The sequence below is a fragment of the Microbulbifer salipaludis genome (assembly GCF_017303155.1).
In the GTDB taxonomy this organism is placed as follows: domain Bacteria; phylum Pseudomonadota; class Gammaproteobacteria; order Pseudomonadales; family Cellvibrionaceae; genus Microbulbifer; species Microbulbifer salipaludis.
Genome location: NZ_JAEKJR010000002.1, coordinates 692,058 through 749,728 on the forward strand (window position 1 = coordinate 692,058; position 57,671 = coordinate 749,728).

Here is a 57,671-nt window from a genome sequence, read left to right on the forward strand (position 1 = left end):
GCCTTCCGAGGTGGCGGCCATCTGGCTGAGTTTCACCACATCTTCCAGCCCGTAGAGCAGCAGGGCGGTAGCCGGGTCGCCATCGCGGCCGGCGCGGCCGGTCTCCTGATAGTAGGCCTCGACGCTTTTGGGCAGGTCCAGGTGGGCGACGAAGCGCACATCGGGTTTGTCGATACCCATGCCAAAGGCAATGGTGGCCACCATTACCACGCCTTCCTCGCGCAGGAAGCGGCGCTGGTGCTCGGCGCGCACCTCGGACGGCAGGCCCGCGTGATAGGGCAGGGCGTTGAACCCCTGCTGCTGCAGCCATTCGGCGGTGGACTCCACCTTGTTGCGAGACAGGCAGTAAATCACCCCGGCATGCCCCTGCTGCTCGGTGTTCAAAAACTGCAGCAGCTGGCGTTTGGGATTGTTCTTGGGGGCAATGCGGTACTGGATGTTGGGGCGGTCGAAGCTGCTGATGAAGTGTCGCGCATCACTCAGGTCGAGGCGCTGGGCGATTTCCTGCCGGGTGCGCTGGTCCGCGGTCGCGGTCAGGGCCACCCGCGGTACCTGAGGAAAACGCTGGTGCAGGCAGGAGAGCTGCAGGTAGTCCGCGCGGAAGTCGTGTCCCCACTGGCTGACACAGTGCGCCTCATCGATGGCAAACAGGGCTACTTCGGCCTGTGCCAACAGTTCCAGGGTGCGCGGCTGCAGCAGGCGCTCGGGTGCCAGGTACAGCAGTTTCAGCTCGCCACCCAGCAATTGCTGCTCGATCTCCTGTGCGCTGCGGAAGTCCAGGGAAGAGTTCAGAAAGGCCGCCGACACACCCGCGGCCCGCAGTGCTTCTACCTGGTCCTGCATCAGTGCGATCAGCGGAGAGATCACGATACCGCAGCCGGGGCGGGCCAGGGCGGGGATCTGATAACACAGGGACTTGCCGCCACCGGTGGGCATGAGTACCAAGGCGTCTTCGCCGCGTACCAGGGATTCAATAATGTCCTGCTGGTCACCTCGAAAGCCGGTGTAGCCAAAGGTGTGTTCGAGGATGTAGTGGGGGCTTTGCGCGTCGGGTGTCTCTGTCATGGGGCGGAGTATACCCCCTGGGCCTCACCAGCGGCGAACCAGGCATGGCAATCTGTTGTCCAACATTTGGCGCACCTTACCTCATAATTTTGTGACGATGATCTATAATCCTCGCAACGCCGACATAGACAGGGATAAAGCTATGCGTGCAATGAGAACCATAAAATCTACGCTTGTTCCGGGGGCACTTACCGCAGTCGTCTTTCTGGCCGGTTGCATCTCGCAGGCTCCCGAACCCATCAACCCGCGCAACCTCGCGCAGTCCGCGGTGGCGGATACCCACCTCGGCTGGAAACCGGCACCGGCCAACCAGCTCAATTACTCGATGGCGACCTCGTCCGGTATCGCCAGCATGCAGCTGCGTGCGTTGCCGGGACACCTGCAGGCGGTGACCATCGAGCTGCCCGGGATGCGCAATATCGAAGGCATCCAGTGGCGCGGGGCCGAGGGTGATAACGCCATGCTGTTTGACGGCGCCGAGGGGATGGACGGAGTGACCGTGGAGCGCCAGTACCGAGGATACCGGCTGAGTGTGCGCGGGCCCGCGCTGGAATCCATCCGCAGCGGTGGCTATCTGACGGTAATCGATTATTTCCGGAACTGAGTCGCGTTCATTGGTGAACGCGGTGCGTGTCCGGCGCGGTAACGGCGCCGGGCACCACGGCTATTCGAACCCCAGCCCCCTTGGCCGAATCAGGTAGAGCGCCGGCCAGTATTTACCGGTTACCCAGAGTCCATTGTGCGCCTGGTCCCAGGCGATGCCGTTGGCTACCGCATCAATGTGGCGCCTGCCCTGCAGGCTGTCGCGCTGCAATGCTTCCAGATTCACCACCCCTTTGACTTCTCCACTCGCGGGATCGATGGCGATGATCCGCGGGTCCTGCCAGATATTGGCCCAGATCAGGCCGTGCACATACTCCAGTTCGTTCAGCTGCGCCCAGGTTTGTCCGCCGCCATGGACCTGTACCCGCCGGGTAACCTCAAAGGTTTCCGGGTCGCGAAATACCAGGGTGTCACTGCCGTTGCTCATGATCAGCTGCTGGCCATCGGTGGTCAGGCCCCAGCCTTCACCCCGGTAGCGCAGCACCTGCTCGAGGGCAAAGGACGCACGGTTGTAGATCTGCACTTCTCCCGCCCGGTAGGTCAGCAGGTACAGTTTGTTCCCCAGCACAGCGAGCCCTTCGGCAAAGCGGTTGCCGGCCAGCCATTTGCGCCTTAGAGGATTGCTGCCCGGGTCGGTATACTCCGCGAGCCAGGAGCGGCCGTAGAGACCGCTGCTTTCCAGCCAGCGCTCGCCATCGAAATACAGCCCCTGGGTGAAGTGGTCAGCGGGCCGGGCCTTGCTCTCGAGCAGTGTGTACTCGACCGGCTCGGCCCCGTGGCTGTGGCTGCTCAGCACCAGCAGCAAGGCGGCGGCCCGGTTGGCGGCTTGCCGGATGACAGATTTCAATGCGGCGCGCATAGTGCGTAAGTTGATCCCTGTTTAACGATTTCCAGTTCAGTACTGTAATTTATGACCAGAATAAAAACATTTGTGACCCTGACCCTGCTGGGCGGCCTGGCGGTGGTCTTGCCGATTGCCATATTTGTGATGCTGTTCCAGTGGCTGTTTGGCCAGATCAGCGAAATGGTGGCGCCGGCAGCGGAGTGGATGCAGGCGCACACGCGCTTCAAGGATAACTTCGCACGCCTGCTGGTGATAGCGCTGATTCTCGGCTTGTGCTTTGTGATTGGCCTGCTGGTAAAGACCAGTGTTGGGCGCTGGGCGCACCGGCATCTGGACTACTGGCTGGGCAAGGTGGCACCGGGTTACAGCACCATCAAGGAGCTAGTACTGCAGTTTATTGGCGGTGGTGGCAGTGAAGGCGTGTTGTCCGGGCCGGTGGCGCGGGCGCGGATTCACGGTGCCGGTAATCCCCTGTCGGTTACGGCTATCGTGACCTCGCAACATGCCAATGGCGACTTCACGGTGTACGTGCCCACCGCGCCGGTCCCCACCTCCGGGTTTGTCTACCATCTGCCCCCGGAATGCGTTGAGATCCTGCCTCATGTCACCGTGGAGGCGGCGATGAAATCCATCGTTGCCTGCGGTTCGGGCAGCGGTCCGTTGCTGGCGCCTCCGGAGTGACCAATCATTGGCGAATAGCGCCGCCATTCCTCTCGGCTGAATCTTTGCGTTACTAGTCGTGTAGTGGCCGGTTTTTACCCAGTGCGCGAATCGCAAAGCGCATTGGGTGCAACGCCTTCACCAGTTCCTGTGATACTGGCATTACCCCCCCGCTTATCCAGCCCGCCAGCACTTCCGCCGCCAGCGGCGCGTAGGTAAATCCACGAGACCCGAGACCGGCCATCACGTACAGGTTTGGCTGATACGGCGTGCGCTGGTCAATGCGCTGTTTGCGGTTTTTGCGCAGCGGGTGATAGGTGGCTTCGAGCGCTTCCCACTCCGCCACCGGGCCGGCCATGGGCAGGTAGTCCGGTGTGGCCGCGCGCAGCGCAGCGCGGCCACGCAAAGGCTGCGAGCGGAACTCGTCGGCGATATCCGGGAGCAGGGTGGCCAGCGTGCGCAGGTTGTCCTCGTGTTCTTCCGCGCGAATATCGGTGTCGGTCTGCTTCAGTTTAAAGGTGGCGCCAAAACTGTGGCTCGACTGGCCCTGGCCCGGATTCTCAGGGGCGATGTAGCCCTCGGCGCACAGCGCCAGTTTCAGTTTTTGCGAGGTGTCCGTTGCCGCGGCAAAGGACACCTGGCCGCGTATGGGCTGCAGGGGCAGGGGCGCGGTTTGCGCAAACTGCCGGTTGCTGTTGGCGGTACACAGCACCAGGGCGTCGAAGGCGTGAGGCTCCGGGTCTTGCTGCACGCCTAGTTGCCACTGGCCATCGCGATGGTTGGCGTCTGTCACCCGTGTGTTGCAGCGGGTTTCGATATTCGGGTGGTCGAGCAGCGCGGCACAGACCCGGCTCGGGCGGAGCCAGCCCGCGCGGAGGAAGTAGAGGCCGGGCGCCGTCAGGGGAACGCCGGCAAGTACGCTCGCCTCGCTGGCCGTGACCGGCTGCGCGAGCGGTGTGTGGCGGTCGAGGCCAAGCTGCGCGACCACTTGTTGCTGCAGTTGCTGCTCTTTTTCTGTCTGTGCCAACTGCAGCAAGCCGTCAAAGTGCACCGCGTGCGGACACAGGGTCGGGTAGAAGCGCTGGGCAAATTGCAGGGCGAGCAGGTTGAAGTCGCCATTGGGGCCGGGCTTGGGGGAGAGCTTTGCGTACAGGATGCCCTGGTCATTGCCCGACGCGCCGCTGCCGGGGGCCGGCCCCTGCTCGAACACAGTGACGTTCAGGTTGCGCTCCGCCAGCGCGCGCGCCGCTGCGGCCCCGGCAATACCGGCACCGATAATGGCCACCGATTGCGGCGCGGCAGGTTCTGTTGCCTGGTCTGCTAGGTGGTCTGCTAAAAGGTTTGACGGGGGCAGGTGCCAGGGGGTGGCTGCGTGGCTGTGCGGTGCCTCGTTTGCCGGCGGCGCAAAGTCTCCGCGCAGCATTTCCCGCTTGCGCCCAAAACCGGGCACCTTGTGCAGGGAAAAGCCCGCGGACTTCAAGCCCCGCTTGACGATGCCGGCGCAGGTGAAGGTGGCAAAGGTGGCGTGGGGCGCGCTCAGGTTGGCGATCGCCTGAAACAGTGCCTCACTCCACATGTCCGGATTCTTCGCGGGCGCAAAGCCATCCAGGAACCAGGCATCGACCACCCGATCCCTGCCCGGGTCGTCCAGTCGCAGTTGCTCGAAACCTTGGCTGGCTTCGTCGATGATCAGGGTCAGGTAGACCCCGTGGGGAAACCTCAGGCGGTGCACGCCGGCGGCGAGGAAGTCCGGGTACTGCGCAATGAGCTGGTCGCTGAGGTCTGCAAGCTCCGGCCACATGGCCAGTGCCCGGGCCAGATCCTCGGGGTGCAGGGGAAATTTTTCCACACTGACAAAGTGCAATTGCCCGTTGGTAGGTGCCAGCTGTCGCCACAGTTGCCAGGCAGCGAGAAAATTGAGCCCGGTGCCGAAGCCGGTCTCGCCAATGGTGAAGCGTGCGCCGCTTTCCAGTGCGCTCCAGCGCTGTGCCAGCTGGTTTTGTGCGAGGAAAACGTGGCGGGTTTCCTCCAGGCCGGAAGCGGTAGAGAAATAAATATCGTCAAACGCGGTGGATGCCGGCTGGCCGTTTTCGCGCCACTCCAGCTGAGCGTGGTGCACCGGTGGCTTGCTGTTGTCAGGCATGGGTGGCGGTCACTGCAGGCCGAATTCGCGCATGACCTGAGCACACCACTGGTCGAGGCGCTCGTCACTGCGGTCAAACTCGTTTTCCTCGTCCAGGGCAAGGCCCACAAAGTGGCTGCCGTCCGGGGTCAGCCCTTTGGATTCCTCAAACTGGTAACCCTCAACGGGCCAGTAACCGACGGCCTTGGCGCCAATGGCAACCACCTGTGCATGCAGGTAGCCCAGGGCATCCTGGTACCACTGGGGATAGCCTTCCTGGTCGCCCAGGCCGTACAGGGCCACGGTTTTACCGCTCAGGTCCAGCTGTGCCAGCTGATCCCAGCAGTTTTCCCAGTCTTCCTGCAGTTCACCATAGTCCCAGGTGGGAATGCCGAGGATCAGGAAGTCGTAGTCCTGCATCTGCGCAATATCGTCATCCGCCACATTGTGCAGATCGATCCACTCCTCGCCGAGGCGGTCGCGAATTTTCTCCGCCGCCATCTCCGTGTAACAGGTGCTTGAGCCGTAAAAAAGTCCGATAGGTGCGCGCATAAAACTCTGGTTGTTGGTTCAGCCTGAGCGGATCGCTCAGCCCTGGGCGTTGATGTAGCCCAGCTGGCGCCAGGCCTCATAAATGACAATGGCCGCCGCATTGGAAAGATTGATACTGCGGCTGTTTGCGCACATGGGGATGCGCAGGGTGTGCTCAGGACCGGTCGCCGCCAGAAATTCGGCGGGCAGACCGCGGGTCTCCGGGCCGAACACAATAGCGTCGTCAGCGCGGAACTCGATCTCCGAGTGCGGACGACTGCCCTTGGTGGAGAGCGCCAATACCCGCTTCGGCTGCTCCGATTTCACGAAGGCTTCCCAGTCGCGGTGGCGCACCACGCGGCTGTATTCCGCATAGTCCAGCCCCGCCCGGCGCAGGCGCTTGTCGTCCATGGCGAACCCCAGGGGTTCGATCAGGTGCAGCTCGGCACCGGTATTGGCACACAGGCGGATGATATTGCCGGTATTGGGCGCAATTTCCGGCTGGTAGAGCACGATTTTGAACATGGTTAGAGGCGCTTAGGCGTTGGCAACTATGCCAGCACCGGATTATCTAGTGATGGTTCGCCGTAGGTACCGCTACCGGGTGCTGCCACGAGACCATCTTCAAGGCCACCCGAGACGTGGCCATGGCTATTGGCGATGATTGGCGGGGATTATAGCGCGGAGGAGGTTTCTTCGCAGTCGATCTCGACTCCCAACTCGTCGGCGATCTCATCCAGCTCGTCGTGCAGACCGTCGATGCTCACATCCTCGGCAACGCTGATGGTGCACTCGGCGGTAAACAGCGGCTCGCCACTCCAGGGCGTGCTGCCGTAGCGGGTGTCCAGTGTTTCCATATTGATCTTGCGCGCGGCCAGGGCGCGGGAAATCTCTTTGACGATACCCGGGCGGTCGTTGCCCACCAGCTTCAGTTGCAGGGTCTGGCGGGAATCGGCAGCCACCGCAAGAGCGTCCTCGATCTGCAGTTTGAAGTCATCTCCCGCCAGATTCTGCAGAGCGTCCTTCAGGGCCGCACTATCGCCCGCCGCCACACTGACCCGCAGGATACCGGCAAACTTGCCGGCAAAGTGCGCCATCCGGCTGTCTTCCCAGTTGCCGCCATTTTCCGCTACCGCGGAGGAGAGCATTTCCACCACACCGGGTTTGTCGTCGCTGATGATGGAAATGACAAGGTGCTGTTGCATGAGGGTTTCCTTACTGGCACTGCTAAATCGATTAACTTGGTGAATTGTAGCCAGTGTGACCCCCGGTGGGCAAAGTTCTGCCAATCACTCGCCGGGGAACTGGCAACGCAGGGCACTGTCTTTACAAGGGGCCGCCAGCAGTGTTGAATCAGCGGCCGTGGGAAGAATAATTTACAGGAGAGTCTTGGATGAAACTGATTCATTGGGTGGCCGGTATGGCCTGTGCGGTATCCATGGCGGGCGCGGCGCAAGCCAATCCGCTGCAACAGGCGATTGACGGCGAGCATCGCACCGCGAAGTACGCCGCGCGTGACGAGTACCGGCACCCCGCGGAAACCCTGGAATTCTTCCAGGTGAAGCCGGACATGGCGGTTGTCGAGATCTGGCCGGGCGGCGGCTGGTACACGGAGATTCTGGCCCCCGCACTGAAAGACGAAGGCACTTTCTATGCGGCGCATTTCCCCAAGGACACCCAGGTTGGCTACTTCAAGCGCTCCCGCGAAGCCTTTGAAAAGCGCATGGCGGAAAAGAAAGACATGTACGGCGCGGTAAAATTGACCGAGTTTGCACCGGGTGGCGACAGCGAGATTGCGCCGGCGGGCTCCGCAGACGCCGTACTGACCTTCCGCAACGTGCACAACTGGATGGGTGGCAACAATGAACAGGCGGCCTTCAAGACCTTTTACAAGGCGCTGAAGCCGGGTGGTGTGCTAGGTGTTGTGGAGCACCGTGCTAAGCCGGGCACCAGCCGCGAAGACATGAAAAAGAGCGGCTATGTAACACAGGATTACGTGATCGAGCTGGCGAAAAATGCCGGCTTTGAGCTGGAAGAAGCCAGCGAGATCAATGCAAATCCGAAAGACACCGCGGACCATCCGAAAGGTGTCTGGACCCTGCCGCCCTCTCTGCGCCTGGGCGATGAAGACAAAGACAAGTATCTGGCGATCGGCGAAAGTGATCGTATGACCTTGAGGTTCCGCAAGCCCAAGTCCTGATACCTCTTTTGGATTGAAGCTAAAATGCCCCGGAACCCCGGGGCATTTTTTTATCAGTAATTGACAGGTAGCCAATGATTATTCCGCACCATCAACTCGACCCGGAAACCCTGCAGAACCTGCTGGAGGAATACGCCACCCGTGACGGTACCGATTACGGCGAGCGCGAGGTGAGCCTGGCCGACAAGGTGGCCAACCTGCGGCGGCAGTTGCACAACAAGTCTGTGGTGATCTGGTTTGAGCCCGGTGAGGAGTCGATCAATTTAATTCTTGCCGAAGACATCCCCGCAGGCGGAGCTTCCTGATGTCGGCTGACTGGCTGCTGGATAAACCTACGCAAAGTCCCTCTGCCTGGTTTCTGTTTGCCCACGGTGCCGGTGCGCCGATGGACAGCGATTTCATGCAGGCGTTGGCACACATGCTCGCGATGCAGGGTATCGGTGTGGTGCGGTTTGAGTTTCCGTATATGGCAGAGCGGCGTGTGACGGGTAAGCGCCGTCCGCCCAACAAAATGGATGTGCTGCTGGAGGCATTTCAGGTGCACATCGCGCGGGTAGCGGAGGAGTTACCCGCAGCGCCACTGTTTATCGGTGGTAAATCCATGGGCGGCCGGGTGGCCAGCATGTTGGCGCAGGAGAATTATCAGCGGGGCGCCGTGGCCGGTGCCGTGTGCCTGGGCTACCCCTTTCATCCGCCGGGCAAGCCGGAAAAGCTGCGCACCGAGCACCTGCAAACACTTACCTGCCCGACACTGATTGTGCAGGGCACGCGGGATAAGTTGGGGAGCCGTGAGGAGGTGGCGGATTACGGGTTGTCTTCCGCCATTGCGCTGGCCTGGCTGGAAGATGGGGACCACGACTTCAAGCCGCGCAAGGCCAGCGGTTTTACCCAGCAGCAGCACTGGCAGGCTACTGCGGATTATGCGGCGGCGTTTATGCGCGCTCGAGAATCGTAATCTTTTCCTCGTGCGCCAGCATGGGGGCCAGTTGTGCCAGCTGTTCCCGGCGCTCTTCGCTGTTGTACCACTGCTGCCAGTGCAGCACTGATTTCCACTGGGACAGGGTGAAGCGGCGGCGGGGGTTGTCCAGTTCCGTATAGGTGTGGCCGTCGACGAAACCGGTGGTCTGATACGCATTGGTCAGCAGTCGGCGGGCGGCTTCCTCGTAGGTGGATTCCAGGTCTTCGGCCACTTCCCGTTCGATCAAAACATAAATCATGACTGCGCTCTCGTCCTCACTGCAATGTCGTGTGTGCGAATCGCCGGGTGGCGATTCGGATGGCTGCAGTTTAGTCTTTTTCGGTGCCGCTCGGCGAGGGGCTTAGCGGATATGACCAGACGTTCTGGCCAGTCAGGCAGGGCTGCAGGTGACGCGCTGGCGTAAATCCCGGACAATAGGTACATGAAGTCACAACACACACTCGATGCCCGTGGCCTGCTGTGCCCGGAACCCGTCATGATGCTCCACGCCGCAGTCCGCAAGGTGGCGGCCGGTGAAGTATTGCAGATGCTCGCCACCGACCCGTCCACCCAGCGGGACGTACCCAAGTTTTGCCAGTTTCTCGGTTACGAGCTGGTAAGGCATGAAGAAGACAATGATGAATTTGTCTACTGGATAAAGAAGGCCGATTAGTGCAGCTTGGCCTCCACAATAGAGCGAAATAATCCAAGAGCGAAAGAAGCCGGAAATAACAAGGGCGACCACTGGTCGCCCTTGTTTTACATGTGTGAGAGGGAAGTAAGTTAGGGCGAAGTGACAAGCGCCGCAATCGCAGCCAGGGCCTCTGGGTCCTCGGATTTGATCTTGTTGGCGATGTGGTGTTGGAAGAAGTAGCGGAAACACTCGGACTCCTGCGCCGCGTACAGGCAGTCATCCCCGGGCAGAACCGGCGTGGTCTCCACGCTGTCGTGATCAATCAGCATGCCGTGGATCTCACCGCTGGCAAAAAGACGCCAGCTCACCACTTCGGTAAGGGTCAGGTTCTCTTTACCGGCATCCATGAATACCGCATGGGTACCAATGGTGTCGGGGATCTCCTGCACAACCTCATCCGCCTGATTGCTTTCGTACTCGAAGTATTCCGCCGCAGTCTCCAGCTCGACGATTTTGTGGATGGGAGCTTCGTGGAAAATTTCCTCGATGCCCGGGTCATAGTAGCCTTCAAACCGTCCATCCAGGGGATCCTGGATATCCGGGCAGGCGACAATGGCGTTCAGCCAGGGAACCAGTCCGACAATCTCGCCGTTGGCACGCAGGCCCCAGCAAAGAATTTTCAGGCTGTAGAGGTCCGTTCCACTGGAATTGTTGGAGTAGAGCATTTCCAAGCCGTCCAGCTCCGGAGAAAGGCGAATAAACCGCAAATTCTCAGAAGTCTCGATGGGCTTGCCGGTGAAGAGGTCAACCACGTTATTGGTTCTGTGGTCGGTCATAGCGCACCTCCTAGCAGGGCCGGTAGTAGGGCGGGAAGGTCTTGTACTACTTATTAGATGCAGCCGGCGTACGGATAACGTGCGAGGGCCGGGCGGCCAATCGCCGAATCCTGACTCCGGGAGCGCCTTTTTGCCCCCCTGGGAAGCCGGTACCGCAACCGTAAACAACCACTCGACACCGTCGTGAAGATTGCGTTGAGTAGCCGCTGGTTTCCGGTATCCCTATGTTCAAAGGTATATTCTGATCCGCAGAAATACAACCAGCGGAAGTGTGTTCTTTTGGTTTGATTATCCTCCTGTGGTTGCGGGTGGGTGTATGGAGCGGATGTGCTCGTGGTGAACAGTTTGGGCCCACTGTGGGCCGGGGCGGAAAACCGGCGCGGCACGTCAGGCGGATCCGCGCTTGATCCCGCGGTGCCCGCTGCTATAGTCCGCGCCATCCGGGCATCGGGACCCTGCCACGCGCTGGCGTGACCCGTTCGCCGTACTTGAGTTGCCAGGAGCCGATTGTCAGGAGTCCATGTTGTCACAAGCCGCGCCGGTTACAGTTTTGGATGAGCAAGTTCCGTACCACCACGATCGTGTTGCGGCTAAAACCCGGTGTGAACCGCGCTTTTCTGTGACTGAACAGATAGTCATGGTCTTTAATGGTTGTTTCTCTGCGCCAGATGGTCTCAATACGCGCCTGATCGGTGGATTCCAGGAGCCGTTCTACCGGCCGGCCGGTATCGATTCTCAGGAAACCCACCAGGTGGAGTTCACACTGGACTACGCCGCCAGTGCCTTGCATGAAGCGGCGCACTGGTGTGTGGCGGGGGCGGAGCGCCGTTTACAGCCGGATTACGGCTACTGGTACGCGCCGGATGGGCGCAGCGCCGAGCAGCAGGCGGAATTCGAGCGTGTCGAGGTAAAGCCCCAGGCGCTGGAGTGGATCTTTTCTGTGGCCTGCGGCCTCAAGTTCCGCGTGAGTGCGGACAATCTGGACGCGGGGTTGGGTCCCAGCGAGCGCTTCAAGCGGGATGTCTGGCAGCAGGCCCAGCGTTTTTGTGTAGAGGGTGCCAACTCGCGGGCCACCCGGTTTGCCCGCGCGCTGGCCTCGGCATTTGCCCGCCCAGACCCGTTGCAGGCGGAGCGCTACCGTCTGGAGGATCTGGCATGAGCCAAGCCTACCTGGTGGATGCCTCGGTCTATATTTTCCGCTACTACTTTGCCCTGCCGCCCAACTGGGAGAGCCGCAGTGGTTACACCACCGAAGCGGTGTACGGCTTCAGCAACTTCCTGCTCGATCTGCTTGCCCGCAAGCCGGCGTACATGGCGTGCGCGTTCGATGAATCCCTCGGCAGCTGCTTTCGCAACGATATCTACCCGGAGTACAAATGTAGCCGCGTTTTGCCGGATGAGGCGCTGGCCTTCCAGCTGGCGGCCTGCCGTGAAATGGCCGAGGTGCTGGGAATTGCCAGTTTTGCCAGTGACCGTTACGAGGCCGACGACATTCTGGCAACCCTCACCCGCACATGTGTGGATGGCGGATGTGCGCCACTGATCGTCACCCGGGACAAAGACCTGGGGCAGTTGCTCGACCGTGGTGCCGCCAGCCTGTGGGACTTTGCTGCCGATCAATATCTCGGGCGAGAGGCGATTGAGCACAAGTTTGGGGTGCGCCCCGCGCAGATTGCAGACTATCTGGCCCTGGTGGGCGATGCGATCGACGATATACCGGGAGTGCCGGGAATCGGCGCCAAGACCGCCGCGCATCTGCTGGCGGCGTTTGAGGGGGTCGATGCACTGATCGCCAATGTGGACCAGGTGGCAACCCTGAAGATTCGCGGCGCCGCCGGTGTCGCGGCAAAAATTGCGGCGCACGCGGAGCAAATCCGCATGGCCCACCAGCTGGCCACGCTGGAATATGCCGTGCCGCTGCAATCCGGGGCGGACCTGGCCGGCCTGGCCTACCGGGCGCCACAACCGGAGCTGGCCGTGGCGGTGGCCGAGGAATTTGGCATCGGTGGCCTGGCCCGGAAAATACACCGCGTTTTGGGCGCGGCGTCCGAACCCGTTGCGGCAGGTGCGGTGCCCTCATGACGGCCATATTGAAGTGACTTCTATGCACGATCAACCAATGCAAGATCAACCAATGCGCATTGTTGCCGACGAAAATATCCCCGGCCTCGAAACCTGGTTTGCCGACCTGGGCACCATTACCCGGGTGCCCGGTCGCAACATGACCCGTGCGCAACTGGCCGACGCGGATATTCTGCTGGTGCGCTCGGTGACCCGGGTGGACAAAGCGCTACTTGAGGGTACGCCGGTGCGTTTCGTGGGGAGCTGCACCATCGGCACCGACCACCTGGATACCGTATGGCTGGAGCAGCAGGGTATTCACTGGAGCGCTGCGCCGGGGTGCAACGCGAACTCGGTGGTGGAATACGTCTTCTGTGTCTTGGCGGCACTGGATGTGGACTGGCGTGATCGCAGCTTCGGTATTGTCGGCTGTGGCAATGTGGGCGGTTCGCTGCAGCGGAAACTGCGCGCGCTGGGCGTCGCCTGCAAAATTTATGACCCCTGGCTCGCCAATAATCCCGATGCGGCAGAACTGGCAACGGTGCTGCAGCAGGATGTGATCTGCCTGCACGCGCCGCTGGTCGGGGACGGTGCACATCCGAGCCTGCACCTGCTGGATGACCAGGCGCTGGCGTCGATCAAACCCGGCGCGGTACTGATCAGTGCCGGTCGCGGCGCGGTGATTGATAACGCCGCGCTGTCCGCGCTGCTGGCGCAGGCAAGACCGTTTACCTGTGTGCTGGATGTCTGGGATAACGAACCGGACATTGACCTCGACCTGTTGTCGCGGGTGGATCTGGGCAGTCCCCACATAGCGGGCTATAGCCACGACGGCAAACTGGCCGGCACGCACATGGTGCGCGAGGCCCTGTGCCGTGCGCTTGCGCTGCCCGCAGTGCAGGTGCAGGCCGGCTCCACCGCTTCACCGCGGGTGATTGGCACCAGAGAGACCGGCTTTGCGGCGATCCGCGCACTGTTATTGGCAATGTACGACCCCCGTGGCGACGACCAGCGGTTGCGCGCGGCCGCGCAAGCCGCACAGGCCGGTGGCCCTTCGATGGCGAGCGCCTTCGACCAGCTGCGCAAGCAATACCCCAAGCGGCTGGAGTTCTCCCACTATCGGCTGGAGGCGCCACACCTGGACGCGTCCACACGCGAGCAACTGGAAATACTGGGGTTAAAGTGAAACTGAAAAAACTTGGACTGATCATCAACCCCTGGGCTGGTATTGGCGGCCCGGCGGGCCTGAAGGGCAGCGATGGTGTGGACACCGTTGCGCGTGCGCTGCAGGCCGGCATTCAACCGCAGTCGCACAAGCGCGCCGAGATCGCCCTGCAGGCGCTGCGGCCATTTGCGGACGCACTGGAAATCGTTACCTACGCCGGAGACATGGGCGAGACGCTGGCGCGTGCACTGGGATTTTCCGTGGCCGTTGTGGGCGCCGCCGAGTCCGGTCGCTCTACCCCGGAGGACAGCGAGGCTGCGGCCAGGGCCATTCGCGCAGCGGGTGCCGACCTGATTGTGTTTGCCGGTGGCGATGGCACCGCGCGCAATATGGTCAATGCCCTGGGGGACAACTTCCCGGTACTGGGTATTCCCGCCGGAGTGAAAATGCATTCCGCCTGCTTCGCCATTTCCCCCAAAGCCGGTGGCGAAGTGCTGAGACGGCTGATGGCCGGGGAGCTGGTGGACCTGCACCAGCGGGAAGTGCGCGATATTGATGAAAAGTCGTTCCGCGAAGGGCGGGTGAGTACCCGCTACTACGGCGAGCTGCTGGTGCCGGAAGAAGGGCACTTTCTGCAGGCGGTAAAAAATGCGGGGCGCGAAGTAGAAGAGCTGGCGGTGGCGGACATCGCCGCTGGAATTATCGAGCAAATGGACGAGCAGGACCCCAACACCCTGTACATTTTTGGCCCGGGCTCTACCACGCTGGCGGTGTTGTCCGAGCTGGGTGCCGAGGGCACGCTGCTGGGGGTGGATCTATGGCAGGGGGGCAACCTGTTGGCTGCAGACGTCAACGCGCTGCAGATAGAAGACGCCATCCGCCGCCACCGCGAAGAGAATGCGGAAAATCCGGTAAAGATTGTTCTTACCGCCATCGGTGGCCAGGGGCACCTGATCGGGCGGGGCAACCAGCAGCTGTCGCCCGCGGTGCTACAGGCGGTGGGACGGGACCATTTAATGGTGGTCGCTACCAAAACCAAGATCACCGAACTCGGCGGCCGTCCATTACTGATCGACAGTGGCAACCCATCCCTGGATGAAGCCTGGAGCGGTTTTATTCCCGTGGTTACCGGCTACCGCGATGAAATCCTTTACCCGCTGTCGGGGGACGGCAGCGGCGAGATGGTGTGAATCTTACCTATTCCAACCGGCATCAAAACAGGCAAGCATTACCGTGAACTGGGAACCCCTGCTGCAGGAAGTGCGCAGCAAGCTCGAACAATCGCGCCCGACCGAAAACGCGCTGGACAGCCGTCGTCTGTTTCACGGCCGCGGCAATAGCTATCCGGGATTCGAGCGTGTGTGTGTCGACGGCTATCACCCGGCAATCCTGGTGACTCTGTTTGAGGCATACGAGGGTGAGGATGTGCTTGCGCAGCAGCTGTGGGCGCTGGTGCAGCCGTTCGGGTATAGCGGGCTGGCGGTGCAGCGCCGTTACCAGCCGCGTGCGCCCATCCAGTGGGAATGGGGCGAGCCTGTCGAGGCGCCGCTGGCCCGTCGCGGGCCACTAAAGTTTCCGCTCACCTTTGAGCGCCAGAATGTCGGCTTCTTTCTGGATATTGAGCCGGGTCGCGCGTGGCTGGAGCGGCAGGTGCGTGCGCTGGTGGAGCAGGGCGAGGATTTCAAACTACTGAACCTGTTTGCGTTTACCTGTGCCTTTTCCGTGGTGGCGCGGGCGGCGGGTGCACCGGAGGTTCTGAATATCGACCTGAACAAGGGCGTACTGAAACGCGGCCAGGCGAACCACCAGTACAACCGGTTGCCGTTGAAGGCTATTCGGTTTGTGGCGAGGGACGCATTGCGGGACTTCAAGCGCTACGATCGCAGCGGCCCCTTCCGCCTGGCGGTTGTGGATCCGCCGACGCGACAGCGGGGTGCCTTTGAGGTTGAGAGTAATTACGCGAAGTTGCTGGAAAAGCTGCCGGCCTGCCTCGCAGACGAAGCCGATCTGCTGCTGGTGCTGAATTCCCCGGCGCACAGCGAAGCGTATTTTCGCGAACTGATCAGTGCTGCGGACCCCGGTTATTCCGTGGTGGAACGCTTGCCGCAAAACCCCGATTTCCCGGACAGCGACCCCGATGCCGCATTAAAAATGCTGCATGTCCGCTTCACCCGGACGGTTTAACGCTGCAGGCGCTGCATCAGCGCCACCATCAATTCTTCAAGTTGGGGTGAAGAACCGCCCCGCACGACCTGATCGAGCTTTGCCGCATTACTGATGCCATCTTCCCCGCGGCTGACCAGCAGCAGAAAGCTGTGGTGGGTGAGGGTGGCTTCCTCTACCGCTTCCTGGCGCACCACCTGGGAAAAATGGATGTAGCCGCATTCCTTCAGCCAGGTCATGGCCCCCAGGCAGGCCAGGTGGCGGGGGGAATGGAGGCCGAACTCATCGGGCGTGTCCGGGCCCGCAATGTCTTCCACATAAATTGTGGCCGGGGCGGGGAATTGCTGGAACAGCGCCAGCAGAATCCGCCCCGCATCGCGGTAGAAATCGTGGATATGTAAATCGTCCAGCATCGGTTCTTCTCGTACCTGTTCTTCCTGCTCTAAACCTGTTGCCCGTATTTACGTTGAGTAACGCTCGAGAAAATGGCCGAGGCGTTGGATCGCGTGGGAAAGGTCGTCGGCGCGGGGTAAAAACACGATGCGCAGATGATCGGGCGTGTCCCAGTGGAAGGCGCTGCCCTGTACCAGCAGGATTTTTTCCTGGCGCAGGAAATCGAGCACAAGCTTTTCGTCGTTGTCGATCTTGTGTTGGTTCAGGTCAATGCGCGGAAACAGATAAATGGCGCCCTGCGGCTTCACGCAGCTGACCCCGGGGATATCGTTCAGCATCCGGTAGGCGAGGTCACGCTGTTGGCGCAGGCGACCGCCGGGCAACACCAGGTCCTTGATACTTTGATAGCCGCCAAGCGCCGTCTGCACCGCGAACATTGCCGGTACATTGCCGCACAGACGCATGGAGGACAGGATGTCCATGCCCTCGATGAACCCGCGCGCGCGGTGCTTGGCGCCGCTGATGATCATCCAGCCAGAGCGGAACCCGGCCAGCCGGTAGGATTTGGAAAGGCCGTTGAAGCTCAGGCACAGTACATCCTCGGCGAGAGTGCCCATGGGGGTGAACTCGGCATCGTCGTACAGGATTTTGCTGTAGATCTCGTCGGCAAAAATGACCAGGTTGTGCTGGCGCGCAACTTCAACGATCTGTTCCAGCAGGGCTTTCGGGTAGACCGCACCGGTGGGGTTATTCGGGTTGATCACCACAATGCCGCGCGTGCGCGGGGTAATCTTGGACTTGATGTCATCAATATCCGGCAGCCAGCCCGCCTGCTCGTCACAGCGGTACAGCACTGGCTTGGCGCCGGTGAGGTTGGTGGCCGCCATCCACAGCGGATAGTTGGGCATCGGCAACAGCATTTCGTCGCCGGTATTCAGCAGCGCCTGGGTAGACATGGAGATCAGTTCGGAAACACCGTTGCCGAGGTAGATATCGTCGATGTCCACACCGGGGATGCCCAGGTTCTGGCACTCGTGCATGATGGCCTTGCGTGCCGCAAACAGGCCCTTGGATTCCACGTAGCCCTGCGCCTGGGAGAGGTTGTAGATCACATCCTGGAGGATCTCGTCCGGTGCGTCGAAGCCGAAGGGGGCCGGGTTGCCGATGTTCAGCTTCATGATCCGGTGGCCTTCTTCTTCCAGGCGCGAGGCCTGCTCCATAACGGGACCGCGTATTTCGTAGCAGACACCGTGGAGTTTTTCCGACTTGTGAATATCCTTCATTGCTGTGTTCTTTAAATAGGCATTTCAACAGTACACCGGATCGTCGCGCAGCGGCGCTCCGGCGGGCAAATTCTTCTAACTGGGGCCTGATGTTAAGCAGGCTTTTCTGCCAGTTTTGGAATCGGTTTGTAGCCACCGGACGTGGTTGGGTGAACCGGGCGCGATGGGGAAAACACCAGTGATAGAGTAAGGTGTTGCCGCTAAGTGTTGGGCCGGGCTGGGTACTGCCGCTGGATACTGACTTATCAGGCAAAAAAAGGAGTCACAGTATGTCAAAAGAAAAAGACGATAACTACTGGCGCGAGCGCCTGAGCGAAGAAGAATTTCGCGTTTGTCGCGAGGCGGGGACTGAGCGGCCATTTACCGGCGAGTACTGGGATACCTTTGAGGACGGCAAGTACCGCTGCCGTTGCTGCAAGGAGGTATTGTTCCACGCGGAGTCCAAGTTTGATGCGGGCTGCGGCTGGCCAAGCTTTGATGCGGCGGCGAAGAGCGGCGTCGTTGAGGAGCGCGTGGACAACAGCCTGGGCATGCAGCGCACCGAGATCTTGTGTGCCAACTGTGGCTGTCACCTCGGTCATGTTTTCCCGGATGGGCCGACCGCCACCGGCTTGCGCTATTGTGTTAATTCACTGTCGGTAAAACACGACCCTGAGCAGGACCCGGAGCGCGACCCGGAGCACGACCCGCAGACAGGCGCGGAGTGACCGAGCCGGCCCCGACCGTCGAAGGGTAGTTCTGCGGCCTGCGTGACTGGGGTAAGCCCTCGCTTACCGTGTCGGTATTGGCCGCTGCAGCGTGGAGAACGGAGATGATTCGATCAGGCCGCCCGCGCCACTGGGGACGCTGGCTGTACCGCATTCAATGGACACTGCTGGCCGGCATTGGCCTGGGTGTGGTGGGCGTGCGCACCGGTGTGCTGGGGCTGGAGTCTGCCCTGAAGCTATTTGGCGGTCTGGGGCTCGCTATGGTGGCGGTGGCGCTCTTCTCCATGCTGGTGTTCCTGTGGGGGCTGATTCGCCGCCACAGCGAGGCGCGCACGGCGGCCCTGTGGGCCATGGTGCTGGGCCTGGTTCCCGTTGCGCTGCCGCTGTATACGGTGGGGCAGCAGAGCCTGAATGCGCCGGCGCTTTACGACATTACCACCGACCTGCAGGACCCTCCCCAGTTTGACCTGTTGCTGTCCGCGCGTGAAAAGGGCGATCACAGTCCCGACTACCCGGGCGCGGCCGCGGCAGCGGTGCAGAAAGAAACGCCCGCCTACCGTGATATTCAGACGCTGGTGGTGCCGGCCTCCACGGCCGATGTCATGGCCGCCGCAGAACTGGTGGCACGGGAGCTCGGCTGGCGGGTCATTGCGGTGAGAGCGGGGCAGGGGCGCCTGGAGGCAGTGGCGCGCACACCGATCCTGGGGATCACCCAGGATATTGTGGTGCGCATCCGCCCGGAGGGGGCGTCCACCGAGACCAAGAAGGATGAAAATAAGCCCTCAGAGAAGATATCAAGTGGCGACCCGAAAACCGCGGCGGGTGGCTCGGACGCGGGTAAGGATGCCGGCACGGGTGTCGTCGCTACCCCTGCGACGAAAACCGAGGTGGACATGCGGTCGGCCTCTCGCACCGGCGAGCGGGATTTTGGCAGCAACGCCGCACGAATTCGCGAGTTCCTGCGGCGGCTCGAGGAGCGCCTGGGCGCAGGCAGGGAGGTGGCGCCTTAATCACTTTATGGGCCGCCCGGTGGTCACCGTGGCGCGGTGCCCGGTCAATCCAGGCAGGCGGCGGGCCAGTTTGCGGGCCCTTGTGCGGGTGGTTATGTAAGTCCCTGTATGGAAAGGAAAAATTTACAGAAAAGTTTTCAATCGGGTGTTGACAGCCCCCCGGGCTGTCCATAGAATGCGCCCCACTTCTGACGCACAGCTGAACTTTCACAAGCACTCAGCGACGCCGATGAAGGATTCTGGGTCCCCATCGTCTAGAGGCCTAGGACACCGCCCTTTCACGGCGGTAACAGGGGTTCGACTCCCCTTGGGGATGCCACTGCGGGAATAGCTCAGTTGGTAGAGCGCAACCTTGCCAAGGTTGAGGTCGCCGGTTCGAACCCGGTTTCCCGCTCCAGTTCCTATGTCCCCATCGTCTAGAGGCCTAGGACACCGCCCTTTCACGGCGGTAACAGGGGTTCGACTCCCCTTGGGGATGCCAATACTGCGAGGTCGCAACGCAACGACGACCTTGCATTACTGGACCGGGAGATTTAATTTTTCGGTCCAGTCAAATTCGCGGGAATAGCTCAGTTGGTAGAGCGCAACCTTGCCAAGGTTGAGGTCGCCGGTTCGAACCCGGTTTCCCGCTCCAAAATAAAAGCCGCTCAATGAGCGGCTTTTTTTTGCCTGCACGTTTTTGGCCAGATGTTTTTGCCGGGTCTGTTGCCGGCCGCGGTGGTCCGGGCAGGCCTGCTTCATTCTCCCCCATGGCGACTGCAGGGCGCTGCCCGTTCGGCCTCGGGTTGAAATGTGCCTCGCATGGGCGTTGAATAGCGCCTTCTCTTCGAAAATACAGTTGGTAGCATGACAGCCGCACTCTCCATTCGCGACCTGCAGAAAACGTACGACAATGGCTTTCAGGCCCTGAAGGGCATCAGCTTTGATGTGCAGCCGGGGGACTTTTTTGCCCTGCTGGGGCCGAACGGCGCCGGCAAGTCCACCACGATTGGCATCCTCTGCTCACTGGTGCGCAAGACCGGTGGCAGCGTGTCTATCTTCGGTGTCGATATCGACAAAGACTTCCCCAGGGCCAAGCAGCAGCTCGGCGTGGTGCCCCAGGAGTTCAATTTCAGCCAGTTTGAAAAGGTGTTCGACATCGTCTGCACCCAGGGTGGCTTTTATGGCATGCCGCGCAAGCTCGCCGAGGAGCGCACCGAGAAGTACCTGCGCAAATTGGGGCTGTGGGACAAGCGCAGCACCCAGGCCCGTATGCTGTCGGGCGGTATGAAGCGCAGGCTGATGATCGCGCGCGCGCTGATCCACGAGCCGAAGCTCCTGATTCTCGACGAGCCCACCGCCGGCGTGGACATCGAGTTGCGCCGTTCCATGTGGGAGTTCCTGCAGGAGATCAACCAGCGGGGCACCACCATTATCCTGACCACCCACTACCTGGAAGAGGCGGAGAGCCTTTGCCGCAATATCGCCATCATCGACAAGGGCGATATCGTTGAAAACACCTCGATGAAATCCCTGATCAAAACCCTCAGTCGCGAAGTGTTTATCCTGGATACGCACGAATCCCTGAGCGAGGCGCCGGACTTCGGTCACTTTGAGGGTCGCCTGGTGGACGAGCACAGCCTGGAGGTGACGGTGCACAAGGGGCAGTCCCTGAGCGAGCTGTTTACCCTGCTGACTGCGCAGAACATTTCGGTAACCAGTATGCGCAACCGCGCCAACCGGCTGGAAGAGCTTTTCGTCTCACTGCTCGCGGACAACAAGCAGCAAAACGCCGGCGATGACCAGGGTGAAAGCAAGGAGGTGCAGTCATGAGCCTGTCGTTAATCTGGACCGCGTTTTCCACCATTTTTCGCCGGGAAGTGCGCCGGTTTATCCGTATCTGGCCACAGACACTGGTGCCGCCGGTGATCACCATGTCGCTGTACTTTGTGATCTTCGGTTCCCTGATTGGCAGCCGCATCGGTGAAATGGGCGGCTACTCCTATATGGAGTTTGTGGTACCGGGGCTGATCATGATGGCGGTGATCACCAACTCTTACGGCAATGTGGTCTCTTCGTTTTACAGTGCCAAGTTTCAGCGCAGTGTGGAGGAGTTGCTGGTGTCGCCCACGCCCAACTGGGTGGTGATGGCGGGTTACGTGCTCGGTGGGGTCGCGCGCGGCCTGATCGTGGGGGCGGTGGTCACCCTGATCGCGCTGCTGTTCACCTCGCTGTCGGTGCAGCATATCGGCCTCACGATACTGATCGTGTTCCTGACCTCGGTTCTGTTTTCACTGGCGGGGTTTATCAATGCGATCTTCGCCAATAGCTTCGATGACATCTCGATTATTCCCACCTTCGTGCTAACGCCGCTGACCTATCTGGGTGGGGTGTTCTATTCCATCGAGCTGCTGTCGCCATTCTGGCAGGGTTTGTCCAAGCTCAATCCGATTCTGTATATGGTCAATGCCTTCCGCTACGGCGTGCTCGGTGTTTCCGATATCAGCGTGGGCTGGGCCTTTGTCGGTGTGCTGGCCTTTATTGCGCTGCTGTCTGCCTGGGCTCTGCACCTGATGAGTCACGGCAAGCGGCTGCGTCATTAATCGTACGTCATTGATAGATCGAGGTTACTGGAGCTGACGATGCAACGCGAAGACTGGCAGAACCTGCCGCTGGGGCAGGAGACCCGTTACGAGTCCACCTACAACCCGCAGCTGCTGCACCCGATTCCCCGCTCGGTATCGCGCGCGCAACTGGGGATTGATGGGGCCGCGCTCCCGTTTACCGGCGCCGACGAGTGGTGGGGGTTCGAGCTTTCCTGGCTGAATCACAGGGGCGTGCCGCAAGTGGCGGTGGCCCGTTTCCGCTTTGCCGCCTCCAGCCCGTCGATGATCGAATCCAAGTCGTTCAAGCTGTATTTGAATTCGTTCAACCAGACGGAATTCGATTCTGCCGAAGCGGTGCGCGCAACGCTGGAAAAAGATCTGAGTGCGGCCGCCGGCAGTGATGTGGCGGTGACCCTGTTTGATGTAGAGGACCCGGTGTTGGCGGTGCAGGCTCCAGCGGGAACCTGCGTGGACAAGCTCGACCTGGAGACACGGGTCTATCAGCCGGATGCCGGTTTGTTGAAGCTGGCACCGGGCGCGGCGACTGAGGAGACGCTATACAGCCACCTGCTGCGCAGCAACTGTCCCGTAACCGGGCAGCCCGACTGGGCCACCGTTTCCATCACCTACCGCGGTCCGCAGCTCGACCATGCCTCGGTACTGGCTTACGTGGTTTCTTTTCGTGAGCATCAGGATTTCCACGAACACTGTGTGGAGCGTATCTACTGCGACCTGCAGCAGCTGGCGGATTTTGCACAGCTGACGGTGTGCGCCCGCTATACCCGTCGCGGCGGGCTGGATATCAATCCGCTGCGGACGTCTACGGGCGAGATTGTGTTTCCGGGGCGTTTTGCCCGGCAGTGATGCTGCCGGGACTGGCGTAGGGCGGGGCGTTAGATGATGACCTTGCTCTTGAGGCGGGCCTGCGCCTTTTGCAGCGCCTGCAGCACTTTTTCCTTGTCGTAATTGCGCACCTTGTCCAGGTCCAGGTGCATGGCAAAGCCCGGGGCGTGTTCTTCCAGGTAGCTCTGCTGGCCGCCCAGGTTCTTGCGCAGGTCGGTGACGGAGTACACCTTCACCGGCGTGCTGAAACCTTTCACAGTGACATGGCCCTTGTCGCGACACATGACCGTCTGCTTGATCATGGCCCAGGTTTCATGGCTGATCAGCACCTCACCGGGGTCGGCGGCGCTTTCCAGGCGCGCGGCCAGGTTTACGTGGGTGCCCATCACCGTGTAGGTCTGGTGGTCGGCGGTACCGAATACCCCCACCGTACAGTAACCGGTATTGATCCCCATGCGGATCTGCAGCGGGTGCGAGATACCCTGGTCGTACCACTCCTGCATCATTTCCCGCACGCGTTTACGCATCGCCAGCGCCATGGCCACACAGCGCAGCGCATCGGACTTGGGACCTTTGCTCTGGTCGTCCCCAAACACCACCATCACCGCATCACCGATGAATTTATCGATGGTGCCCCCGTAATGGGCGACGATGCGGGACATTTCCGTCAGATAGCTATTCAGCAGGCGGGTGAGCGTTTCCGCCTCCATCTCCTCGGTGAGCTGGCTGAAATCCTTGATATCGGAAAAGAACACCGTCAGCAGTTTGCGTTCGGTGACGATCTCTTTTTCCTTGCCGGTCGTCACGGCGCGCCACAAACGCTTGGGTAGATAGCGGGACAGCTTGTAGCTGGCCAGGTTGGCGGTGCGCTGCTCTTTGTGTAGCTGCAGATTGTCGGCCTTCAGGCGGGCTATCTGCTTGTGGGTGTAGAAGGCGTAGCAGCAGAAGTATGTGAATACGCCGATCAGGCTGGCAGCGCTGATGTTGAGGTCGGCGTTGACCACCAAAGTCGGGCGGTGCAACAGGTAGCCCGCCCCCATGCCGATCAGCATCGCCGTATTGTGCTCAAACCAGCTGCGACCACCACCCTGGGTCAGGGCGTTGAACTGCACCATGGTGATGAAGAGCAAGCTGGGCAGCAGGCTGAAGTTGGCCATGGCCATCGCCATGCCAATCAAGAGGGCATCGGTAAATGCAAGCCAGCGGCGAATCTTGGCCGAATTTTCTGGAATGCTGCGCCGCGCAATATGGTGGGCAACGGGAATATAGGCCAGCAGCAGCGCCGCCATGGCGAGCTGAAGCAGCGCACCTTTCGAGAGCTGTGCGGACCAGTTGACACTACTTAACAGGGTGCCGGAGGCCGCAAAACAGATCAGGGCACGGAAATAGATTGGATAGCGGGAGTCTTGCGGGCGCCCGCCGGTTTCTTCTGGCTGATTCTGCATGAACGCTGGGTCTTATCGGTAACGGTGTGGATCCGGGAGCATGTTGTTTTCTTCTCGTCCCCATCAGTCACTGGTGTACGGCGCACTTGCTCTGGCTGCGTACGACAGTGCCTCAGAAGTTTTTTATTATAACGAGGCTTGGATCACTGACAGGCGCAAAGTTTACCCTCATGTTGGGGTGAATGCGACGGCTAGAGAGGACGCAATTTCAAATTGAACGGTCGTACCACAATATTCGTTCCAAGATTTGCGGTAGAATTCCACGTCCCTGAAAGGGAGTTCTAAAGGCTGCTTATTAACTGGAGAAGATCTATGGACGCGCTGGAGGCTCTGCACAACCGGGTATCTGTCGGCGGGTTGACGGAACCTGCCCCAAGCCGCCAGCAACGGGAGGCCATTTTCCGCGCTGCACTGCGTGCCGCCGACCACGGCAACCTGCGCCCCTGGCGCTTCCTAGTGGTGGAGGGCGAGGCCCGCAACCGGATTGGAGAAATCTACCTTCAGGCCAGCGAGGCCGATGCCCCCCTGAGTGGCCCCCAACGTGAGCGCACACTCGCCATGCCCCTGCGGGCCCCACTGATCCTCGTGGCCATCACCCGTCTGCAAGAGCACCCCAAGGTGCCTTTTGAGGAGCAGCGCATGTCCACCGCTGGTGCCGTTCAGGCCATGCTGACCGCAGCGTTTGCCGAAGGCGTGGGCGCCTACTGGCGTACGGGGGCGCTCGCCGAAAACCGGGTGGTCGCAAACGCTCTGGGGCTGGCCGGCAACGAAGAAATCAGCGGCTTCATCTACATGGGCACCCCGAAAAAGCCCCCCCGCCCGGCACCGGAGCTGGCAGTGGGGGATTTCTTTGCGGAATGGACAGGCGACTGATCGCTGCACATTGGGCGCAAGTGGCGGAAAATTCCGAAATATACTTGCACCCACCGCCACCTTTCTGTAAAGTGCGCGCTCGCTGATTGGGAGCTATGTTACTGATTAGCAAGACAATTTGGTGAGGTGTCCGAGTGGCCGAAGGAGCACGCCTGGAAAGTGTGTATGTCGAAAGGCATCGAGGGTTCGAATCCCTCCCTCACCGCCATATACAAAAAAAGCCCCATGCGAAAGCATGGGGCTTTTTTTGTATACGACGCTGAGGTCGGGTGAGAACCCTCCGGTTCGATTAACTCGCGCATGCGAGTTAAGACCGAGGCAAAGCCGAGCCCGCAGGGTTGAAACACGCCATAGCGTGTTTCAAGTCCATCCCGACCGGAGTCAAAAGCCCGCTCAATAACGGTTATAAGCCGGGCTTTTTCGTTAAACGACGCTGAGGTCGGGTGAGAACCCTCCGGTTCGATCAACTCGCGCCAGCGAGTTGAGACCGAGGCAAAGCCGAGCCCGCAGGGTTGAAACACGCCATAGCGTGTTTCAAGTCCATCCCGACCGGAGTCTGGAGCATCTTCTTCATCTCAAAAAGCCGGTTCTGGAGGAGTGGCTGATTCAATCGTTGCTGTGCGGCTGGCCCGACTGCAAAGCAACGCTAATGAGTGTGTGCATACTCGGCAGCGAGTAGTTAAGAAACTGGCGATCAAGCACGCGCCGGTTGATCTAGATCAGTAAAGCGACACTTAAGCGATATTTGGCCTGTCAGTAGCCTTCCTCTCCAGAGCCTTTGCAGTATGCTGGCAGTAGGTGTTTTAAAAGTTGTATTGATTCCAATATCAACCGCGAAATGGCCGGGAGGCGGCTATGGGCCAGGAAATTACCAGCACCGAATTCAGCGATGCGGACGAAAAGGAATTTCGGCGCCGTCTGCGTACGGAGACCAACATCCTCAACCGCTGGTTCCAGCAGGAGCGTTTCGAGGTGCCGGAGAGTCCCATGTGTGGGCTCGAACTGGAGGGCTGGCTTACAGACAGTGATTTCGTCCCTGCGCCGGCGAGTGAGGGGTTTCTTGCGCAGGTCAACGATGAGCTGGTGGTGCCGGAGATCTCGCGCTTCAACTTCGAGCTGAACAGTATTCCGGCGCCGATCCGGAAAACGGTTTTCAGCGATCTGAACCGGAGCCTGTCCACACTCTGGCAGACCTGCACCCGGCAGGCCGAGTCCATGGGGCTTCGCGCCATCGCCATCGGCTCTCTACCCACCATCCGCGCCAATATGCTTACGCTAGAGCATATCTATCCCAGCAAGCGCTACTTTGCGCTGAACAACCGGGTGATGGAACTGCGGCGTAATCAACCGGCGGTACTGTCCCTGGAAGGCAAGGAAGTGCTGAGGGTTTCCCACCCGGACATCATGCTCGAGGCGGCGGCGACTTCGGTACAGGTGCACCTGCAGGTGGCGCTTGCCGAGGGCAAGCGTTTTTTCAATGCCTCCACCATTGCCTCACCGTTTATGGCGGCGATCGCAGCCAACTCTCCGTTTCTTTACGGCAAGGCGCTCTGGAGCGAAACCCGAATTCCGATCTTCGAGCAGGCGGTCAACCTCGGGAGCTTCCGCAATCTGGATGGCTCCGTGGCCAAGCGGGTCTCCCTAGGTAACGGTTATGTTCGCGAGTCGCTGCTGGAGCTGTTTCTGGAAAACCTGGACGGCTACCCGGTACTGCTACCAGACAACTACGATCGCACCCCGGAGGAGCTCAGCCACCTACGTCTGCATAACGGCACTATCTGGCGCTGGAACCGGCCGCTGATTGGCATCGACAGTGACGGTACGCCGCACCTGCGTATCGAGCACCGGGTTCCATCATCTGGGCCCTCCATGCCAGATGTTGTCGCCAATACCGCGTTTTTCCTCGGGCTGGCAACCTATCTCGCACGGATTCCCGAGGTGCCTGAAGACCGGTTGTCGTTTGCCGCCGTGAAACGGAATTTCTTCCAGGCCTGCAAGTACGGCCTGAATGCCGAGATCGAATGGATCGATGGCAAAGTGTGGAACCTGCAGCGGCTGGTGCTGGACGAATTGATCGGTCCCACGGAAGAGGCGCTGGAATCCCTCGGTGTCGACCGAGACGATATCTACAAGTACATCACGAGAATTATCCGCCCGCGGGTACTGACGGGTCAGAACGGCTCTAACTGGCAGCGGGCCTACATCAATACGCACGGCGCCAATTTCCAACGCCTGCTGGAAGAGTATTACCAACACCAGAAACAGGATATTCCGGTGCATGAATGGAAGAGTGAAGCTTAATTTTCTCGAGGCTCTGCCGGATTCTTTTTTCGATATTGACCACCCGAGCAGATTGCGGGAAGTGTTTGACGGGCCGACGCTGCTCGCGTTGAAAGGGGATGTCCGCGAGCCACTGATGATCAGCACCTTGCTGCACGGTAACGAAACCACCGGTTTCTTCGCACTGCAGCGGCTGTTGAAAGAATACCGCAGCCGGTTGCCGCGTTCCTTACTGGTTTTTTTTGGCAATATTGAGGCTGCCGCAGTGGGTGTCAGGCATCTTCCCGGCCAGCCAGATTTCAACCGCATCTGGGGTGGGGGCGAGAGTCCGGAGGCGCGTATGGCTCGGGAAGTGCTGGGCTATGCACGCGAGCAGGGCGTGATCGCCAATGTCGACATTCACAACACCACCGGACGCAACCCATATTACGCCTGCGTTAATCGGACTTCGCCGGAATTTCTGCGGCTGGCGGAAGGGTTTACCGATATCGTGATTTACTTTACCGAGCCCCATGAGGTGAATTCGAACGCGTTTGCCAAGGTTTGCCCGTCTGTCACGCTGGAGTGCGGGCTGCCGGGGTTACCCGAGGGAATAACGCATCTCTACCACTATCTGGAGAGGCTGCTGCTGAACGTGGGGGGAGGCGAATCGTCGACGCAAGATTGCCGCATTTACCAGACGGTTGCTCGCCTGAAAGTGCCTTATTACTGCGACTTCGACTTCGAGTTTGAGGCGCACTCCGGGAAGGATTTCTCTTTTATGCGCGCGTTTGATCACTTCAACTTCCAGCGCATCGAGCGCGGCAGTGTGATCGCCTATGCCCGCCGCGATGGACCCCAGCTCGCGGTGCTGGATAACAACGACAGGCTGGTAACCGAGAAATACCTGGGTTTTCAGGGTGGCAAGGTGATCGCATTGCAGGATTTGATTCCGTCCATGTTTACCACGGTCCGGGAAGTGGCGCGTGAGGATTCCCTTGGATATCTGATGGAGCCCTATAACGGAGCCCTATAACGGAGCCCTATAACGAAACCATATGACGGAGCCCTATGACGGAGCTCCGGGTGGAGTCTAGGGCCGATGTTCAGCCCTAAATTCAAAAGCGGTTCAATTCGTCTCGCAGGTCCTGCTCCAGGTCGGCCGGCTCGGTAATCCACACACTGTCGTCTGCGCCGGGAAACACACCCACTTCGATACCATCCTTTTTCAATCCGGGAAGCCATCGGTTCAGGAACTGGGGCAGGGCAACGCTGCGTGGCTGCAGGTCGCTATCCTCGGTAGCAAATGCCTCGGCAAACTCGGTACTGGGCCAGATCGGCAGGTATTCAAAGCCGCCCTGATCTTCGGAGTGTAGTTTCAGGAAGTGCTCATCACTGTTGACCAGAATCCAGATCTCGCGCTCTTCACCCACCAGGTCCAGGAAGTATTCGTAGCGGGCTTCACAGTCCAGGTCGAGGATTGCTTTCAGGTCGTCGGTACTCATGGTTCAGCTCGCTATCTTGAGGAGGACTAGAGTGACCATTTTACGTGTTTTTTAACCGGGTGTTTGACCTTTGTGATGTCCTGGCGGTCGAGTGAACCGCGGGGAAGTGCGGCGCCATGGCGCACGTTGATACTCTGGTATTCTTATTGAGGGTGTGCTGTGCGATACGCTGCCCGAGCTGGCCGCCTGCACACCAACCCGAACCCGCCCCCAACGCAATCGGTAAAGATCTTTTATGGAACCCTTCCTCTCGAATCCCATGGCAGTTCTGGTCATGGTTGGGATCGTCTCGATTGCGTGCCGGTTTGCGGCCTTCAAGCTCCGGCTGCCGGCGATCCTGCCCCTGTTGTTGGCAGGGCTGCTGCTGGGGCCCATCACCGGGGTTCTCGATCCGGATGCGCTATTCGGCGATTTACTGTTCCCGTTGGTTTCGCTGGCCGTGGCCATCATCCTGTTCGAGGGTGCGCTTACCCTCAAGCTATCCGATCTCGCCGGGCACGGCAGCATGGTGCGTAACCTGTGTACTTTGGGTGCCCTGGTTACCTGGTTGATCGCCACCCCGGCCGCCTATTACGTGCTCGGTATGCCCCTGCAACTGGCGGCACTGTTTGGCGCGATTGTTACGGTGACCGGGCCTACGGTGATTGTCCCCATGTTGCGCACCGTGCGCCCGAATGCTCGCATCTCCAACATACTGCGCTGGGAAGGTATCGTCATTGACCCCATTGGCGCGCTGCTCGCGGTGCTGGTCTACGAATATATCGTTGCGGCACAAAATCCGTTTGAGCATTCGCTCATTCTGTTGCTGAAGGTGGTGCTAATCGGGTTTGGCCTCGGTGCCCTGATGGGGCATTTCCTCGGCACCCTGTTGCGCAATAACTGGGTGCCGCACTACCTGCGCAATACTGCCGTACTCACATTAATGCTGGGGGCGTACGCGGCCTCCGACTTGATGGCCTACGAATCCGGTCTGCTCACGGTCACTGTGATGGGCATCTGGATGGCCAATATGAAAGACCTGGATGTGGACGACATCCTTGAGTTCAAGGAAACCCTCAGCGTCCTGTTGATTTCCGCCCTGTTCATATTACTGGCGGCGCGGGTGGAGCTGTTCACCCTGGGCCAGTTGGGGTGGGGCGCGTTGCTGGTCCTTGGGGCCATTATGTACATCGCCCGCCCGCTCTCGGTGTTTCTGTCGGCGCCGGGCTCTGGGTTGAACTGGCGTGAGCTGGCCATGTTGAGCTGGATTGCGCCGCGCGGGATTGTGGCCGCGGCAGTTTCCGCGCTGTTTGCCCTGAAGATGGAATCCTTTGGTTTACCCAAGTCGGAATTGCTGGTGCCGATGGTGTTTCTCGTCATCATTGCCACCGTGGTGGTTCAGAGCCTGACGTCGAAAACCGTCGCAAAATTGCTGGACGTGCGGGCGCCTTACCCCAACGGGTTTCTGATTTTCGGCGGAGGCCGGTTCGCCCGCTTGTTGGCGAAAGACCTGTTGGACAAGGGGGTGCCCGTGCGTGTTGCCGATACCAACTGGGATGCCATCCGTGAAGCGCGCATGGCAAATATACCGACTTATTACGGTAACCCCATCTCGGAGCACGCCAGCCTGACCATGGATTTATCTAGCACCGGCAAGGTGCTCATGCTCTCGCCGTACCGACAGCTGAATCCGCTGGTGGCCTACCACTTTGAGCATGTGCTGGGGGATGGCTCGGTACTCGGGTTAAGCGACAGTACGCAGGAGGGCCGGGCCAGCCATAAAGTATCGGAAGAGTATGCGAAGAAGCTGGAACTATTCTCCGAAAACGCCACTTACGGCCGTCTCGCGAGCCTGGTGGCCAAGGGCGCAACCATCCGCACCACGCGCCTGACCGATGAATTCACCATTGACGATTACAAAGAAACCTATGGCAACCGCGCAACGCGCCTGTATGCGGTCGATCCACGGGGCAAGATTCATATCAATACCGTTTCCCATGAGTTTGAGCTCGGTGCGGATTGGCAGGTTGTGAGCCTGATTGCGCCAGAGGCGCCGCAGATGCCGTCCTCCGGCACGGAGGTGGGTGCGGCGGGCTAAGTTCGTAATAGATCAAGTTTGTATGGATAGGCGGCGCCATTGATCCAGATGGTTGATTGGTGCGTACTCATTGCGAATAACAACAGCTGCAGTGACCTATTGATATGAGTGAATTGATTCGACTGGTGTATGCCAGCCGCGCCGCATTTGAGCCAGCACCGGTTCAGCAGGGGGTTGAGCCATCGGTTGGCCGCATCCTGATGCAAAGCCGGAAAAACAATACCGAAGCCAATATTGGCGGGGTGTTGTATTTTGGCGATGGCTATTTCTTCCAGGCCCTGGAGGGCGATCGCGTCGCAGTAAACCGGACCTATCAGCGGATCACGGCAGATTCCCGCCACAGTGAAGTCACCATTCTTTCACTGAAAACCGTACCCAAGCGCCTGTTTGCCGACTGGTCGATGAAATACGTTCCCGCGGAAGAGGCGGTGCGGCAGTTTATCCGCGCGCGCGGTTACCAGCGCTTTGAGCCGCTCAAGTTTCAGGAAGAAGAAGCGGAGGCCCTGGTCGCATTGTTTCAGCAGCAGGGCGATGTGGGTGGGCAGGTGCAAAAAACCGGTTTTGGGCCACTCTGGTTGCGCAGATTATTTGGTTGATTGTTCGGCCGGGAGCAGGGGGGGGGTAAGGCCCGGCCGCACTTCAGCGACGGTTTATGCCCACAGCCATCACCACCGGCAGACGGGTGCCTTCCATTTGCATACTGAAAGGCCGGGTTACCTGAATGTCGGTGAGTTGCGCTAGCTCAAAGGAGGTGTGCAGCTCTGCTTCGGTAAACCCCGGGCCCGTGTCCCCATCTTCCAGTAGCCAGTCCCATTGCACCAGGTAGCCATTGTCCTTGAGCAGGGACGCCAGCAAGTGGACGGTGTGCGGGTAGTCCGGCACAAAGGCGAGCGCGGAAGAGGCAACAATCAGGTCGAACCGATTGTGCAATCGCGCATTGGTGCTAATGAGGTCTGGCGATAGCAGGGATGTAATCGTCTCAACATTGGCCAGCTGTTTGGCCTCCAGTACGGCGATCATCTTTTCGGAGGGATCGAGCGCAAAGATAGTGCCGACTCGCGGTGAGAGCTTCTCCGTCAGCAGTCCGGTGCCGCAACCAAAATCCAGTACCCGGGCCGTGCCATCATCGATGGCTGCCAGCAACGGTGCCAGCGACTCAAAGGCATGTTGCGCATAGTCGATCGCCGCGTCATTACTGTCCCAGCTCTCGGCATAATCGCCCCATGTTTTCTCAGGCATTCCCGCTCCATTTTTTATTGCATCGCCAAGGGGCACCAGGCCAGCCGAATGTATTGGGATGGAGGCTTGGCGTTATTGCGGCTGATATTGCACCATGATTTCATTCCTGCGCAAGAAAGGCAGTGTCCATGGCGGGTTGTAGCGGGCAAGTTCTGGTGCGCTGGTTGCGCGCAGCCCTTTTTCCTGCAGCCAGGCCTGCAAGTCTGCCGTTTTTTCTGCAACCCGTTTCGCACCCGCCAGTCCGGAGAAGCGGATAACCGCGTAGCTTGTTTCGGGAATCTCGCGAATGGAAACCGCGGCATTATTCGGGCGGGGCAGGGAATCCATGGTGTAACTGCTGGGCATGACGAACGAAACACGCCATTGGCCGTCGTTCTCCTGCATGCTGACCGGTGCCGTCATGCTGATCTTTTCTGACTGTGGCTCCATACCCACCGGCGCGGTCATGTCAATCTTCTGGCTGCCGCCACTGCGCGCCGTATTATTGCCAAAGATGTAGTTTGCCAGCAGGCGAAACCCCCTGCTCGACGCCTCGTCCATGGCGCCGCTCACCACCACTTCCGCCACAATGCGTGGTTGGTAGGTGCGCAGCTCGAACGGTTCAGCCTGCTCGGTGACCGTGTATTGCGGTTCCTCTGTCGCCATTACATACCCCGCAAACAATGTCAGCCACAGTCCCAGAAAACGTATAGCCATTGGTGGTTCTGCCAGTTTTTCCCGTGTTTAATCCAGAGTATAGAGTTTGCTGCTGGAGTGCGAGCTGACGGACAGGGCTGCGCCTTTTGAGTTAACTTCTCAATACTTCAATCGGATGCTTTTGCGGCCAACCGGCAAACTGCCGGTCCCGCGCCGGGTTTGCATTCCACGGCCAGCATTCCAATCGATACTGCCCCTCTGCGTGATCCACCACCGCAATTCCGTATCCCTCACTCTTCAGATTGCGGTCGGCGACAAATTTGCCCCAAGTCGTATTGTCATCGCTGAATTCTGCATGGGTAATCTTCGGATTCGCTGTCGCCAATACGCGCATGTTGTTGCCGAATGGATCGGTAAAGTGTCCCGTATTGGGATCGTCTCCCATGGCGTTTTCGAGTTTTCCCAAGCCTTCAAACCAGCGTTGCCAGAACGCCGCCGATGCCGGCCCGGAGAAAAACAGCGCACCCGCATTTTCATCGCCCACCGGAAAAGCGCCACTGTATTGCCGCGCCACCAGCCCGAGGTGCTGGTCACCCGCAAGCACCAGCGCTTTGGCATCCTCCACCAACTGCACTGCGCGGGTGCGGCCATCGGGCGGATAACAGTTCGCGTCGTAGTCAACCAATCCATTGCCTTCCTCATCCGTCTGCGGTGAACCCCAGATAGAGGCCGTCAGGCAGATTTTTGGCAGGCCCGGGTCCATACTCGCCCAGTCCCGCAGGAATTGCTCCTGCCGGCGGCCCAGTAACTCGCCCGTAACCGTCAACCGGTCCGCCTCGTAGTCGGGCGCGGATTTGAATTTTCGGTCCTCGACCATCGCAAAACTGGTGCCGCCGTAAACAAAGTGCGCATAGGTCACCGGGATCCCGTGGCGAATAGGCGTTGGGTCGTAGGCGTCCGGCGTATGGCTGCTTTGAATGCGGTACACCATTTTCACCAGTTCGATGTCGTGCTTGAAACCACCATCCTCCTCGCGGGGGCCGCCGGTGGCATCGCCCTTGTTGCCCCACAGGTTCCCCTGCAGGACATCGTGGTCATCCACCAGCAAAATCGATGGACGGTTGCGCACGGATTCACGGAAGGTCCAGTACCACAGGTACCAGCGGTACAGGGTATCCAGCTTGGCCTGGGGTGTATCGCGGCCGTAGCGGGTGGGGTACGTTTCGTAGTACTGATCCCCGGCGAATACATACAGGTCGGGTTGGTGGGTGTCGCAATGGGAAACCAGCGTATTGTGGGGAAAGAAAATGTTGTCTTCGGTGTAGCGACCGAGGATTCGCTCTTCGGGAATCAGCTTGGTGTAGGCCGGCTCGTCGAGGCTTTTTGCCGTAGGGATAATGCAGGAGTAGAGCGCGATCTTGAGCGGGCGAGACTGGCTTGGATCGCGAGCAATGGTTCCAGAGTAAAGCGCTTGTGCACTACCTGCGAAGCGGACGCGATATTCGTGATCTTTACTGGCGTCCCAGCCGGCAATGCGGAACGCGGCAACATAACCATCCTTGATCGGGCGCTCGGCACCTGTCTGCCATTGTTGTTGGCCTACTGCGCGGTATTCCAGAACCGCGTTGGAATTGGCCGCGAGATCAATCGGCATGAACTGGGTGGAGAGTTTCAGCACCGCCTGTTTGCCGCTGCAGTTCAGGCTGTGCATACAGCCCATTACCGGGCCGAGTTTACGGTCCGGATGGGCTGTGACCTTGTCGCCACCGGTTTCGATATCACTGAACCACCAGCGGGCACCGGCGGCATCGGTAGGTGGAGAAGAAACCAGCATGATGCCGCCGGTCAATTGTTCTGCCGGCACCTCGGTGCGCACCGCAAAGCCGAACTCCTCGCCACTTTGTGCATCGCTCGCCACCAGTCGCACATCAAAGCGGCCGTTTTCCACCGGGTCGATATGGCAGTCCAGCTGGATTTTCCGCTGGCCGACTTGCGAGATACTCACACTGTCTTCCCGCTCCAGGCGGGTAAATCCCATGCTGTTGTCCTGGTCGGAAAAATCCTGGAAGCCGAGATTACCGCTTTCATCCAGTACCGCCATAAAACCGCCATTGGTGCCGCCCGCACGCTGTGCCAGCGCCGCCCCCCGGTAATCCAGTTTGCCGGCGCCAACACCCAACAGGAAGCCGCAGAAACCCCTGGTATTGGGTGTCAGTAAACCCACGCGAGCGCGAATACGACCAGGCTTGTGCGTGTTCGCCAGTTCCCGCGTCAGGATCGCGGCAGTTCGCACCTCATAGGTTTTGTCGCCCTGCAGGCACTCCAGGCGCCCGTTGTTGCAATGCCAATCCTGCAGGCGGTTGCCCCACAGGTGGCCGCCCAGCCAGTGTTGGGTGCCACTTGGCAGACGGCCAAGCGGTGTGGTCTCCACCAGCTTCGGGCGCGCCGCCGCCATGGCTACGGCAAGGGAAGGGGAGATGGCTGGTGCGAGGGCGGCACTGGAGCCGAGTTTCAGAAAGCTTCTTCTTTTCATTGGCCAGGATTCCGTCTATCTGAATGGGTTTACTGTCCGATGAGTTCGGGGGTGGCCCGTGTGGTCCGTTTGACCAAGGCGCGATTGAATACCGCGGAATCCATTAACGCCCCTTGGTGTTGAATGACCAGCGCAGAGACCTTGGCCGCCCGGGCAATGGCGGCACGCGGGCTCAAGCCCTGGCTGCGATAGGCGAGATAGGAGCCATTGAACGAATCCCCAGCGGCCGTGGTATCCACCACCCGTTCAACCGGCGTAATCGGTTCCACAAAGCGCTCAAAAGGGCCGCGATAGCAGACGCCATTGGGGCCGTCTTTGATGACCAGCTCCTCAATATCAAACCCTTGCAGGAAGTCACACGCACCCCTAAAGTCTTTTACCCCGTACAGCACCTCAAGATCCTCGATACCCGGTAGTGCCAGGTGTGCGTACTCAAATGCCCGCGCATACTCCGTTCGGGTCTCTTTGGCCGAGGTCCACAGCTTGGGACGATAGTTGGGGTCAAATACGATGCGGGTGCCTGCGCTGTGCAGTTGCTCCACAAGCTCCCAGAAGGCGGGGCGCGTACCGGGGCTCAAAACGGCCAGCGAAATCCCGCTGAAAAAGAACAGGTCCGGGCCAGGAGCGATACCGCAGGGCAGGTACCCGCCATCGCCGGCTACGTGCGTGGACTCGCGAAATAGTGGCATCACCTCGCGGGCCGCAGAGTCTGAGCGCCAGTAGCTGAAGCCGCGCTCGCCCTCGCTATCGGTGTTCACCATATAGAGACCCAGCTGGCGGGTAGGGTGGCGGAATACCAGTGAGGTATCGATGGATTCTTGCTTCAGGGCAGCCACCAACCCAAGGCTTGCCGCATCGTGGCCCACCGCCGTCATCAGGCGCACCCGGTCACCGGGACTGGCCAGCCTCTTGAAGTACACCGCCACGCTGTGTACATCGCCCGCAAACGACTGCTGGAACAACCCGGGCCCACGCTGGCTGAACTCCACCATGCTCTCTCCCAGAATTACCAGATCTGTCATATCAGTCACCTTTATACGTTGCCTTATACCCGCCATCTGGGACAATTTGTGCCATTAAATGAAGTAATGACAGAAAGGTCAGGTCTTGTCTGCGGCGAGTGCCCGGGAGGAGGGGGCTTGCACCTTTACTCCCTCAGAGTGACCTTGTAAATTGTCAACAACGGGCTGCGAAAAAAGTAGTGGTTCGTAAAAAAATCATTACAAAACAATAATTTAAAAGATCGACGCTCGGATCGGCGCGATCGGACGGCTGACGCCCCTTTCACCACACATTAAACAACGGATTAAAATTGTTAACAATCAACAGTTGACATGGTTTCCGGGGTTGGTGGATGATTGAGCCATCGATGGAAGAAACCCCACAACCTAACAATTGGGTCTTCTTTCGAAATCTAGGGGCGGCGCCACTAGCGGTATTGGTGAATGCCGAATTGATAATAAAAATGCGATCCGATGGAGAGAGATAGCCATGTCTACGTCCACTGTACGTAATCGCTTCCGTATGTCTGCACTGTCAGTTGCTGTATTGTCCGTTTGCAGCGGCCAGGCAATGGCGCAGGAAACAGAAGACCAAAGCCAATACGAAGCACTTGAAGAAGTTCAGGTGACTGGTATTCGCGCGAGTATCGAGAAGTCTATTGATGACAAGCGCTACGGCGGCAACATCAAAGACACGATCAATGCCGAAGACATCGGCAAAACCACCGACCAGAACATCGCAGAAGCGCTGTCCCGTGTGACCGGGGTTTCCGCACAGACTTCTGACGGTGAGGGCACCACCATTACCGTGCGTGGCGCCAATGCGCAGCAGAACAACATCAGTCTGAACGGTGTGCAGCTTGGCTCTACCGGATTCAGCCAGGCGGTGGACCTGTCTGCCTACTCTGCGGACATTCTTTCCAAGATCGAAGTCGTCAAGACACCCAGTGCGGACCATGACGAAGGTTCTCTGGGCGCGAACGTGAATCTGGTCAGCGCCAAGCCGCTGGAAGTCAACGAAGGTCTGAATCTCACTGGTCAGGGGCGTTACAACGACCTCTCCGAAAAAGAAGATCACAAGGCCTCCGTTTCTTACTCGGGCAAGTTCCTGAACAACACCTTCGGCGTACTGGTTACCGCATTTGACGAGACCAACTCGGTTCGTAAAGACCAGTTCGTCCAGGAAAACTGGATTTCCCGAACCTCCCAGCGTGCCACCGACCAAAATGGCAATATCGTTAATGATGTTACCGGCTTGGTGCCGTACAACACGAAGATGCAGCTGCATCAGAATGACCGCGACCGCCAGGGTGTGAATGTTGGCCTGCAGTGGGCGGCAACCGACGCGACAGAAGTAAACGCCAACTTGAGCTGGAACAAGCAGGACATCGACAGCACCATGCACGAGGTCAAGACCCGTGCCGGCGATTTCTGGACGTACAACAATATGGTGGAAGGGGAGGACTACCTCTGGACTGGCCCGGCTTCCTGGACCGACCCCCAAGAGGAATGGCACACTTATAACTCTGACACCCGCACGTTTACCAAATACCTGAACCGCAGTGCCCTGGGTGACCTGTCGCAGGCGGAAAATAAATTCACCAATGAAAACCGTATTTTCTCATTGGATGTGAATCATGAGCTGAATGATTCCGTTGTGGTCAGCGGTGGTGTGAATTATTCGAAAGCAGAAGAAATTCCGGATCAGGCACTGTATGTAAACATGCAGAACTATCGCCGCGTTAATGCGTGGTTGACTCGCTTCGCGCCTCCCGGAGAAGCCGAGCCTGTCGGCTACGATTGTACTTCCGGTAAATGTAATCTGGTTGCTGGTGAAGGCTTTGTAGACTACGGTGCCGTACTGCACCCTGACCCCAACGCGCTGTGGGACAACTCTTCGACCACGGGTTTCAACCCGGATGACCTTGCCGCGCAACATGTTTCTTTCCTTTCTCGTACCGTGCGCGAGGTTTCAGACACCCAGCAGGCCGCCTACTTTGATGTGGACTGGGATGTAGATTTCGCCGGTGTGCACAAGCTTGAATTTGGTGCTAAAGCGTCGTCCCGGGAAAAGTACGTCGACAACCAGGCAGGTCAGTTCAACTCCATCGGCGAAGGTGTCATTGTTACCGACCCTGAGACCGGACAGACCTATACCATTGTTGAGGGTATTACTGATATCGACGGTACCTTTATCACCAATGGTGACCTTGGTGTTGACGATTTCATGAGCTCCCTGGGCTATGACCGCAACAATGTGACCGACGGCTGGCAAACTATTTCCGCGGAGCGTGCGTTTGAAGTTGCGTTGAACAATCCGGCGGCGGAATTCATCCCCGACGATACCGAAACCCGCTCAGCAGAGCTGGATACGCAAGCGCTGTACTTCAAAGCCAACTTCTCGTTCCTGGATGAAGCGCTGAGCGGTGACATTGGTCTGCGCTACGTGAATACCACCGTGGACACCAGCGGCTATTCCGGTGTGAATTTCCATAGTAGTACCGGCAACCTCGGCCGAGTTATGGATGTGTTTACCCTGCGTGATCTGCGAGACAGCTCTAACCCAGCTTGTGCGCCAGTACTCGACTACGGCAACCCGATCATTCTGGATGATCCTTCGACTCCGGATATCGATGAGGGCAACGTTGGTGGTGACCCGCAGAACCAGGAAGAGCTGCGCTGGTCACGTGTAGACGGCTTGGGTTGGGATACCAAAGGTACTGCAGACCGCTCTGATGACACACCCATCGCTGCGCAGGGCCCGTGTTACGACGAGTTTGCGGTGCGTGGCAACATGAACGAATACATGTTGTGGCGTCATTCCGATGTATCGACCGAGTCCAACTATATCTACGGTGCTCGCGACGCCGATGGCAACCCAATTGCAGAAGATCGTAGCTTGCGCTCCTTCGCGGTAACCGGCGAACATGATTACAACGTGTTGCTGCCGAGCCTGAACCTGAACTACGTAATCAACGATGAGATGGTTGGCCGCTTCGCGGTGTCCAGAACCATGTCACGCCCGCAGATCGACTCACTGCGCCCGGGCTTCAAAGTTCGGGAAACCGTTTGGACCGACGAAAACGGTACCGGCAACGCGATTACTTTGACCAACACCAAGCTTGATCCTCTCGAGTCCAATAACCTGGATCTGTCGTTTGAGTGGTACTTCGCAGAAAACTCCATGCTCGCCGCGGGTCTGTTCTATAAGGATATGACCAACTTCGAGGAGTCGCAGACTATCGTGACCTACATGGACGATCTGCGTGAGTTGGGTCTGGACGAGAATGCCCAGCCTTACGATACGGCGGACTTGGTCAAGACCGCCGGTGATCTTGAAGGCTGTATGCCCCGCCGTATCGAGGGTGTTGCGGAATACGATGAAGACTGGCTGCACTCCGACGACTTGACGGACCTCTGTGCCAAGTTCCAGACCACCAGCGTCACCAACGGTAAGGGTGCCGAAATTAGAGGTGTAGAGCTGCAGTACACCCAAACCTACGACATGCTTCCGGGCGTATTCGCAGGGCTGGGTACTATGTTTAACTACACCTATCAGGATAGTGCCTACGATCAGGAAGTTTCTTCCCTGGATCCCAGCCTGATTTTGCCTGAACTGCCGGTAGCCTACACGCCGGAGCACAGCTATAACGCGACCGTGTTCTGGGAGATGAATGGCCACCAGTTGCGCCTGGCTTATCAGGGCACTTCTGACCAGTTAGCTCGACGTGTGTGGGACAATGGCTCGCTGTGGCAGGAAGGTCGCGGCACGCTGGATCTTTCCGCAAGCTACGCGCTGACGGATAATGTAACCCTGTCTTTCAACGCAGTTAACCTGACCGATGAGAAGGTTCGCCACTACTACACCAGCCGCTTTATCCAGCTTCCGGATGAAAACGGTAACCTGATTGCCTTTGACGAGGGGAACCCGCTTGATGGTGGTTACAAAGGACGCACCGCGGAAGAGTACAAAACCGGCACTTTCTACCGCTTTGGTATCCAGGCGCGCTTCTAACTCTCTCACAGTTGTACATTTGTCATCTTGATTGGGCCGCGCCTGGAAACAGGCGCGGCTTTTTTGCTTATGAAAAAAAAGAAATTGATCATTGTTGGCGGCGGTACCGCTGGCTGGATGTCCGCGCTGATGCTGCAAAAAGCAATGGGAGATACCTGGTCTATCGAATTAATCGAGTCCAGTAAGCGCGGAATCATTGGCGTCGGTGAGGGATCTACCCCGGCATTGAAGACATTTTTCGATGACGTGGATATTGCCGAATCAGACTGGATGCCCGCGTGCAGTGCGACCTATAAAACCGGGATTACCTTTGACCGCTGGTCTGAGAAGCCGGGGTATGAAAGTTACTTTCATCCATTTTTCAGCCATTTTGACCGCGACCACGCCAAAGCACTCATCCACAATTCGCACCTGCGACGCGCAGGTAAAGATGTTCATGCGCACCCGGATGTCTTCGCCTACAACCACTATCTTGCCGAACGGAAGCTTTCACCGGTTACGCCCTACCACTTTCCGTTTGAGGTGCAGTACGGATATCACTTCGATGCCGGGTTGCTTGCCAAATTCCTGAAGCGAACAGCCCTAGAACGGGGAGTGCTGCACCAGGATGCGTTGATCCTTGAAGCGGAGCGGACCCCGGAGGGAGAGATCGCGGCAGTCATCGATGAGGCAGGTCAACGCTTTGCGGGTGACTGGTTTATTGATTGTTCCGGTTTTGCTGCGTTGTTAATTGGTGATGCATTGGATACGCCGTTTTTGAGTTATGCACAAACTCTCTGGAATGACAGTGCAGTCACGCTGGCCATGCCAGCAGAACGAGAGCCATCCTGTGAGACGGTGTCGACGGCGTTGAGTTGCGGCTGGGCATGGCGAATACCACTGCAAAGCCGTGTTGGGTACGGCTACGTATACAGTAGCCGGTATCAGAGCCGTGAGGATGCTGAGGAAGAGCTGCGTGCTCATGCGGGGGCAGGTTTGTCCGTAGAGGCCCGGCATCTGGAAATGCGGATCGGTCGGCGGCAGGCACACTGGGTAAAGAACTGCGTGGCTGTTGGTTTATCGCAAGGGTTCATTGAGCCACTGGAGGCGACGTCACTTGCATTAACGCAGCAGACGCTGACGCGGTTTATTCACGCGTTTAAGGATGGGAATACGGGTGACGAGTTCCGGGAGATTTTCAATCGTGCGGTGAATAAGAGTTACGATGATGTCAGGGATTACATCTCGGTGCACTTCCTAACGAATAGTCGTAGTGATTCGGATTACTGGATCGATAACCGGGAAAAGCCCGGACCTGCGAGTAAAGCAGTCAGTGCGGTATTTAATTGCTGGTTTGATAACGGGGATCTTCCCGGTTTGCTGAAACACTTGAAAATCGACGGTGCCTACAGCAACCATTCATGGCACTACATTCTTTGCGGAATGGGACTGTTCCCCCATTCAGACTCCTTGAGCCAGCCGACCGCCGAAGAGATTTCGAAAATTGACCTCGATAAGTTCAGGGGCTTTTTTAGTCGATGTGCGTTAAACCATGCGTCGCATGGCGAGGCACTCGAAGCTATGGCACGCAATGACGAGCATCTATCGGTGTGAACAATGGATAGAAGAGATTTCCTGCTGGGTATGTCCGCTATTCTCGGGTGTAGTGTCCCATCACTAGATGTGGCCGCCCTGGAGAGCGCTCTGAAATTTAGTGGCCAGTCAACCGGGTTCCTAAGGGATATTGAACTGAGCTATGTGAGCAGAATTGCGGATACCATCATTCCAGAAACTGATACGCCGTCGGCAAGTCAAGTAGGTGTGGCCGACTACATCGATTTCTATCTACACGATTTTCTGCCGGCAAGGCAAGCTCAACAGTTCGTTCTGGGGCTGCATGGTATGACGGGCTCCATGCAGGAATTCCTGACGCTTTCGGTCGATCGACAACTTGCCGTGATTCAGGATCTGGATGATCGACTTGATACGGACCAAGAGAATTCCACGTTTAAGAAGCTGAAGGAATTGGTAGTGATTGGCTATTATACCTCTCAGGCCGGCGCTACCCAGGCTCTAGGTTACGACCCTATTCCAGGACCTTATAAAGAAATAAAGCTGGCGGAAGTTGGCCGAGCCTGGCTGTAAGAAAGCTGATATGCGTAATCGTGAATTTGATGTCATCGTCGTTGGCTCCGGTATGAGCGGTGGGTACGCGGCCAAGCAATTCTGCGAGAAGGGATATCGCACCCTGGTGCTGGACCGCGGCGAGATGGTCAAGCATGGTCAGTACAAAACGGAAGGGAAGGCGCCCTGGCAAATGCCGTTCCGTGGTGATGTGCCAGAGGAGCTTAAGGCCGAGCAGTATATTCAGAAGGATGTCTACATCTACAGTGACTACACTCGGCATCACTTGATCAACGATCAGGATCACCCGTACGAGCAGAAGAGGCCCTTTGTTTGGTATCGCGGCAGCAAAGTTGGCGGCAAGTCCCTGATCTGGGGCCGGCAGAGTTACCGCTGGAGCAGGCTGGACTTTGAGGCGAACAAGCTCGACGGCAATGGCGTTGACTGGCCAGTAAGGTATGAAGACATTGAACCCTGGTATGACCAGGTTGAACCCTTCGTTGGTATCTCCGGGAGCTATGAGGGCCTGGATGTACTGCCCGATGGCAAGTTTCTACCGGCGCAGCCGCTCAATATTGTCGAGCGGGATATGAAGCAGAGAATCGAACGGGCATTCCCGGATCGCCATTTTATTCCTGCGCGGGTTGCCAACCTTACCCAGCCAGCAAAGCAACACCTGGAACTGGGCAGGGTACAGTGCCAGGCCCGCAGTGAGTGTCCGCGGGGCTGCTCTTTTGGTGCCTATTATTCTTCGAACTCGGCGGCCCTGCCGGCGGCTGAGCGCACCGGTAACCTGACATTGGTTGCGAATGCCCAGGTACAGGAAGTGATCTACGATGAGGCAAGTGGCCGAGCCAGCGGTGTCGCCTATGTGGATATGCGGTCTGGGGAGCGCAAGAGGGTACGGGCGCGGGTGGTCTTTATGTGTGCCTCCACACTGGCCTCCGTCCAGATATTGCTGAACTCCAAATCGAAAGTGTTTCCCTACGGGATCGGCAACCGATTCGATGTCCTCGGCCGCTACATTATGGATCACTGCGGTGGTGGTGGGGCATCCGGTATGATGCCCGGTTATCTTGGAGATTATTACAAGGGGCGCCGCCCTGGTGGTATTTATATTCCGCGCTTCCGCAATATCAACGAAACGCACGGTGCGTTTGAACGGGGCTACGGATTTCAGGGCGCTGCGAGCCGCGCGAGCTGGCAGTGGGCCAAGTCGGCCAAAGGTATCGGTAAGGCATTCAAGGCGCGGGTGCGTCAGCCGGGAAACTGGTACTTCAGTATGTGGGGGTTTGGGGAAAGTCTGCCCAAGCGGGATAATCGCGTCTATCTGCATGAGAGTAAGAGAGATCAGTGGGGAATGCCGTTGCTGGTGATGGATGTGGCTTACACCAGTAATGAACAAGCGATGATCCGGGATATGAGTGAGACTGCCGCGGAAATGCTCAAGGTGGCGGGGCTGGTCGATATCCGGCCATTTGAGGGCGAGGCACTACCTGGCTCTGCCATTCACGAAATGGGTGGCGCCTGTATGGGGCGGGCGGTGGAGACCTCTTACCTGAATAAGTGGAATCAGTGTCACGATGTGAAAAACCTGTTTGTGACCGATGGCTCAGCGTTTTCTTCCGGCTCCTGTGTGAATCCTTCCGTTACATTTATGGCGTTTACCGCAAGGGCTGTGGACTTTGCAGACCAACAGTTGAAGCAAGGATATCTTTAAAGAAGTTTGGATCACTATGAATACATCATCATTGAAGTGTGCTCTTCCGTTGCTGGCGGCCATGACAATGGAATCGGCATCGGCGGCCCAGTTCAAGGCGTTGCTGTTTACCAAAACTGCAGGCTGGCAGCATGAGAGCATTCCTGCAGCAATATCGGCAACTCGGCGGTTATCTGAGTTGCATGATTTTGCAGTGGTACATTCGGACAGTGCAGACGTATTTACTCCAGAGAACCTGAAGCAGTTCGATGTTGTGGTCTTCCTGCTGACCACGGGGGATGTGTTGAATGAACGGCAGCAGGATGCATTTCAGGCGTTTATCCGTTCCGGAAAGGGTTATGTGGGGATACATTCGGCTGCCGATACTGAGTACGACTGGTCTTGGTACCGGGGACTGGTCGGGCGGAATTTTTTGATTCACCCCGCGGTGCAGTCTGCGAAGTTGAATGTTCTGGAAGCGGGTTTTCCCGGTTTGGAATTCATGCCAGCTCGGTTCACGTGGACCGAGGAGTATTACACTTACGGGGCTGAGCACAGCGAATCGCTGAATTATCTGCTGTCGGTGGATGAATCGACCTATCAGCCACAGGCGATGTGGGGCGAAATCAAGTCCAATGGAATGGGTGAGTTTCATCCCATCGCATGGTACCAGCAGTACGATGGCGGCCGCGCTTTCTATACCGGCCTGGGCCATTTACCAGCATCCTATGACAGCGCCATGTTCCTTTCGCACTTGTACGGCGGCATTTACTGGGCTGCTACCGGGAAAGGTATCGAATAATTGCAGCTGGGTGAAGTGCTCGACTAGCCTCTGCAGAACCCGCTTTTTACACGTTACTGATCGATAAAAAACCCGCCCTGTTGCCAGGGCGGGTTTTTCGTATTTACCTGATTTTAATGAGACTTAGTTGCGCACAGGTACGGTACTGAAGTCTTTGACCACCAGATTGGCGACCGTCAACTGACCATCATGGCGGAAGTCCACGGTGATGGTGTTGTTGGCCTGCAGCAGTTGTGCCGGCACTGGAATTTCCAGGGTATTGAAGTAACGCTCGGCATTGTTTGCTCGACGTCCGCGCCAGTCGACCGGGGTCTCAACCACTTCACCATTGATGGTCAGTGAGGTGATTCCCAGGTTGCTGTCCGGCTTGTCATCAACGTCCGGATAGAGTGCCACGGTCAGGCGAAGCTGTGCCTCGGCGTAACCTGCTGGCACCGCCACATTGTTAACGGTCAGTGTCTTGGCGCCACCGGCAACGGCGATACGGTGCGGTACACTGCCGCCGCTTACGCTGTTGCCGAAGTACTTCTTCTCATCCACGGACTGGTTGACTGCGATGTTGTTACCTAGCGTGTAGCGCAGAACCACCGTTGCATCGGCACCCAGGGTCAATGTGCTTGGGGCTTGCTGCATGTGGTGACGATCCGTCACGGTGTCGTAGCTGCTGTCATAGCGCAGGTTGCGCATTTCAACATTCTGTACCGCGGCTCCACCGAGGCCTGCCACATTCAGGTTGATGGTGGTGGCGACGGTTTCCAGGTTGTTGAGAATGACGAACAGTTCGTTGCCATTCACGTAGGACTGTACCTGCACATCGGGATCAGTAGAAACACTATCGACGCGAGTACCGTCGACATCCGCCCACAACTCATAGAACTGGATGTAGTCAGACCACTTCCATTCGTCGCTATTGAGTACGGTCTCTTTCATCAGACTGTAGTGGTAAGGCGCAGTGCAGTTGCGTACGTCCTCGTAACCGCAGCCGAATGGTTTGTAGCCCCACAACGGCTTGGCTGGAGTGAACGGCATCGACTTGATGACGTAATCCGGACGCTCCAGAATCTGCATGAACATGGCGTTGAACGACTTCATCACCTCAGATTCGTAGCGGTTGTTGTGTGTCAGGTAGTCCCAGCCGCCCTGTACCGCTCCGTACTCGGAGAGCACGATCGGCTTGCGGTTGGCTTTGCCATTCTGATAAACGTCGTACCATTCCATCATGTCCAGCATGGCGTGGAGGTGACCGTTACGGCGCAGCACGGACATGTTGTCACTATCAACGCCCGGCCAGTCATACACATGTACCGCGTAGAAGTCCATGTTGTGACCGGCGGCATCCATAAAGCCTTTCCACATCACGTCCCATTGGTACCAGTCCTGATCGCGGGTGTCGTCCACCGTGGTAGCCATGGCATTCTCAAAGAAGGCTTCGGCTTGGGCTTCGACTACTGGATCTTCGTCGGTAATCCATTGTGCGTAGTTGTCGTCTGCAAAGCGGGAGATGCCATCGCGGCGGTAGAAGTCGTGCTGACCCCAGGTCATACCACCGATCATCGGTGCTTCGTTACCCAGCTTCGCGCGAATTTCCTGCGCCACGAGGTTGTGGTATTCCCATAGCGCTTCCTGGTTGGTGACCATGAACTTGCCGGTTTTCATTTCCATGTCCGGTTCGTTGATCACTTCCCAGTATTTCGGCATCGGGTCCCCTACATGGCCGTTACTGCTGTTGGCATAGTAGTGCTTCAGGTACTGACCCATCCAGGCGGCAGAGGTTTGGATATCCATCGGCTGCCAGTTGTGCCACGTTTTCCCGTTGTCGTACCAGCTCAGCGTCGGGTAGGTGGGGTGGGGGTTGGTTCCGGCAATCAGCTCCGTGCTCGCTGGGCTGAAGCGCTTATAGAACGCATTGGCTTCATAGTTTTCACGCAGCTCCTGACCGCGAGTCACCATGTAGTCCATGTCCGGCCAGTTTGCCTTGTTTGGATCTTCCTTGGTGTCCGAGAACTTCCAGGTGGCGGTACCGTTGTCGCGCCCGAGGGTTACGTCGAGGGTGTTTACCAGGTAGTTCAGCTTGTCGGAGTGGCCGACCCAGTCCTGTTCATAGATGGTGGTGTGAGCGGTGATGTGGCGCGCACGGCCGAAATCGGAAACACCATTGACGCTGTGCGCGATATTGGCATTTACGGTAACGGTTGCAGTGTGTGCGTTGCCGACCTGAGCCGCAGAACAGCCTGATTCATCGGCAAATGCGCCCGCAGCAGTCGACGGGCAGTTGTCTGCACTGTCGGCAACGCCATCGCTATCGCTGTCGGAGAAACCGGTGCAGCCGGACGGATCAACGTTCTGGCCATACGGGGTGTTGGGGCACTGATCCGCGGTGTTTAGTACACCATCGAAATCGTCATCGTCACCACCGGGGCTGGCACAGCCTACGGCGTTTACAAACTCGCCTGCACTGGTTGTCGGGCACTGATCCAGGTTGTCGGTGATACCGTCGTTGTCGGTATCCAACTGAGAAGGTGCGCAGCCTACACTGTTGGCCGTCTCCGCCGGGTCGGTGCTCGGGCACTGGTCACTGACATCGGGTGTGCCGTCTCCGTCGCCATCCAGGTTCAGGTCCGCATCGCCTACGCGCTCAAAAATGGCGTAATCGATGTTGAACTGGAAGTCCTCGCTGCCTGCGCCATAAATACGGATCGTCAGGTCGCCGGCAAATAGGTTGACCTCACTGGAACCGTTAACCAGATAGAAGGTGTCCCAGTCACCCTGACTTTGCACGTCGGTAATGTTCTTGATCACCAGAGCGCCTTCGTGATCGGTCGCCATCAGACCAACAGCGGTTCCGGAGGTGTTCCCGGTGCCCACGTAGAATTTGGGCTGATACAGGCCGGATTGATCCAGGCTCAGGTTGTATTCGAGGTAGTCGCCACTGTTGAAGTAGTTGACCGCCGTTCCACCATTGATGGGGTAGGTGTCGATGTCACCACCCACCACGTGAGCACTTTCCGCCTGCAGGGTGAAAGTACCGGAAACCGGGCTGCCGTTACCGGGGCTGCTGCCACCGGAGCTAGTGCCACCGGAGCTTGAGGAGGAAGATGAGCTCGATGAGCTGGAGGAGGAGCTCGAACTGCTACCGCCCGATGAGCTCGAGCTGCTGGACGAGCTGGAGCTGGAAGACGAGGAAGAGCTGGACGAAGAACTGGATGAGCTTGAGGAGCTGGAAGACGAGCCTCCGCTAGAGCCGGAGCCTGCGCCATCGTAGCTCAGTTCGAATCGATCCAGGTTCCACTGCCAGTCGTTAGTGCCACCACCGTAAACGCGAATTTGCTGTGTACCTGCTGGTAAGTAAACGCTACCTCCAGCCAATGCCGGGAAGTTGTCCCAACCGACATTCGGCACACTGGTTTGTGCCAGAGTTTGCCAGCTGCCGCCGTTGTTGTGCTGAAAATCAATGCGGCCGCCGTTAATCGCGGTGCCAGCGAAATAGGTCAGGTCGTAATTGCCCGCCTGGGGAACGGAAATCGTGTATTCGGCATAGTCGGCTTTGTTGACGTAGTTGATTGCCGTCGCACCATTTACCGAGTAAACGCTGATTTTTTGCGGTTGGCCGTCGGCGTAGGTACCGCCTACCTGGGTGAAGCTCTCCGCTTCTACCGTGAAGTCGGTGCTGCCACCGCCACTGCTGCTGGAGCTGCTGCCACCGCTACTGGAGCTGCTGCTGGAGCCCCCACTGGAGCTGATTAGCGTGAGTTCCAGTGCATCCAGGTTCCATTGCCAATCGTTGCTGCCGGAGCCAACCACACGCAGATTTACGGTGCCGGCGGGGAGGGAAATATTACCGGCATCCAGCAGTTGGAAATTATCCCAGTTACCTGCCGGAACGGCTTTTTTGGCCAGTGATGTCCAGCTGGAACCACCACCGACCTGGAAATCGATTTCCGCACCATTGGTCACGCTGGTCCCAATGAGATACTGCAGATTGTAAGTGCCCGCTTCTGCTACCTGCAGAGAGTACTCGGCGTAGTCGCCACGGTTGACGTAGTTGATCGCGGTAACGCCATTGACACTGTAGACGCTGATTTTTTGCGGCTGACCATCGGCATAGGTGCCGCCTACGCTGCTGAAGGATTCCGCTTCAATGCGGTAGTCTGCCGCGGTTGCCGCCGTACTAAAGGCGAGGCCAGCAGCCAGCACAGACTGTGCCAGCGCCAGGGGACGCCTGGAATAGGGGTGTTTCATCGCTTGCTCCGAGATTGAGACACGGTACATCGGGTGTCGTTATTATTTTTTTGAGCCGCTCCGGTGATCCGCCGGTACCTCGGAATGGCGGAGCGCACGCTGAGTGGCTCCAGGTGGACGGCAGTGACCGCAAAAACCGTTTTCGTTACGGGGTTAGAGGTGCGGCGTTATTAGCATTATCTCTACCATCGACCGCATTAAACAATAAACTGTTAACAATTTACAATATGGGTGGCGGGGATTGTCGTGGGTTTTGCCCTTGTTTTTGCGGGGATGAGAACTGTTTCCAGTTCCAAGTGCGCTCTCGAATGAGCGGGGGCGTGGGTAATAAGCAGGCCGGGGTCAATACCGCCGGCCTGAAGAGGTGTGCAAGAATATTTGAAAGGAAAGTCTTGTTGCTGACCTGAAAGGCTCTTTAATCGCGCGTCCCGCGAGAAAGTGCTGCGGTGCTATTGAGCACCTGCAGCGTTGCGGTGCTTACGAAGCCTCCGTCGTCTTCAAACACGACTTCAACGGTATTGTCTTGGGTCAGATAGCCGATATCCACGGGGATTTCGAGTACACCAAAGTATTGTGCGCGCCCTTTGCCGCCGTAATACTGGTCATAACCCTGATAGTCCTCCGGCACCGTGACTGCGTTGCCGTTGACGGTAACGGTTGGGGTGAGGGATCTATCGTGAGCGCGGCCGACCCCCAGGCGCAATACCGCCTCGCCATGCTCACCCACAACCACATCGTTCATCGCAAATGCCAGCTTGCCGCCGGCACTGATGGGCTGCTTGTATTTGTCGGCGTAGTACTTGGTTTCTATGACATCGTCATCGATTGCTATCGTGTCTGTGTACGTCAATTGCAGAACGGTGGTGGCTTCTGACTTCAGCGTGTACACCTCTGGCAGTTCTGTTGTGTCACGCTCGTCCAGTACCGGCTTTCCATCGCTGCCGTAATGTAGTTCCTTGATGGTCACACTTTGCAGGCTGTTTCCATCGACACCCAACGTAGCCAGGCTTAGCTCGGTGTCTTCCTGTTCCAGATTATTGAGCACCAGGTATGCAGTATCGCCATCGACATAAGCATTTACCTGGATGTCCAGATCGCTCGCCCAGCTGTCGATCCGAGTGCCCTTGACGTCTGACCAGAGTTGGTAGAACTTCACGAACTCGGTATATACCCAGGCGTCACCAGTCTCGCCAGAGGCCTCTTTTCTCTGGCGCATCAGGCGGTTGGTGTAGGGAACGGTATCCGACTGGCGGCCCCACTCAGCTTTGATTGTGACAAACGGGATGGATTTAAGAATCTGATCCGGCCGCTCGAGCATATTCATGGTCAGTCCGTTCAAGGCGCGCAGCTTGTAGCCGTCCCGCTCCGGTGACCAGGGGCCATTCATCATGCTGTGTACGGTTGCGCCGATTTCCGAAACCATAAACGGCATGCGCTCGCCGGTGGCCATCAGGCTGTACTGCTCGAGCATGTCGAAGGTGGCTTCCACATTGCTGCCGCGACGCAACTGGCGGGTGCCATTGAAGGCCGGAAAGTCATAAAAGTGCACGGACAGAAAGTCCATATTTGCACCGGCAATATCGATAAACAGCTTGTCGCGGTCTTCCCAGCGGTTGAAATTATCTTTTTCAAAGTCCGGAAAGGCGACCGTGTAACCACCGATCAAAACATTCTCGTGAGAGGCGAGGCCCCACTGGTCGCGGTACCCGCGGACCTCGTTAGCTACCGCGTTATGAAACTCGAATACTTTGGCGGGGGTGGTCGCGGTCTCCGTATTTTTGGGGTAATCGACAAGCTCATAGAGAGGCTCGTTCATTACCTCCAGATAGACTGGCTTGGGCTGACCAAAATCATCATTTTCACCGCGATTAAAATACTCGTAGAGGAAGTTCGCCATATAGTGGCCCACCGCGGTGCCGAAGGGCTCATCTTCGGTATCGGTCGTGGAGAAGCTCCAACCCATACCCACGTCGTCCCCATTCGGCCAGTAGGGGTGTTGCTGGCCACCCACAATCATGTCCGTTGCGCGGTGCTCATGCTTGCGTATGAGCTCTCCCTTGGGGGACGTGTCGGTGGTGTAATTCCAGCGCATACCGCCACCGTTGGCCACTGCTGTAGCTACGTCGATGTATCCCGGTCGTTCACCATCTTCCGGCAACTGGCTCAGCTGCCACTTCATGCCACCAGTATCACGACCGAGATAGACATCATAACCTTCGAGAAAATTGGTCATCAGCTCCGGGTCCTCATTCGGAGCACCGGCACTTTGGGGATTGCCTTCGAACCAGTCATTTTCGGTGTTGGAGGCATGTACATTGATAAATTTCCGCCGGTCAAACGTCGATTCCCCTCCCACTGAGTGTCGCAGGTTCAGGTTGAAGTCTACTTTGACGGCTTCGCCTGCGGGCGGGGCAGGTTCGGCGGGTTCCGCCATGGTCGTCACCGAGTAGTCGGCGCTCACCCCGCCAATACTGAGCGAGGCGATAACGACAGTGCTGTATTCGGTGCTGGAGGTGACTCGAACGGAAACGCTATCTCCGCTTTCTACCGTGCTCGCATCCCCGGTATAGGCCCCATCGTTTACCGAATACTCGCCGCCGCTGATGCTGATATCTGCTGCGGCATTGATACCGGAAATGGTGATCGCATTGGAGGTGTACTCGGTGTTCCTCTCAGCATCGGCTACCGCGGTGAAGGAAAAAGCATCTGGGCGTGTGTCCTGTTGCTCCTCGCCACCGTTTTGTGGTGGTTGGTCGTTATTAGAGCCACCGCCTCCACCACAGGCAACCAGGGCGGCGGTCAGGGTCAGTAGGGCAAATCGGGCGGGCAGGGAATAGGACTTCATCCGTTCTCTCCAGTCTCGTTTTATGTTTTTTGTGGAGGAGGATGCTAAAGGCGTGGAGCTCCATTTGTAAATAGTAGATTGTTTACAATGTGTGAGGCTGCAGTGCATTCGTGTCAAACATGACTTTCATTCTCGCCTCCGACGCCAAGCGATGAAACCGCAGACGCTTTCTAGAGATAACCTGTTGTCGATTGTTAACAAAAAGGTTAGTGTCGGGCCAGTAGTCCCACCTTTAGTCAATAATCGAAAATAATGGGTAAAGTGATGATTGAAACTACCGCGAAAGTCCGGGCATTCCTTGGGCAATCCCCCGTTCCTTTCTATTCCAATGGCGCCTGGGTAACCGGCGACACCGGTAAATCCCTGGCGGTGGAGAACCCCGCTGACAAATCTCCCCTGGCCACCATTGCGGAAGCGGTCGCCAATGACGCAGAGCAGGCCATTGAAGCTGCACATGCGGCGTTCCAGTCCTGGCAAGACACCGCGCCTGCCGAGCGCGCTGCGCTATTGCGCAAGCTGGCGGACCTGTGTGAGCGCGATGCGGAAGAGCTCTCCCAGCTCGAAGCGCTGGACGTGGGCAAGCCGGTAGAAAATGCCCGCGGCTTCGATGTGCCCTTTGGTATCGAGTGCCTGCGTTACTTCGCCGACCTGTGTGAAAAAGAAGAATTCGAAACCCCGCTGACCCTGGCCGGTATGAAGCAGGCCCGTAAGGTACGTCTTCCCTACGGCGTAGTGGGCTTTATCTTTCCCTGGAACTTCCCGCTGACCCTGTGCCAGTGGGGCATTGCACCGGCATTGGCAGCGGGTAATACCGTGTTGGTAAAACCGTCGGAAGTCACTCCACTGTCTACTCTGTACCTCGCCAAATTGGCTGAGGAAGCGGGCTTCCCCGCCGGTGTAATCAATGTGCTGCCCGGCGAAGGCCCGGAAGTGGGCACCGTGTTCACCCGGCACCCGAAAGTGCGTTTTGTCTCCTTTACCGGTTCCTCCCGGGTTGGCCGCCTGATTGGCGAAGCCTGTGGCGCGAACCTGAAACCAGTGAAATTGGAACTGGGTGGCAAGGGTGCCTCCATTATCTGTGACGATGCCAATATCAGCGCGGCGGCCGCCGGCCTTGCCGGCGCCATTACCCTGAATACCGGGCAGGTGTGCTGCACCGCGACCCGCTGGATTGTGCACGAGAGTGTCGCCTCTGAATTTATCGAAAAGGTAAAAGTGGAGTTGGACAAGATACTGATCAAGGCGGGTATGAATGAGGACAGCCAGATGGGCCCGCTGGTGAGCGAGCGCCAACTGAATACTGTCAAGGGCTATATTGAGCAGGGCCAGGAGCAGGGCGCCGAAGTGGTCTACGGCGGCAAGAATATTTCCGATGCGGAGCGCTCCGGCTATTACGTCAGTCCCACGCTGCTGATGGGTTCAGAAGAAAATATCTGCTTCCGCGAAGAAATCTTCGGCCCGGTCGCCTATATCACCACCTTCAAAGACGATGCGGATGCACTGCGTCAGGTGAACAGCCTGGACTACGGCCTGGCCAACAGTGTTTGGACCGGTAACAACGATCGCGCCATCGCGATCGCCAAGAAAATGGTTTCCGGCAACAGCTGGGTTAATGCCCACAACGTATTCGCCTACGGACTGCCCTACGGCGCCTGCAGCGCCAGTGGTATGGGCGGTGGCGTGAACAGCCGTGAAACCATGCTGGACTACACGCGCAATCTGTCCATCGCCGAACCCGAAGAGGAATAACTGTGGATCAGGTAGCATTATGTCATTACCTGATCGACAAAGGTCTTCTGCACTCACAGGATGCAACCTTTACCCCGCTCTCTGGCGGGGTTTCTTGTGAAATCCTGCTGATAGACGACGGCCGGTCGCGCTTCGTGGTGAAGCGCGCACTGGACAAGCTCAAGGTAAAAGACGATTGGTTTGCGGATATCAAACGCAACATCACCGAACAGGAATATCTCCGTTACGTTGGTGAATTCCTTCCCCAATCCGTACCCACCATTCTCTACTCTGACACGGAAAAGTACTTTTTCTGTATGGAGATGATTGAGGGTGGCCTGGAGAACTGGAAGTCCCGCCTGTTACTGGGGAAATATGACCGGCAGTACGCGCACCTCGCTGGCAATAATCTCGGCATCATTCATCGCAGATCCTACGGGGATGCGGTTGCCCGGGAAAAATTTGACACCCTTAAAGACTTCACCGAACTTCGCCTGGATCCCTACCTGCTGAAAACCGGCAGCCGGCACCCACGGCTGAATCCGTATTTCACCGCAGAAGCTGAGCGGATCGCTGCTACCAGCACCTGCCTGATTCACGGCGATTACAGCCCCAAAAACCTGATGGTCGGCAGTGGCCGATTGGTGATCCTGGATTGTGAAGTCGCCTGGTACGGCGACCCGGTATTCGATGTTGCCTTCCTGCTGAATCACTTCCTTCTGAAAGCGCTACATCGCCCGAAAAATGCCGCGCAGATCCTCGGCATCGGCCTAAAGGTGTGGGAAAGCTACACCTTCGCGGCAGATGCTGTTGTCGATGACGCATTCGAAGCACGACTCTGCCACCTTTTGCCGATGCTGATGTTGGCTCGAGTGGATGGAAAATCCCCGGTGGAATACCTCGACAGCAGCCAGCAACAAACCGTACGGGAATTTTCTTACGCCTTAATCCCGGATTCCCCAAAAATATTCAACCGACTTGTCCACCAATGGGCCGAGCTTTTGACCGCTGAATGAAATACGGTAAGAAATCCATGAATATCCAGAGTATTGACGCCTTTCAAATTTACGATTCCCGCGGTTTCCCTACCGTAGAAGTAGAGGTCACCCTCGAAAGCGGCATCACCGGTGTAGGTCTTGTCCCGAGCGGCGCATCCACGGGGCAGTTTGAAGCCCTAGAGCTGCGTGATGGTGATAAGTCTCGTTTTCGTGGCAAGTCCGTGTTCAAAGCCATTGAAAATATTCAGAAAGAAATCGCTCCCGTATTAAAGGGAATGCCGATCACCGATCTAAAAGCCATCGACAACAAGCTGGTAGAGCTGGATGGCACCGCCAATAAATCCCGCCTCGGCGCCAATGCCACCCTCGGCGTATCTATGGCCTGCGCCCGCGCGGCCGCAAACGCTCGCGGTGTTCCTCTGTACGAATACTTGAGTGATGTAAGAGGGAAAGGACAGGGCACCCTGTTGCCGCTCAACGAGATTCAAATCCTGGGTGGCGGCGCCCACGCCGACTGGGCCATCGATATTCAGGACTTCCTGATCATCGCCGTGGGTGCCAAAACCTACCAGGAAACTCTGGAAATGACCTTCAACATTTACCACGCTGCCGGTGAAGTGATGAAGGCGCGGGGCAAAAGTGTCGGTCTCGCCGACGAAGGCGGCTGGTGGCCCGTATTCGACAGCAACGAAGAACCCTTCGAAGTACTGCTGGAAGCCGTGCGCCTGGCGGGCTATGAAGCTGGCAAAGACGTTGCGATCTCCCTGGATATTGCCGCCAGCGATTTGTACGACGGCGAGCGTTACCACCTGAAAAAAGACGGAACGTCCTTCACACCTGAAGAATTCTGCGATCTGATGATTGAGTGGTGCGACAAGTATCCCATCATCTCCATCGAAGACCCCTTCGCCGACACCGACTTCGATAGCTGGAAGCGCTTCACCGCGGAAGTGGGCAAGCGTGTACAGGTTATCGGTGACGACCTGTTTACCACCAATATCGAACGTATCCAGAACGGCATCGACAGCCAGCTCGCCAATTCAGTCCTGATCAAACTCAACCAGATCGGCACTGTTTCCGAAACCATGGCCGCGATCCAAATGACCCAACAAGCCGGCTGGCTCCCCGTAGTTTCCGCCCGCTCCGGCGAAACCGAAGATGCGTTTATTGCCCATCTCGCGGTCGCCACCAATGCGGGGCAGCTCAAGGTGGGGTCCTTTGCCCGCAGTGAGCGGATGGTGAAGTGGAATGAGGTGTTGAGAATCGAGCGAGGCCTGGGGAAACGTGCGCGTTTTGTAGGTGCGGAGCTGTACCAAACGATCTTTGGATAGTTGTCAGTTTTTCAGTTTGTTCGGCCGGCTGTCGGTAGCCGGCTGACCAGGTGATATTAGGAAGGACTCAATCCACTGAGGCATGTACCGCGGACTGTTCAGGCGGTAACCAGTCAATTTGCTATTTTGAATGCCGCCGATATACCGCCTAGTGCTTCCCCTGGCCCTCGGCGTATATGGCTTGTGGCGAAATAAGGGGCTGGTGATTATTTGCGCATTCTTCCCAGTTTTTTTGAGAGCAGACTGCCTACATAAAGATATTCCGGCGTTTCAAATACCCCGGTGGTGGTGGCATACCCTCCGGAGGGGTCTTGCAGGTCTTGCAAGACCTCGCCCGCTTCGTTGATCGCAATGACGTGGCCGTAGTAGGTGGCCTTGGGGCGCATAAACTGGGGGAGGCGTTGCAAGATTTTGCGTAAAAAGGGGCGGTCGGATACTTTGTCCAGCAGCGGGTTCCTCGGTGATACCAGACCGACCCAGTATTTTCCATCCAGTCCACGGTTCAGGTTATCGGGGAATGCCGGTAGCTCGCCAATGACCTCCGAAAGTTCCCCGTGATTGTCGGCGGCGATGCCCACTCGCACTACCCGGTAGTTACCGGTCTCATTGACCAGCACGGATTGTTGATCGGACGCCAGTGCCAAGCCATTGGCGAAATTCAGCCCCTGATAAATCAATTTTGTTTTGTTGTCCGCAGGCGAGTAGCTCAACACACGCCCATGACCACCATGCTCCATCAGGTCCAATAGGCTGGCGGGGTAGCTGCCACCCCACTGCTTGGCACCAAACTTCGTTGAGGCGTCGGTGAAGTAGATGGTGCCGTCGCTGGCGATATCTAGGTTGTTCGCGTAAAGAATAGGGGATTCGTCGATCTTGTTGGTGAGCAGAGTCTTCACACCGGAGGGGTTGATAGAGAGTAGTCCCAGGAAGGCATCCGCCACAATCAGGTTCCCCTGTTGATCAAATGCCAGCCCAAGTGGGCGACCGCCGGTTTCAGCAAACACTTCGCGGTGAGCGCCATCTGCACTCAGGCGCAGGATGCGGCCTTCGTGTACGGAAATATAGATCCGGCCCTGATCATCCAGCACCACATCTTCTGGGCCCGTCCATTTGCCAATGTCGATCTGATCCAGCTCAGCCAGCTTATCGTTGACCGCAAACTGGCCGCTATATCCGGGGTTAGCTGGTGCCGTCCACGCCTTGGGATCAATGGGGACTGGTGCGAGAAGTAAGTAACCAAGCACCAGCCCCAGAATGAGTGTTATTGAGATGCTTACTGTTTGCATTTTTTCCTTCCCGCAAAGGCTGAAATTTCGAGTGTGCTGAGTCTATGTTCTTCGAGGTTTCAAATCTACAAATGCGCTGATTGGACGAAAGATAAGTAGAGGAATGTGCGGCCAGATGCTGTAGAGATGTGTTTCGTATGGCGTAATTAGAACAGGGGCCGCTGGCCCCTGTTCTACTGGTATGACTGGTGCTTAATTACTCAGTACGAACTTGTCCAAGTTCCACTGCCAGTCGTTACCTCCAGCTCCGTGTAGCCTCACCTGGTGGGTTCCCACCTCTAGATAGACGTTGCCGCCATTTAAACTCTGGAAGTTATCCCACCCCTGGTTCGGCACCGGTGTTACGGTCTTGCTGTTCCAGTTGCCGTTCTCGTTCACCAGGAATTCGATACTG

The 57,671-nt window shown here is 58.0% G+C and carries 49 protein-coding genes and 5 tRNA genes (2 of these 54 cut by a window edge); 34 read left to right on the top strand and 20 right to left on the bottom strand.

Annotated elements, in window-relative coordinates; all coding sequences use genetic code 11:
• Positions 1-1,065, bottom strand: the 5' portion of a protein-coding gene (recQ, locus tag JF535_RS08610) for a DNA helicase RecQ (protein WP_207001235.1). 771 nt of this gene lie to the left of the window's left edge; only the first 1,065 of its 1,836 coding nucleotides appear in the window; it begins with the start codon at positions 1,063-1,065; its stop codon lies off the left edge, out of view.
• 151 nt (positions 1,066-1,216) lie between these two features.
• Here recQ and JF535_RS08615 point away from each other — a divergent pair, with 151 nt between their 5' ends.
• A complete protein-coding gene (locus JF535_RS08615) occupies positions 1,217-1,669 on the top strand; it encodes a hypothetical protein (RefSeq protein WP_207001237.1) in 453 nt (150 codons plus the stop codon).
• A gap of 60 nt (positions 1,670-1,729) precedes the next feature.
• Here JF535_RS08615 and JF535_RS08620 read toward each other — a convergent pair whose 3' ends face one another.
• The gene (locus JF535_RS08620; RefSeq protein WP_242523768.1) at positions 1,730-2,515 is read right to left on the bottom strand and encodes a glutaminyl-peptide cyclotransferase; all 786 of its coding nucleotides are present in this window, start codon (positions 2,513-2,515) and stop codon (positions 1,730-1,732) included.
• Between the two features lie 63 nt (positions 2,516-2,578).
• Here JF535_RS08620 and JF535_RS08625 point away from each other — a divergent pair, with 63 nt between their 5' ends.
• Positions 2,579-3,193, top strand: coding sequence for a DUF502 domain-containing protein (locus JF535_RS08625; RefSeq protein WP_207001242.1), 615 nt, complete (start codon positions 2,579-2,581; stop codon positions 3,191-3,193).
• Positions 3,194-3,245: 52 nt separating this feature from the next.
• Here the strand turns inward: JF535_RS08625 and mnmC are convergent, their stop codons facing one another.
• The 4 genes from mnmC to JF535_RS08645 all read right to left on the bottom strand — a co-directional run bounded on the left by mnmC (position 3,246) and on the right by JF535_RS08645 (position 7,030).
• The gene (gene mnmC, locus JF535_RS08630; RefSeq protein WP_207001244.1) at positions 3,246-5,315 is read right to left on the bottom strand and encodes a bifunctional tRNA (5-methylaminomethyl-2-thiouridine)(34)-methyltransferase MnmC2/FAD-dependent 5-carboxymethylaminomethyl-2-thiouridine(34) oxidoreductase MnmC1; all 2,070 of its coding nucleotides are present in this window, start codon (positions 5,313-5,315) and stop codon (positions 3,246-3,248) included.
• A gap of 9 nt (positions 5,316-5,324) precedes the next feature.
• Positions 5,325-5,846 carry a flavodoxin FldB gene (gene fldB / locus JF535_RS08635; RefSeq protein WP_207001246.1) on the bottom strand — a complete coding sequence of 174 codons (522 nt, stop codon included), beginning with the start codon at positions 5,844-5,846 and terminating at the stop codon, positions 5,325-5,327.
• 36 nt (positions 5,847-5,882) lie between these two features.
• Positions 5,883-6,350, bottom strand: coding sequence for a tRNA (uridine(34)/cytosine(34)/5-carboxymethylaminomethyluridine(34)-2'-O)-methyltransferase TrmL (gene trmL / locus JF535_RS08640; protein WP_207001248.1), 468 nt, complete (start codon positions 6,348-6,350; stop codon positions 5,883-5,885).
• 149 nt (positions 6,351-6,499) lie between these two features.
• Positions 6,500-7,030, bottom strand: coding sequence for a glycine cleavage system transcriptional repressor (locus JF535_RS08645; RefSeq protein ID WP_066966029.1), 531 nt, complete (start codon positions 7,028-7,030; stop codon positions 6,500-6,502).
• A 188-nt stretch (positions 7,031-7,218) separates the two neighbouring features.
• Between JF535_RS08645 and JF535_RS08650 the strand changes: the two genes are divergently transcribed.
• From JF535_RS08650 to JF535_RS08660, 3 genes are all read left to right on the top strand, one after another.
• Positions 7,219-8,025, top strand: coding sequence for a class I SAM-dependent methyltransferase (locus JF535_RS08650; protein ID WP_207001250.1), 807 nt, complete (start codon positions 7,219-7,221; stop codon positions 8,023-8,025).
• 74 nt (positions 8,026-8,099) lie between these two features.
• The gene (locus JF535_RS08655) at positions 8,100-8,330 is read left to right on the top strand and encodes a YheU family protein (protein WP_207001252.1); all 231 of its coding nucleotides are present in this window, start codon (positions 8,100-8,102) and stop codon (positions 8,328-8,330) included.
• On the top strand, positions 8,330-8,980 hold the full coding sequence (locus JF535_RS08660; protein WP_207001254.1) for an alpha/beta family hydrolase: 651 nt from the start codon (positions 8,330-8,332) through the stop codon (positions 8,978-8,980). The genes JF535_RS08655 and JF535_RS08660 overlap by 1 nt, the downstream gene beginning before the upstream one ends.
• Here JF535_RS08660 and JF535_RS08665 read toward each other — a convergent pair.
• Positions 8,958-9,242 (bottom strand): antibiotic biosynthesis monooxygenase family protein, encoded by a 285-nt coding sequence (locus tag JF535_RS08665; protein ID WP_066966018.1) that lies wholly within the window; start codon positions 9,240-9,242, stop codon positions 8,958-8,960. The two genes, JF535_RS08660 and JF535_RS08665, sit on opposite strands and share 23 nt — an antisense overlap.
• A gap of 183 nt (positions 9,243-9,425) precedes the next feature.
• Here JF535_RS08665 and tusA point away from each other — a divergent pair, with 183 nt between their 5' ends.
• Entirely contained in the window at positions 9,426-9,656 is a 231-nt protein-coding gene (tusA, locus tag JF535_RS08670) for a sulfurtransferase TusA (protein ID WP_207001255.1), read from the top strand.
• 110 nt (positions 9,657-9,766) lie between these two features.
• On the opposite strand, the gene JF535_RS08675 is transcribed toward tusA, so the two are convergent.
• Complete coding sequence (locus JF535_RS08675) at positions 9,767-10,453, bottom strand: hypothetical protein (RefSeq protein ID WP_066966013.1); 687 nt, start codon at positions 10,451-10,453, stop codon at positions 9,767-9,769.
• A gap of 619 nt (positions 10,454-11,072) precedes the next feature.
• On the opposite strand from JF535_RS08675, the gene JF535_RS08680 reads away from it, so the two are divergent.
• From JF535_RS08680 to JF535_RS08700, 5 genes are read left to right on the top strand one after another with little or no spacing between them, the layout of a single operon-like run.
• Entirely contained in the window at positions 11,073-11,612 is a 540-nt protein-coding gene (locus JF535_RS08680) for an elongation factor P hydroxylase (protein ID WP_340674149.1), read from the top strand.
• A complete protein-coding gene (locus JF535_RS08685; protein ID WP_207001257.1) occupies positions 11,609-12,535 on the top strand; it encodes a 5'-3' exonuclease in 927 nt (308 codons plus the stop codon). The genes JF535_RS08680 and JF535_RS08685 overlap by 4 nt, the downstream gene beginning before the upstream one ends.
• A 37-nt stretch (positions 12,536-12,572) precedes the next feature.
• Positions 12,573-13,700 carry a 4-phosphoerythronate dehydrogenase gene (locus JF535_RS08690; protein ID WP_242523769.1) on the top strand — a complete coding sequence of 376 codons (1,128 nt, stop codon included), beginning with the start codon at positions 12,573-12,575 and terminating at the stop codon, positions 13,698-13,700.
• The gene (locus JF535_RS08695) at positions 13,697-14,869 is read left to right on the top strand and encodes an NAD(+)/NADH kinase (protein WP_207001259.1); all 1,173 of its coding nucleotides are present in this window, start codon (positions 13,697-13,699) and stop codon (positions 14,867-14,869) included. Before JF535_RS08690 ends, JF535_RS08695 begins: the two co-directional genes overlap by 4 nt.
• Before the next feature lie 43 nt (positions 14,870-14,912).
• Positions 14,913-15,863, top strand: coding sequence for a class I SAM-dependent methyltransferase (locus JF535_RS08700; RefSeq protein WP_207001261.1), 951 nt, complete (start codon positions 14,913-14,915; stop codon positions 15,861-15,863).
• Here the strand turns inward: JF535_RS08700 and JF535_RS08705 are convergent.
• Entirely contained in the window at positions 15,860-16,255 is a 396-nt protein-coding gene (locus JF535_RS08705) for a hypothetical protein (RefSeq protein WP_207001263.1), read from the bottom strand. The two genes, JF535_RS08700 and JF535_RS08705, sit on opposite strands and share 4 nt — an antisense overlap.
• Positions 16,256-16,303: 48 nt before the next feature.
• The gene (locus tag JF535_RS08710; RefSeq protein WP_207001265.1) at positions 16,304-17,518 is read right to left on the bottom strand and encodes a pyridoxal phosphate-dependent aminotransferase; all 1,215 of its coding nucleotides are present in this window, start codon (positions 17,516-17,518) and stop codon (positions 16,304-16,306) included.
• A 269-nt stretch (positions 17,519-17,787) separates the two neighbouring features.
• Here JF535_RS08710 and msrB point away from each other — a divergent pair, with 269 nt between their 5' ends.
• The 9 genes from msrB to queF all read left to right on the top strand — a co-directional run bounded on the left by msrB (position 17,788) and on the right by queF (position 22,684).
• On the top strand, positions 17,788-18,225 hold the full coding sequence (gene msrB, locus JF535_RS08715) for a peptide-methionine (R)-S-oxide reductase MsrB (protein ID WP_207001266.1): 438 nt from the start codon (positions 17,788-17,790) through the stop codon (positions 18,223-18,225).
• A gap of 104 nt (positions 18,226-18,329) precedes the next feature.
• Complete coding sequence (locus JF535_RS08720) at positions 18,330-19,235, top strand: DUF1499 domain-containing protein (RefSeq protein ID WP_207001268.1); 906 nt, start codon at positions 18,330-18,332, stop codon at positions 19,233-19,235.
• A gap of 243 nt (positions 19,236-19,478) precedes the next feature.
• Positions 19,479-19,554 (top strand) — tRNA-Glu (locus JF535_RS08725).
• 2 nt (positions 19,555-19,556) lie between these two features.
• Positions 19,557-19,632 (top strand) — tRNA-Gly (locus JF535_RS08730).
• Positions 19,633-19,640: 8 nt separating this feature from the next.
• A tRNA-Glu gene (locus tag JF535_RS08735) sits at positions 19,641-19,716 on the top strand.
• A gap of 77 nt (positions 19,717-19,793) precedes the next feature.
• Positions 19,794-19,869: transfer RNA gene (locus JF535_RS08740), tRNA-Gly, on the top strand.
• Between the two features lie 212 nt (positions 19,870-20,081).
• Positions 20,082-21,047: an ABC transporter ATP-binding protein gene (locus JF535_RS08745; RefSeq protein WP_207001270.1), complete on the top strand. Its 966-nt coding sequence runs from the start codon at positions 20,082-20,084 to the stop codon at positions 21,045-21,047.
• Positions 21,044-21,817 carry an ABC transporter permease gene (locus JF535_RS08750; protein ID WP_207001271.1) on the top strand — a complete coding sequence of 258 codons (774 nt, stop codon included), beginning with the start codon at positions 21,044-21,046 and terminating at the stop codon, positions 21,815-21,817. The genes JF535_RS08745 and JF535_RS08750 overlap by 4 nt, the downstream gene beginning before the upstream one ends.
• A 39-nt stretch (positions 21,818-21,856) precedes the next feature.
• Positions 21,857-22,684: an NADPH-dependent 7-cyano-7-deazaguanine reductase QueF gene (gene queF / locus JF535_RS08755; RefSeq protein WP_207001273.1), complete on the top strand. Its 828-nt coding sequence runs from the start codon at positions 21,857-21,859 to the stop codon at positions 22,682-22,684.
• Between the two features lie 29 nt (positions 22,685-22,713).
• Here queF and JF535_RS08760 read toward each other — a convergent pair whose 3' ends face one another.
• Positions 22,714-24,108: an adenylate/guanylate cyclase domain-containing protein gene (locus JF535_RS08760; protein ID WP_207001276.1), complete on the bottom strand. Its 1,395-nt coding sequence runs from the start codon at positions 24,106-24,108 to the stop codon at positions 22,714-22,716.
• Between the two features lie 312 nt (positions 24,109-24,420).
• On the opposite strand from JF535_RS08760, the gene JF535_RS08765 reads away from it, so the two are divergent.
• The 4 genes from JF535_RS08765 to JF535_RS08780 all read left to right on the top strand — a co-directional run bounded on the left by JF535_RS08765 (position 24,421) and on the right by JF535_RS08780 (position 28,276).
• The gene (locus JF535_RS08765; RefSeq protein WP_207001278.1) at positions 24,421-24,981 is read left to right on the top strand and encodes a nitroreductase family protein; all 561 of its coding nucleotides are present in this window, start codon (positions 24,421-24,423) and stop codon (positions 24,979-24,981) included.
• Positions 24,982-25,101: 120 nt separating this feature from the next.
• Positions 25,102-25,189 (top strand) — tRNA-Ser (locus JF535_RS08770).
• A gap of 647 nt (positions 25,190-25,836) precedes the next feature.
• Positions 25,837-27,282 (top strand): glutamate-cysteine ligase family protein, encoded by a 1,446-nt coding sequence (locus JF535_RS08775; RefSeq protein ID WP_207001280.1) that lies wholly within the window; start codon positions 25,837-25,839, stop codon positions 27,280-27,282.
• Positions 27,272-28,276 (top strand): M14 family metallopeptidase, encoded by a 1,005-nt coding sequence (locus JF535_RS08780; protein ID WP_207001281.1) that lies wholly within the window; start codon positions 27,272-27,274, stop codon positions 28,274-28,276. Before JF535_RS08775 ends, JF535_RS08780 begins: the two co-directional genes overlap by 11 nt.
• Before the next feature lie 82 nt (positions 28,277-28,358).
• Here the strand turns inward: JF535_RS08780 and JF535_RS08785 are convergent, their stop codons facing one another.
• Complete coding sequence (locus JF535_RS08785; RefSeq protein ID WP_207001284.1) at positions 28,359-28,745, bottom strand: DUF2750 domain-containing protein; 387 nt, start codon at positions 28,743-28,745, stop codon at positions 28,359-28,361.
• Positions 28,746-28,980: 235 nt separating this feature from the next.
• On the opposite strand from JF535_RS08785, the gene JF535_RS08790 reads away from it, so the two are divergent.
• Positions 28,981-30,822: a cation:proton antiporter gene (locus JF535_RS08790; protein WP_207001286.1), complete on the top strand. Its 1,842-nt coding sequence runs from the start codon at positions 28,981-28,983 to the stop codon at positions 30,820-30,822.
• A gap of 104 nt (positions 30,823-30,926) precedes the next feature.
• Positions 30,927-31,418, top strand: a complete 492-nt coding sequence (locus tag JF535_RS08795; RefSeq protein ID WP_207001288.1) for a BLUF domain-containing protein — start codon at positions 30,927-30,929, stop codon at positions 31,416-31,418.
• Positions 31,419-31,461: 43 nt separating this feature from the next.
• Here the strand turns inward: JF535_RS08795 and JF535_RS08800 are convergent, their stop codons facing one another.
• The 4 genes from JF535_RS08800 to JF535_RS08815 form a co-directional block, all read right to left on the bottom strand.
• Positions 31,462-32,061 carry a class I SAM-dependent DNA methyltransferase gene (locus JF535_RS08800; RefSeq protein ID WP_207001290.1) on the bottom strand — a complete coding sequence of 200 codons (600 nt, stop codon included), beginning with the start codon at positions 32,059-32,061 and terminating at the stop codon, positions 31,462-31,464.
• A 72-nt stretch (positions 32,062-32,133) separates the two neighbouring features.
• A complete protein-coding gene (locus JF535_RS08805; RefSeq protein ID WP_207001292.1) occupies positions 32,134-32,757 on the bottom strand; it encodes an SOUL family heme-binding protein in 624 nt (207 codons plus the stop codon).
• A gap of 91 nt (positions 32,758-32,848) precedes the next feature.
• A complete protein-coding gene (locus tag JF535_RS08810; protein ID WP_207001294.1) occupies positions 32,849-35,230 on the bottom strand; it encodes an alkaline phosphatase D family protein in 2,382 nt (793 codons plus the stop codon).
• A 29-nt stretch (positions 35,231-35,259) separates the two neighbouring features.
• Positions 35,260-36,252 carry a sugar kinase gene (locus JF535_RS08815; RefSeq protein ID WP_207001296.1) on the bottom strand — a complete coding sequence of 331 codons (993 nt, stop codon included), beginning with the start codon at positions 36,250-36,252 and terminating at the stop codon, positions 35,260-35,262.
• A 469-nt stretch (positions 36,253-36,721) separates the two neighbouring features.
• Here JF535_RS08815 and JF535_RS08820 point away from each other — a divergent pair, with 469 nt between their 5' ends.
• From JF535_RS08820 to JF535_RS08840, 5 genes are all read left to right on the top strand, one after another.
• Positions 36,722-40,246 carry a TonB-dependent receptor gene (locus JF535_RS08820; protein WP_207001298.1) on the top strand — a complete coding sequence of 1,175 codons (3,525 nt, stop codon included), beginning with the start codon at positions 36,722-36,724 and terminating at the stop codon, positions 40,244-40,246.
• Between the two features lie 69 nt (positions 40,247-40,315).
• Positions 40,316-41,839, top strand: a complete 1,524-nt coding sequence (locus JF535_RS08825) for a tryptophan halogenase family protein (protein WP_207001300.1) — start codon at positions 40,316-40,318, stop codon at positions 41,837-41,839.
• A 3-nt stretch (positions 41,840-41,842) separates the two neighbouring features.
• Positions 41,843-42,370 carry a gluconate 2-dehydrogenase subunit 3 family protein gene (locus JF535_RS08830; protein ID WP_207001302.1) on the top strand — a complete coding sequence of 176 codons (528 nt, stop codon included), beginning with the start codon at positions 41,843-41,845 and terminating at the stop codon, positions 42,368-42,370.
• A 10-nt stretch (positions 42,371-42,380) separates the two neighbouring features.
• The gene (locus tag JF535_RS08835) at positions 42,381-44,069 is read left to right on the top strand and encodes a GMC oxidoreductase (protein ID WP_207001304.1); all 1,689 of its coding nucleotides are present in this window, start codon (positions 42,381-42,383) and stop codon (positions 44,067-44,069) included.
• 16 nt (positions 44,070-44,085) lie between these two features.
• Complete coding sequence (locus tag JF535_RS08840) at positions 44,086-44,850, top strand: ThuA domain-containing protein (RefSeq protein WP_207001306.1); 765 nt, start codon at positions 44,086-44,088, stop codon at positions 44,848-44,850.
• Between the two features lie 123 nt (positions 44,851-44,973).
• Here JF535_RS08840 and JF535_RS08845 read toward each other — a convergent pair whose 3' ends face one another.
• Entirely contained in the window at positions 44,974-49,089 is a 4,116-nt protein-coding gene (locus tag JF535_RS08845) for a carbohydrate-binding protein (protein WP_207001308.1), read from the bottom strand.
• A 415-nt stretch (positions 49,090-49,504) separates the two neighbouring features.
• Positions 49,505-51,934, bottom strand: coding sequence for an agarase (locus JF535_RS08850; protein WP_207001310.1), 2,430 nt, complete (start codon positions 51,932-51,934; stop codon positions 49,505-49,507).
• A gap of 264 nt (positions 51,935-52,198) precedes the next feature.
• On the opposite strand from JF535_RS08850, the gene JF535_RS08855 reads away from it, so the two are divergent.
• Genes JF535_RS08855 through eno form a run of 3 tightly spaced genes read left to right on the top strand, consistent with a single transcriptional unit; the run spans position 52,199 to position 55,991 of the window.
• Positions 52,199-53,683, top strand: coding sequence for an aldehyde dehydrogenase family protein (locus JF535_RS08855; RefSeq protein ID WP_242523770.1), 1,485 nt, complete (start codon positions 52,199-52,201; stop codon positions 53,681-53,683).
• A gap of 2 nt (positions 53,684-53,685) precedes the next feature.
• Positions 53,686-54,678: a phosphotransferase gene (locus JF535_RS08860; protein ID WP_207001314.1), complete on the top strand. Its 993-nt coding sequence runs from the start codon at positions 53,686-53,688 to the stop codon at positions 54,676-54,678.
• The gene (eno, locus tag JF535_RS08865; RefSeq protein ID WP_277987238.1) at positions 54,675-55,991 is read left to right on the top strand and encodes a phosphopyruvate hydratase; all 1,317 of its coding nucleotides are present in this window, start codon (positions 54,675-54,677) and stop codon (positions 55,989-55,991) included. The genes JF535_RS08860 and eno overlap by 4 nt, the downstream gene beginning before the upstream one ends.
• A gap of 206 nt (positions 55,992-56,197) precedes the next feature.
• On the opposite strand, the gene JF535_RS08870 is transcribed toward eno, so the two are convergent.
• Together JF535_RS08870 and JF535_RS08875 are read right to left on the bottom strand one after the other, a co-directional pair.
• On the bottom strand, positions 56,198-57,277 hold the full coding sequence (locus tag JF535_RS08870; protein ID WP_207001316.1) for an SMP-30/gluconolactonase/LRE family protein: 1,080 nt from the start codon (positions 57,275-57,277) through the stop codon (positions 56,198-56,200).
• Positions 57,278-57,469: 192 nt separating this feature from the next.
• Positions 57,470-57,671 carry the 3' end of a carbohydrate-binding protein gene (locus JF535_RS08875; RefSeq protein ID WP_207001317.1) on the bottom strand. It continues 1,598 nt past the right edge of the window, so the window shows 202 of its 1,800 coding nt (coding positions 1,599-1,800); its start codon lies beyond the right edge, outside the window; it ends in the stop codon at positions 57,470-57,472.

Bases quoted from the DNA above. Each gene is read 5' to 3' on its own strand.
- JF535_RS08615 (WP_207001237.1), top strand. From the start codon at position 1,217: ATGAGAACCATAAAATCTACGCTTGTTCCGGGGGCACTTACCGCAGTC.
- JF535_RS08625 (WP_207001242.1), top strand. From the start codon at position 2,579: ATGACCAGAATAAAAACATTTGTGACCCTGACCCTGCTGGGCGGCCTG.
- mnmC (WP_207001244.1), bottom strand. From the start codon at position 5,315: ATGCCTGACAACAGCAAGCCACCGGTGCACCACGCTCAGCTGGAGTGG.
- fldB (WP_207001246.1), bottom strand. From the start codon at position 5,846: ATGCGCGCACCTATCGGACTTTTTTACGGCTCAAGCACCTGTTACACG.
- trmL (WP_207001248.1), bottom strand. From the start codon at position 6,350: ATGTTCAAAATCGTGCTCTACCAGCCGGAAATTGCGCCCAATACCGGC.
- JF535_RS08645 (WP_066966029.1), bottom strand. From the start codon at position 7,030: ATGCAACAGCACCTTGTCATTTCCATCATCAGCGACGACAAACCCGGT.
- JF535_RS08650 (WP_207001250.1), top strand. From the start codon at position 7,219: ATGAAACTGATTCATTGGGTGGCCGGTATGGCCTGTGCGGTATCCATG.
- JF535_RS08655 (WP_207001252.1), top strand. From the start codon at position 8,100: ATGATTATTCCGCACCATCAACTCGACCCGGAAACCCTGCAGAACCTG.
- JF535_RS08660 (WP_207001254.1), top strand. From the start codon at position 8,330: ATGTCGGCTGACTGGCTGCTGGATAAACCTACGCAAAGTCCCTCTGCC.
- JF535_RS08665 (WP_066966018.1), bottom strand. From the start codon at position 9,242: ATGATTTATGTTTTGATCGAACGGGAAGTGGCCGAAGACCTGGAATCC.
- tusA (WP_207001255.1), top strand. From the start codon at position 9,426: ATGAAGTCACAACACACACTCGATGCCCGTGGCCTGCTGTGCCCGGAA.
- JF535_RS08675 (WP_066966013.1), bottom strand. From the start codon at position 10,453: ATGACCGACCACAGAACCAATAACGTGGTTGACCTCTTCACCGGCAAG.
- JF535_RS08685 (WP_207001257.1), top strand. From the start codon at position 11,609: ATGAGCCAAGCCTACCTGGTGGATGCCTCGGTCTATATTTTCCGCTAC.
- JF535_RS08690 (WP_242523769.1), top strand. From the start codon at position 12,573: ATGCAAGATCAACCAATGCGCATTGTTGCCGACGAAAATATCCCCGGC.
- JF535_RS08705 (WP_207001263.1), bottom strand. From the start codon at position 16,255: ATGCTGGACGATTTACATATCCACGATTTCTACCGCGATGCGGGGCGG.
- JF535_RS08710 (WP_207001265.1), bottom strand. From the start codon at position 17,518: ATGAAGGATATTCACAAGTCGGAAAAACTCCACGGTGTCTGCTACGAA.
- msrB (WP_207001266.1), top strand. From the start codon at position 17,788: ATGTCAAAAGAAAAAGACGATAACTACTGGCGCGAGCGCCTGAGCGAA.
- JF535_RS08720 (WP_207001268.1), top strand. From the start codon at position 18,330: ATGATTCGATCAGGCCGCCCGCGCCACTGGGGACGCTGGCTGTACCGC.
- JF535_RS08745 (WP_207001270.1), top strand. From the start codon at position 20,082: ATGACAGCCGCACTCTCCATTCGCGACCTGCAGAAAACGTACGACAAT.
- JF535_RS08750 (WP_207001271.1), top strand. From the start codon at position 21,044: ATGAGCCTGTCGTTAATCTGGACCGCGTTTTCCACCATTTTTCGCCGG.
- queF (WP_207001273.1), top strand. From the start codon at position 21,857: ATGCAACGCGAAGACTGGCAGAACCTGCCGCTGGGGCAGGAGACCCGT.
- JF535_RS08760 (WP_207001276.1), bottom strand. From the start codon at position 24,108: ATGCAGAATCAGCCAGAAGAAACCGGCGGGCGCCCGCAAGACTCCCGC.
- JF535_RS08765 (WP_207001278.1), top strand. From the start codon at position 24,421: ATGGACGCGCTGGAGGCTCTGCACAACCGGGTATCTGTCGGCGGGTTG.
- JF535_RS08775 (WP_207001280.1), top strand. From the start codon at position 25,837: ATGGGCCAGGAAATTACCAGCACCGAATTCAGCGATGCGGACGAAAAG.
- JF535_RS08785 (WP_207001284.1), bottom strand. From the start codon at position 28,745: ATGAGTACCGACGACCTGAAAGCAATCCTCGACCTGGACTGTGAAGCC.
- JF535_RS08790 (WP_207001286.1), top strand. From the start codon at position 28,981: ATGGAACCCTTCCTCTCGAATCCCATGGCAGTTCTGGTCATGGTTGGG.
- JF535_RS08795 (WP_207001288.1), top strand. From the start codon at position 30,927: ATGAGTGAATTGATTCGACTGGTGTATGCCAGCCGCGCCGCATTTGAG.
- JF535_RS08800 (WP_207001290.1), bottom strand. From the start codon at position 32,061: ATGCCTGAGAAAACATGGGGCGATTATGCCGAGAGCTGGGACAGTAAT.
- JF535_RS08805 (WP_207001292.1), bottom strand. From the start codon at position 32,757: ATGGCTATACGTTTTCTGGGACTGTGGCTGACATTGTTTGCGGGGTAT.
- JF535_RS08810 (WP_207001294.1), bottom strand. From the start codon at position 35,230: ATGAAAAGAAGAAGCTTTCTGAAACTCGGCTCCAGTGCCGCCCTCGCA.
- JF535_RS08815 (WP_207001296.1), bottom strand. From the start codon at position 36,252: ATGACAGATCTGGTAATTCTGGGAGAGAGCATGGTGGAGTTCAGCCAG.
- JF535_RS08820 (WP_207001298.1), top strand. From the start codon at position 36,722: ATGTCTACGTCCACTGTACGTAATCGCTTCCGTATGTCTGCACTGTCA.
- JF535_RS08825 (WP_207001300.1), top strand. From the start codon at position 40,316: ATGAAAAAAAAGAAATTGATCATTGTTGGCGGCGGTACCGCTGGCTGG.
- JF535_RS08830 (WP_207001302.1), top strand. From the start codon at position 41,843: ATGGATAGAAGAGATTTCCTGCTGGGTATGTCCGCTATTCTCGGGTGT.
- JF535_RS08835 (WP_207001304.1), top strand. From the start codon at position 42,381: ATGCGTAATCGTGAATTTGATGTCATCGTCGTTGGCTCCGGTATGAGC.
- JF535_RS08840 (WP_207001306.1), top strand. From the start codon at position 44,086: ATGAATACATCATCATTGAAGTGTGCTCTTCCGTTGCTGGCGGCCATG.
- JF535_RS08845 (WP_207001308.1), bottom strand. From the start codon at position 49,089: ATGAAACACCCCTATTCCAGGCGTCCCCTGGCGCTGGCACAGTCTGTG.
- JF535_RS08850 (WP_207001310.1), bottom strand. From the start codon at position 51,934: ATGAAGTCCTATTCCCTGCCCGCCCGATTTGCCCTACTGACCCTGACC.
- JF535_RS08855 (WP_242523770.1), top strand. From the start codon at position 52,199: ATGATTGAAACTACCGCGAAAGTCCGGGCATTCCTTGGGCAATCCCCC.
- eno (WP_277987238.1), top strand. From the start codon at position 54,675: ATGAAATACGGTAAGAAATCCATGAATATCCAGAGTATTGACGCCTTT.
- JF535_RS08870 (WP_207001316.1), bottom strand. From the start codon at position 57,277: ATGCAAACAGTAAGCATCTCAATAACACTCATTCTGGGGCTGGTGCTT.